We start from the raw sequence: 56,486 nt of genomic DNA, 5'->3' as shown, positions 1-56,486 counted from the left end.
AACCGCGTCGCGAACAGGGCACCGTGCGCTTTCGCATCGACGGTGTGCTGCACAACGTCTATCAATTCCCGCCGCAGGTGACCATGGCGATCGTCAGCCGCCTGAAAAGCCTCGGGCGGATGAACGTCGCCGAGAAGCGCAAACCCCAGGACGGCCGGGTCAAGACCAAGACCCCGGACGGTGGCGAAGTGGAGCTGCGGCTTTCAACGCTGCCCACCGCGTTTGGCGAAAAAATGGTCATGCGGATTTTTGACCCGGAAGTGCTGCTCAAGGATTTCGATCAGTTGGGCTTTTCCGCCGACGACCTGCGCCGCTGGCAGGACATGACCCGCCAGCCCAACGGCATCATTCTGGTCACCGGGCCGACCGGTTCAGGCAAGACCACCACGCTCTACACCACGCTGAAGAAACTGGCGACGCCGGAAATCAACCTCTGCACCATCGAAGACCCGATCGAAATGGTCGAACCGGCATTCAACCAGATGCAGGTGCAGCACAACATCGACCTGAGCTTCGCCGCCGGCGTGCGTGCGCTGATGCGGCAAGACCCGGACATCATCATGATCGGCGAGATCCGTGACCTGGAGACCGCGGAAATGGCGATTCAGGCCGCACTCACCGGCCATCTGGTGCTGTCGACCCTGCACACCAACGATGCCCCCAGCGCGATCAGCCGACTGCTGGAACTCGGCGTGCCGCACTATCTGATCAAGGCCACGGTGCTCGGGGTCATGGCCCAGCGTCTGGTGCGCACCCTGTGCCCACACTGCAAGGCGCCGCTGACGCTGGAAGAGGAAGACTGGCAGACCCTGACCCGCCCATGGCAAGCGCCGCTGCCGGGCAATGCGCAACGGGCGATCGGTTGTCTGGAGTGCCGCGACACCGGTTATCGCGGGCGCGCCGGGGTCTACGAAATCATGCAGTTGAGCGACAGCCTCAAAGCCCTCATCACCCCGGACACCGACCTCACCGCCATCCGCCGGCAAGCCTTCAAGGAAGGCATGCGCAGCCTGCGCCTGTCGGGCGCGCAAAAGGTCGCGGCGGGGCTGACCACCCTTGAAGAAGTGCTGCGGGTGACACCGCAGAGCGAGCAGAAATAGGCCACTACGGAACCGGATCGGGGAAATCGCAATCCAACGCCGTAGTTAACCCCCAGGAGTCACTCAATCATGCGTCTCAAACTTGCTGTCGCCACCCTTGCCTTGCTGTCCCTTCCCGTTGGTTCAGCGATGGCCGACAGCTTTTGGCGTAACGTCATTTCCTCCGGCGCCACCACCGGTTCGACCTACCTGACCTTCAAGGATCACAAGCTGATCGTTGCCGCACAGGACGATGCCGGCAGCTTCGTCGCCAGCGATGGCGGCATCCGTGGGCCGTACCTGGAAGCGGCGATGCAGAAAGTCCGCGCCGACAACCCGGGTCTGCAAGCCACGGACATGGAACTGGCGAATGCGATTCTGGCGAAGAATGCAGTGGCATCCGAGTAAGATTGCCGCTAACAAAAATGCCGCTCGATCGAGCGGCATTTTTTTAAGCAAAAAGCAAAAGATCGCAGCCTTCGGCAGCTCCTACAGGGATCAGTGCAGGATCTGCCGAAGGCTGCGATCTTTTGCTCTTCAGCGGTAATCGTCCACCGGGACGCAAGCACAAAACAGATTGCGATCCCCATAAACGTTATCCACCCGATTCACCGCCGGCCAATACTTGTGCGCCTTGGTGTGCGCATCCGGGGTGACGCCCTGTTCGATGCTGTAAGGCCGCTCCCAGACTCCGGTGACATCCGCCAAGGTATGCGGTGCGCGCTTGAGCGGATTGTCTTCCGCCGGCCAGTTGCCGTTTTGCACTTCGGTGATTTCTGCACGAATGCTCAGCATGGCGCCGATAAACCGGTCCAGTTCGGCCTTGGACTCGCTCTCGGTCGGCTCGACCATCAACGTCCCTGGCACCGGGAATGACATGGTCGGCGCATGGAAGCCATAGTCCATCAGACGCTTGGCGACGTCCTCTTCACTGATCCCGGTCTGCGCCTTCAACGGGCGCAAATCGAGAATGCACTCATGGGCCACCCGCCCGTTGCGCCCGGTGTAGAGCACCGGAAATGCGCCGGATAAATGCTGCGCCAGATAATTCGCAGCGAGGATTGCCACTTCGCTGGCATCCGCCAGTTGCGGCCCCATCATCGCGATGTACATCCAGCTGATCGGCAAAATGCTCGCACTGCCCCACGGCGCCGCGCTGACCGCGCCGTTCTGTGGCAGCGGGCCGTCAATCGGCACCACCGGGTGATTGGCGACAAATGGCGCCAGATGCGCGCGAATACCGATCGGCCCCATGCCCGGCCCGCCGCCGCCATGGGGAATGCAAAAGGTCTTGTGCAGGTTCATGTGCGACACATCGGCGCCGATGTCCGCCGGCCGCGCCAGCCCGACCTGCGCATTGAGGTTGGCGCCGTCCATGTACACCTGCCCGCCGTGCTGGTGGATCACTTCGCAGATCTCGCTGATGCCCTCCTCGTACACACCATGGGTCGATGGATAGGTCGCCATCAGGCACGACAACTTGTCGCCCGCCTCGGTGGCCTTGGTTTTCAGGTCGTCCAGATCGACGTTGCCGGCCTCGTCGCACTCGACGATCACCACGCGCATCCCGGCCATCTGCGCCGAGGCCGGGTTGGTGCCGTGCGCCGAGGACGGGATCAGGCAGATATCCCGTGCGCCCTGCTGCCGGCTCTCGTGATATTTGCGAATCGCCAGCAGCCCGGCGTACTCGCCCTGAGCGCCGGAATTGGGCTGCATGCAGATCGCATCGAACCCGGTAATCGCGCACAACCAGCGCTCCAGCTCTTCGATCATCAAGGTGTAACCGAGCGCCTGTTCCCGTGGCGCGAACGGGTGCAGATTGGCGAACTGCGGCCAGGTGATCGGAAGCATCTCGCTGGCGGCATTGAGTTTCATGGTGCAGGAGCCCAGCGGGATCATCGACTGGTTGAGCGCCAGATCCTTGTTCTCCAGTTGCTTGAGGTAGCGAAGCATCTCGGTTTCGCTGTGATGCGCGTTGAACACCGGGTGGCGCAGGTACGGCGTGGTGCGCTGAAGGGTGTCGGGGATACCGGAAACCAGCGTTTCTGCATCGAGTTGTTCGACGTTCAAACCATGATCGGCACCGAGCAGCACATCGAACAGTTTCGCCACCGTGCTTTCATCGCACGTCTCATCGAGGCTCAACCCCACTCGCCCACGGCCAAGAATCCGCAAGTTGATCTGCGCAGCCTTGGCGCTGTCGATGATCGCGCTCTGCGCGCCGCCAACCTCCAGCGTGAGGGTGTCGAAAAACTGCCCGTTGACCCGCTGCAGGCCATGGCGCTCAAGGCCCGTCGCCAGGATGCAGGTCAAGCGGTGCACACGCTGGGCGATGCGTTTCAAGCCTTGTGGCCCGTGATACACCGCGTAGCAACTGGCGATGTTGGCCAACAGCACCTGCGCGGTGCAGATGTTTGAGTTGGCCTTCTCGCGGCGAATATGTTGCTCACGGGTTTGCAGGGCCATGCGCAACGCCACATTGCCACGGGCGTCTTTCGACACGCCGATGATCCGCCCGGGAATCGCCCGTTTGTATTCCTCGCGGCTGGCGAAAAACGCCGCGTGCGGGCCACCGTAGCCCATGGGTACGCCGAAGCGCTGGGACGAACCGAACACCACATCCGCACCCAGTTCACCCGGCGGCGTCAGCAGCAACAGGCTCAACAGATCCGCCGCCACACAGGCCAGCGCCTGCTGTGCGTGCAGTTGATCGATCACCGGACGCAGGTCGCGGATCTCGCCGTGCGTGTCGGGATACTGCAGCAACGCGCCGAACACCTGATGCAGGCTGAGGTTATCCACAGCATCGATGATCAACTCGAAGCCAAAACCTTCGGCGCGGGTCTGCACCACGGAAATGGTCTGAGGGTGACAATTCTCATCGACGAAGAACAGATTGCTCTTCGACTTCGCCACGCGTTTAGCCAAGGCCATGGCTTCAGCGGCAGCGGTGGCTTCGTCGAGCAACGAGGCGTTGGCCAGTTCAAGCCCGGTGAGGTCGATGGTCAGTTGCTGGAAATTCAGCAGCGCTTCGAGACGGCCCTGAGCGATCTCCGGTTGATACGGGGTGTAGGCGGTGTACCAGCCGGGATTTTCCAGCACATTGCGCAGGATGACGGTCGGTGTGAGCGTGCCGTGGTAGCCCATGCCGATCAGGCTGGTCCACACCTGATTCTGCTCGGCATAACCACGAAGTTTGGCCAGCGCCGCCTGCTCGTCGAGGGCCGGCGGCAAGTCCAGCGCCCGATTCAGGCGAATGCCCGGCGGCACCGTCTGCTCGATCAGTTCGACCCGGCTGCCGAGGCCCAGGCTGTCGAGCATCGCCTGCTGTTCGGCGGCGTCGGGGCCCAAATGGCGGCGCAGGAAGGCTTCGGGGTCGCGTAACTGGCTCAAGGATGGCAACTGGGACATGACGGGCTCTCTCTTGGCTGGCGCTCGGCGTCAATGCAACACGGTCAAACCAGCATAGCAGCCGATCCTGACGCGCACGGCTTGGCGGCGCCGGGTGTTCCGGGGCATGCTGTAGCGCCTGCATCAGGCGTCCAACTTTCGGATGATCGAACCCTCATGAGCCAACTGCCGTTCCTGCCGTTTTCCAAACCTGTCATCGATGAAGCCACGATTGCCGCCGTCGGCGACGTGCTGCGCTCCGGCTGGATCACCAGCGGGCCGAAGGTCCAGGCCTTTGAAGCACAGTTGTCGGAATACTTCGGCGGGCGCCCGGTGCGCACGTTCAACTCCGGCACCTGCACCATGGAAATCGCCCTGCGCATCGCCGGCATCGGCCTGGGTGACGAAGTGATCACCACGCCGATTTCCTGGGTCGCCACCGCCAACGTGATTCTCGAAGTCGGCGCCACCCCGGTGTTCGCCGACATCGACCCGGTGACCCGCAACATCGATCTGGACAAGCTCGAAGCGGCGATCACCTCGCGCACCAAAGCGCTGATTCCGGTGTACCTCGCCGGCCTGCCGGTGGACATGGATCGGCTATACGCCATCGCGCGCAAACACAACCTGCGGATTGTCGAAGACGCCGCTCAGGCGTTGGGTTCGAGCTGGAACGGCCAGCGCATCGGCGCCACCGGCGATTTCGTGTCGTTCAGCTTTCAGGCGAACAAGAACGTCACCTGCTCCGAGGGCGGCTGCCTGGTGCTGAACACCCCGGAAGAAGCGCGGCTGGCGGAGAAGTATCGTTTGCAGGGCGTAACCCGCAATGGCTTCGACGGCCTCGACGTTGATGTGCTCGGCGGCAAGTTCAACATGACCGATGTCGCCGCCACCATCGGCCTCGGTCAGTTCGCCCCTATCGAGGCGCTGACCGCCCATCGTCAGGAACTGGCCCGGCACTACTTCAAATGTTTTGGCGATGACTTCGAAGCGACCTATGGCGCCCAACTGCCACCGGCGGACTTCACCCAGAGCAACTGGCACCTGTTCCAGCTGGTCCTGCCGGAGCGCCAGGATGGCTTGCCGGCTCGGGCCACGTTCATGGAGCAGATGCAGGCGCACGGCATCGGCATCGGTTATCACTACCCGCCGATTCACTTGCTGAGCCTGTACCGCGAGCGCGGTTTCAAGGAAGGGATGTTGCCGGTGGCCGAGCGGGTCGGACGACTGATCGTTTCGCTGCCGATGTTCACCAGCATGACCAAGGACGATGTCGAGCGTTCGGTGGCGGCGGTTAAAGCCGTATTGAAGCCCTGAAGCCCTGATCAATGTAGGAGCTGCCGCAGGCTGCGATCTTTTGATCTTGTCTTTAAAAACAAAATCAAAAGATCGCAGCCTTCGGCAGCTCCTACACGGGGCGAGGATTATTCGCCGATTGCAGCCTTGTAGGCGGCGGCGTCGAGCAGTTTTTCCAGATCAGCAGCGTTATCCGGCTTGAGCTTGAAGATCCACGCACCGTATGGATCGGTGTTCAGCAGTTCCGGCGTGCCGCTCAGTTCTTCGTTGACGGCGATCACTTCACCGGCAATCGGCGAGTAGATGTCGGAAGCGGCTTTCACCGACTCGACTACACCGGCCTGATCTTCAGCGGCGAACTTGTTACCCACTTCCGTCAACTCGACGAACACCACATCGCCCAGCGCTTCCTGCGCGTGATCGCTGATGCCCACGGTAACGGTGCCGTCGGCTTCCAGACGCGCCCACTCATGACTTTCGGCAAAACGCAGTTCGGCGGGGATATTGCTCATGCTCGGTGTCCTCAAGAAAATTGTCAGCGGTCAGGCCCGCCGGAAAAGGTCAGATCAAGGTTTTGCCATGGCGCACGAAGGTCGGTTTGACCACTCGTACCGGATACCACTTGCCACGGATTTCCACTTCAGCGCGGTCGGCAGTGGCCATCGGTACACGCGCCAGGGCAATCGATTTGCTCAGCGTAGGAGAGAAACTACCACTGGTGATCTCTCCTTCGCCAACATCGGCGATACGAACCACCTGATGGGCGCGCAAAACACCGCGCTCCTCAAGCACCAGACCCACCAGTTTGTGCGCAACGCCCGCGGCTTTTTCCGCTTCCAGCGCCGCACGACCGATGAACTGCCGCGAAGCCGGTTCCCAGGCGATGCTCCAGGCCATATTGGACGCCAGCGGCGATACATCTTGATGAATGTCCTGGCCGTAGAGGTTCATCCCGGCTTCGACCCGCAGCGTGTCGCGGGCGCCGAGGCCGATCGGCGAAATGCCGGCACCGATCAGATCGTTGAAAAATCCCGGCGCCTGCTCGGCGGGCAAGGCGATTTCCAGGCCGTCCTCACCGGTGTAACCGGTGCGGGCGATGAACCAGTCGCCATCGACTTCGGCTTCGAACGGTTTGAGGTGCTGGATCAGTGCGGCGCGTGACTGGGTCACCAGTTCGGCAATCTTCTGCCGGGCCTGCGGGCCTTGAATGGCGAGCATCGCCAGATCCTGACGCTCGTGCAGATGCACGTCGTAACCGCCGACCTGCGCCTGCATCCACGCCAGATCCTGATCGCGGGTGGAGGCGTTGAACACCAGACGATAACGGTCTTCGAGGCGATAGACGATCATGTCGTCGACGATGCCGCCACGTTCGTTGAGCATCGTGCTGTAGAGCGCGCGGCCGGGCCGATGCAGGCGTTCGACGTCATTGGCCAGCAAATGCTGCAGCCAGGCCTTGGCCTGTGGGCCATCAACGTCGATAACGGTCATATGGGAAACATCGAACACCCCGCAATCGCGGCGCACCTCGTGGTGTTCCTCGACCTGCGAGCCGTAATGCAGTGGCATGTCCCAACCGCCAAAATCGACCATCTTCGCGCCGAGGGCGAGATGCAGGTCATACAGAGGCGTACGCTGTCCCATGGGTTTCTCCTTCCGGGCGTGGCGAAGGTGCGGACAGCCGCTGTACGGGATGAAAGCCGCGAAATAGAAGGCTTTCAGCCGATTTCAGCGAACGGGTCTGTCAGACGAACCGCACCGAATGCCGCGCATTGTAGCCGCATGATTCAGGACTGACGACTAAGTGTTTCGGTGCGCCGAGCGGCGGATCAGGCCAATGACCGGCAACAGGCCGACCAACACCAGGGTCAGCGCCGGTAGCGACGCCCGTGCCCACTCGCCCTCGCTGGTCATTTCGAAGATCCGCACCGCCAGCGTGTCCCAGCCAAACGGGCGCATCAGCAGGGTCGCGGGCATTTCCTTGAGCACATCGACGAACACCAGCAACGCCGCGCTCAACGTGCCGGGCAGCAACAGCGGCAGATACACTTTGAAAAACAGTCGCGGCCCACTGACACCCAGGCTACGTGCCGCTTCGGGCAATGAAGGCCGTATACGCGCCAGACTGTTTTCCAACGGCCCGTAGGCCACCGCGATAAAGCGCACCAGATAGGCCATCAGCAACGCCGCCAGACTGCCCAGCAGCAGCGGCTTGCCGGCGCCGCCGAGCCAGTCCGACAGCGGAATCACCAGTTCGCGATCGAGATAGCTGAAGGCGAGCATGATCGACACCGCCAGCACCGAACCCGGCAACGCGTAACCAAGATTGGCCAGACTGACCCCGGAGCGGATCGCCCGGGTCGGCGCCAGACGTCGGGCAAACGTCAGCAGCAGCGCGACGCTGACGGTGATCAACGCCGCCATGCCGCCCAGATACAGGGTGTGCAGGATCAGCCCGGCGTAGCGCTCATCGAGATCGAAGCGCCCGCGCTGCCAGAACCAGACAATCAGTTGCAGGACTGGAATCACGAACGCGCAGGCAAATACCAGAGCGCACCAGCCAGTCGCTGCGAACGCCTTGAGTCCATGCAAGTGATACAGCGCCTTGACCCGTGGCCGCTCGTTGCTCGCCCGATTGGCGCCGCGCGCACGCCGCTCGCCGTACAGCACCAGCATCACCACCAGCAGCAACAGACTCGCCAGTTGCGCCGCGCTCGGCAGGCTGAAGAAGCCGTACCAGGTCTTGTAGATGGCGGTAGTGAAGGTGTCGAAATTGAACACCGACACCGCGCCGAAATCCGCCAGCGTTTCCATCAGCGCCAGCGCCACACCGGCGCCAATCGCCGGCCTCGCCATCGGCATCGCCACCCGCCAGAACGCCTGCCATGGCGATTGCCCGAGTACCCGCGCCGCTTCCATCAAGCCTTTGCCCTGCGCAAGAAACGCAGTGCGCGCCAGCAGGTAGACGTAGGGATAAAATACCAGCACCAGCACCACAATCACCCCGCCGGTGGAACGCACTCGCGGCAAGCGCAGGCCGCTGCCGAACCATTCGCGCAGCAGGGTTTGCACCGGGCCGGCGAAGTCCAGCAGGCCGACGAAGACGAACGCCAACACGTAGGCCGGGATGGCGAACGGCAGCATCAGCGCCCAGTCGAGCCAGCGTCTTCCGGGGAATTCGCAGAGGCTGGTGAGCCAGGCGAGGCTGACACCGAGCAGCGTCACGCCGACGCCGACGCCTAGCACCAGCGTCAGGGTGTTGCCCAGCAGGCGCGGCATCTGGGTTTCCCACAGGTGCGACCAGATCTGCTGATCGATGGTCTGCCACGACAGCAGCAGGACACTCAGGGGCAACAGCACCAGCGCGGCAATGGCGAGGACGATGGGGTACCAGCGGCGTTGGGCGGGGTGGGCCAAGGGGGTTCTCTAATAAATCATGGGTAGGCGCAAGCGTAACGCCAGCCCCGATTGTGGCGAGGGGATTTATCCCCGATGGGGTGCGAAGCACCCCCAATGTCGTTAATCAAGGCGTGCTGATACACCGCGGGCGTAGCCTTTACGAATGCTGCGCATCCGATCGGGGATAAATCCCCTCGCCACAGGATATAACCAGGTTTTAGTTCCAGCCCGCCCGATCCATCATGCGGATGGCCTCGGCCTGACGCTTGCCCGCCACTTCCACCGGCAAGGTATCAGCGACGAACTTGCCCCACGCCGCCACTTCTTCCGAAGGTGCCACTGCCGGATTGGCCGGGAATTCCTGGTTGACGTCGGCGAAGATCTTCTGCGCCTCAGGCGTGGTCATCCACTCGACCAGCGCCTTGGCGGCTTCCGGGTGCGGTGCATGTTTGGTCAGACCGATACCCGACAGGTTCACATGCACGCCGCGATCGGCCTGATTCGGCCAGAAGAGTTTCACCGGCAGGTCCGGTTTCTGCTTGTGCAGGCGCCCGTAGTAGTAGGTGTTGACGATGCCGACGTCGCACTGGCCGGCGTTGATCGCCTCCAGCACCGCAACGTCGTCGGAGAACACATCGGTGGACAGGTTGTTGACCCAGCCCTTGAGGATCTTCTCGGTCTTCTCGGCGCCGTGCACTTCGATCATGGTCGCGGTCAGCGACTGGTTGTAGACCTTCTTCGCCGTGCGCAGGCACAGGCGCCCTTCCCAGTTCTTGTCGGCCAGCGCTTCGTAGGTGGTCAGTTCGCCCGGCTTAACGCGCTCGGTGGAGTAAGCGATGGTTCTCGCGCGCAGGCTCAGACCGGTCCAGGCGTGGCTGGAGGAGCGATATTGCAGGGGAATGTTGGCGTCGATGGTCTTGGAAGTGAACGGCTGCAGAATGCCCATCTGCTCGGCCTGCCAGAGGTTGCCGGCATCGACGGTGAGCAGCAGGTCGGCGGTGGCGTTTTCGCCTTCGGCCTTGATCCGCTGCATCAACGGCGCTTCCTTGTCGGTGATGAACTTGATCTTCACCCCGGTTTTTGCGGTGTAGGCGTCGAATACCGGTTTGATCAGCTCATCGATACGCGAGGAGTAGACCACCACCTCGTCGGCGGCCTGGGCGGTGGTGCTGCCGATCAGGGTCAGGGCCAGTGCAGTCAGAAGACGCTTGGGTGCCAACATGGGAGTGATCTCTCGGTCGGAAAATGTGGGCCAAATGATAAGGACTCACATTTACCACCTCAATCGAACTCTTTTCCAAGGAGTTACCAGATGTTGCATGACCTGCAAATTGCTGGTCTCTGTGGCGAGGGAGCTTGCTCCCGCTGGAGGCCGAAGGACTCCCAATGCTGCCAAAATGGCTTTTGGGGCCGCTTCGCAGCCCAGCGGGAGCAAGCTCCCTCGCCACAAAGAAGTAATTGCCTTCAGGGTTTGGCCAGCGCTGGGAGGTCGCCTGTGAGGCCAAGGGCTTCGCGAACAAAGAGAGCCTTGGCCTCCGGCATCTGCTCCACCAGCTTCAACCCGGCGTTACGCAACCAGCGCACCGGCAGCGGATCAGCCTGGAACAAGCGCTCGAAGCCCTCCATCGCCGCCATCAATGCCAGATTGTGCGGCATGCGCCGACGCTCGTAGCGGCTCAGCACTTTCACATCGGCCAGACGCTCGCCACGTTCGGCGGCTTGCAACAGCACTTCAGCCAGCACCGCCGCATCGAGGAAGCCCAGGTTCACACCCTGCCCGGCCAGAGGGTGAATGGTATGCGCCGCATCGCCGATCAACGCCAGGCCCTCGGCCACGTAGCGCTTGGCGTGGCGTTGACGCAGCGGTACGCACAGACGCGGATCGGCACTGATCACTTCGCCCAGGCAACCTTCGAATGCACGCTCCAGCTCACGGCAGAACGCGGTTTCATCCAGCGCCATCAGGCGTTCGGCTTCACTCGGCGTAGTCGACCAGACGATCGAGCACCAGTCCTGCTGCCCGTCTCGCTCCAGCGGCAGAAACGCCAGCGGCCCGTGATCGGTGAAACGCTGCCACGCGGTCATCCGGTGCGGCTTGCTGCTGCGCACGCTGGTGACGATGGCGTGATGCAGGTAATCCCACTCGCGGGTGGCGACGCCGGTCAGACGGCGCACCGCCGAATTCGCGCCGTCCGCAGCAATCACCAGCGGCGCACGCAACTGCCGACCATCGGCCAGGGTCAGCAGCCAGTCGTCGCCGGAGCGGCGCATCTGCTCCAGCCGTGCGTTGGCCAGCATGCCCAGATCGCAGTCATGCAAACGATCAAGCAAGGCATCCTGCACCACGCGGTTTTCGACGATATGGCCGAGCACTTCGGCATGCACACTGCTCGCCGAGAAGTGAATCTGCCCGGTGCCGCTGCCGTCCCACACGTGCATGTCGGTGTACGGGCTGCTGCGGCGCTTGGCGATGCCGTCCCAGACGCCAAGGCGTTCGAGTATCCGCTGGCTGGCCGCCGACAAGGCGCTCACTCGAGGTTCGAACGGCGCGGCGGCGTCGAACGGTTTGACGCTCAGCGGGCTGCCGTCGAGCAGCAACACTTCGAGGCCGCTGTCCTGCAACGCCAACGCGAGGGCGCTGCCGACCATTCCGGCTCCGACAATCAGCAGATCTGCGCGCATTTCCATGCTTTAAGCCTGTCTCGCTGGCGGCATGCGCCGCCCGTAAAGGGTTTTAGCCAGCGCGCCAGTGGGCGGCGCGCTGCTGAAAGTGAAAGTGCCGGCCCGCCGCTCAAGCATCCGGCCGCGTCCCCAGCCCCATGGCCTGACGAGCAAACCAGCGCTTGGCCGGTGGCAACAGATCGAGACCGAGCAGGCCGATGTTGCGTCCCAGCGAGACCAGCGGCTGAGTGCTGCCGAACAGCCGGGTGACCTGATCGGAGAAGCCCACGGTGAGCTCCTGATCCAGACGCTGGCGCTCGCGATAGGCCTGCAACGTGGCAAAGTCGCCCAGCGGTTTGTCACTGGCGAGCAGTGCAGCAGCCAGCGCATCAGCATCACGCAGGGACAGGTTGAAACCCTGCCCGGCAATCGGGTGCAGGCTGTGCGCGGCATTGCCCAGAACGGCCAGATGCGAGCGAACTTGCTCCTCGGCCTCAACCAGCGACAACGGATACAGATGCCGCGCGCCGACCTGTTTCAAGGTGCCGAGGCGGTAGCCGAACACGCCTTGCAGTTCGCTGAGGAAATCGCGTTCGCTAAGGTCTGCCAGGCGTTGCGCGTCCATGCCCAGACGGGTCCAGACCAGTGCGCAACGGTTGTCCGGCAGCGGCAGCAAGGCCATCGGCCCTTCGTCGGTGAAGCGCTCGAAGGCCATGCCGTTGTGCGCTTCGCTCGGGGTGATGTTGGCGATCAGCGCGCTCTGGTTGTACGGACGCTTGCGCACGTTGATGCCCAGTTGTTCGCGCAAACCGGAACGGCCGCCATCGGCCAGCACCGCCAGATCGCACTCGACGGTGGTTTCATCATTGAGGGTCAGGCGATAGCCGTCAGGCAGCGGCTCCATGCGCGTGACTTCCGCCGGGCAGCGCCAGCTGATCACGTCTTTATCGAGGTGCTGCCACAGGCACTGGCCGAGCCAGGCGTTTTCCACCACGTAACCGAGTGCCGGCACGCCCTCTTCCATTGCCGACAGACGGGCGGTGGAGAAGCGACCACGGTCGGACACGTGAATCTGTTTGATCGGCTCGGCACGGCGGGATATCTCCTGCCACACGCCCAGCCGTTGATAGATCTGCCGCGAACCGAAGGACAGCGCCGACGAACGCGCGTCGTAGCTCGGCTGCCAGCTGTCGCCGGGGGCGAACGGTTCGATCAGGACGATTTTCCAGCCACGCGCCTTGGCCCCGGCCTGCAAGGCCAGCGCCAGACTGGCGCCGACCAGGCCACCACCGATGATTGCCAGATTGACTCGACTCATGCCGCGTGTGTCCGTGCTTGCGCCATCAGCGCTTCGATCTCGGCGACGGTTTTCGGTACGCCACTGGTCAATATTTCACAACCGGTCTTGGTCACTACCACGTCATCCTCGATGCGCACGCCAATGCCGCGCCATTTCTTCGCTACGTGCTGGTTGTCCGGGGCGATGTAGATGCCCGGCTCCACGGTCAGCGCCATGCCGACCTCCAGCACCCGCCATTCGCCGCCGACCTTGTACTCGCCGACGTCGTGTACATCCATGCCCAGCCAGTGGCCGGCACGGTGCATGTAAAACGCTTTATAGGCTTCGGTCGCGATCAACTCATCGACCTCGCCTTGCAGGATTCCGAGCTTGACCAGGCCCGCGGTAATCACCCGCACCGTCGCTTCGTGCGCCTGATTCCAGTTTTTGTTCGGGGCGATTTCAGCGAATGCGGCTTCCTGCGAGGCCAGCACCAGCTCGTAGATCGCTTTTTGCTCCGGCGAGAACTTGCCGTTGACCGGCCAGGTGCGGGTGATGTCGCTGGCGTAGCAGTCGATCTCGCAACCGGCATCGATCAACACCAGATCGCCGTCCCTGAGCAGCGCGTCATTCTGCTGATAATGCAGGATGCAGCTGTTGCGCCCGGCGGCAACGATCGAACCGTAGGCCGGCATCTTCGCCCCGCCCTTGCGGAATTCGTAATCGAGCTCGGCTTCAAGGCTGTACTCGTACAAACCCGGCCGGCTGGCCTGCATCGCGCGGATATGCGCCTGAGCGGAGATCCGTGCGGCTTCGCGCATCACCTTCACTTCTGCCGCCGATTTATACAGACGCATGTCGTGCAACAGATGATCCAGGGCAACGAATTCGTTCGGCGGCTGCGCGCCCAAGTGCGCTTTGGAGCGGATCACGTTGATCCAGTCCATCAGGTGTCGATCGAATTCCGGGTTGCTGCCCATCGCCGAATACACCCGGTCGCGACCCTCGATCAGGCCCGGCAGGATGTCGTCGATGTCGGTAATCGGGAACGCGTCGTCGGCGCCATAATCACGGATTGCACCTTCCTGCCCTGCGCGCAGGCCGTCCCATAACTCGCGTTCGGCGTTGCGCTCACGGCAGAATAGTACATATTCCCCATGCTCGCGGCCGGGCATCAGAACGATGACGGCTTGCGGCTCGGGGAAACCGCTGAGGTACTGGAAGTCGCTGTCCTGACGGTAGACGTGCTCGACGTCGCGGTTGCGGATCGCCACTGCGGCGGCAGGCAGGATCGCGATGCTGTTGGGTTCCATCTGCGCCATCAGGGCCTTGCGGCGACGGCTGTATTCCGCTTTGGGGATATGGGTCATGGGCAGATGGCTTTCCCTGGCACGCGATTAATGCAACGACGGCTTGGCGGCTGGCGGCACGTCGGCTTTCTTGGTTTCCGAGAACAGCAGCAGCGGCGCGACGCGCAGGTATTCCATGACTTCCATGTAGTCGCTTTCGCCGTCTTCGGACTCTTCCAGAGCGTCTTGCACCTGGGAGATCGCGGCCAGATCCTGCAGCACTTCGGTGGCTTCGGTGCTGAGCATGCTGCTGTCGCGGCAGTTCAGGCCGAAACCGCTGAGGAAGCCCTGGCACCATTCGCCCAGCGCGGCAGCCCGCTCGGCCAGTGGTGCGTCATCGGTTGGCAGCAGCAGAACGACGGTGACGTCGCTGCCGGTCAACTCACCCTTGACCATCTCTTGCAGGCCGATCAGGGCGTTGCGGACGTTGTCCTGGATGTCGCCTTCGAGCAGTTCGGCGGCGTCGATCAGCCAGCCTTCGTTATCGAAGCCGGCACCGGCGCAGCTGCGGCCGAGCAGCAGGCCATGCAGTTCGGCAGGCGAGACGTTGTGGCCGCTGGCAGTCAGCAGGGTGGCAAAGGCTTGGTACGGGGAATTCGCAATGGTCATGGGCAGCTAGGCGCCAGACGGCGCTATGTCTAGAATGAAGGCCTTGTATCCTACATCGACAGACTCGCCAAGACTATTAAAGGCTGTCCGCCAGCCAGGCGCCTGCCGCCCATCAGATGAATTCAGTGGACACAATGGAAGACACCGACCTGCAAGCGCTGATGGCCAGACTCGAAAAGCTGATTGGCCGAGTCGAGCAACTAAAGAGTCAAAACGCACTCTTACTAGCTCAGGAAAAGACCTGGCGCGAGGAACGCGCTCACCTCATTGAAAAAAACGAAATCGCCCGGCGTAAGGTCGAATCGATGATTTCGCGCCTCAAGGCCCTGGAGCAAGACTCATGAGTTCAAGCAATAGCGTTACCGTGCAGATCCTCGACAAAGAATACTCGATCATCTGCCCCCAGGAAGAACGCAGCAATCTGGTCAGTGCCGCCCGCTATCTGGACGGCAAGATGCGCGAGATCCGCAGCAGCGGCAAAGTCATCGGTGCCGACCGTATTGCGGTGATGGCCGCGCTGAACATCACCCACGACCTCTTGCACAAAGAAGAGCGCCCGGACATCCAGGCCAGCGGCTCGACCCGTGAACAGGTGCGCGACTTGCTCGATCGTGTCGATCTGGTCCTGGCCGACGATCCGGACATCAGCAAGGGCTGATTCGCCAGGCCGCTTGAGGTATACTCGCGGCACTCCCTGGGGTGCTTGCCAGTTGACGATGTCCCTGAGCCGATTTGCACTACCCTGGAGGTTGCACGTTGGGCTGGTGTGCATGTCCGCCAGACGGAAAGCCTTAAAGTCTACTGCATCCTCCACCTTGAACTTTCGGGTTCAAGGGCTAAGTTGACAGCGGTTCATCCGGGGAGCCTGATTCGAATCCGATGCCGGTTTTTGCCGGCATCGGATTTTTTATGCGTGCGTTTTCGCCCTCACCTGCCGAAGCCGAACCATGACCGAACCTGCGCTGCTGCCCCGCCCGCAACTCCGCCGCCTGCTGCGCAAGGCGCGCCGCGCGCTGACTGCCGGTGAACAGCGGCAGGCCGCCAAAGGCCTGTTCCGCCAACTGGCGCAAGACCCGCACTTCCGCCGGGCGAAACACATCTCTCTGTATCTGCCCACCGACGGGGAAATCGACCCGCGCCTGCTGCTGCGCGAAGCTCAGCGTCGGGGCAAAGCCACGTATCTGCCAGTGCTCAGCGCCTGGCCGCGAACCAAAATGGTGTTTCAGCGGATTCGCCCCGGCGACAAGCTCAAGCCCAATCGCTTCCGCATTCTTGAGCCTCAGGCCAATCTGGCCCATCAGCGCAAGATCTGGACCCTGGATCTGGTGCTGTTGCCACTGGTGGGTTTTGATGATGTGGGCGGACGTCTGGGGATGGGCGGCGGATTCTACGATCGCAGTCTGGCGTACCTGGCCCGGCGCAAGAATTGGCGCAAGCCGACGTTGCTGGGCCTGGCCCATGAATGTCAGAAGGTCGAACGCCTGGCACAGGCCAGCTGGGATGTACCGTTGCAAGGCACGGTCACCGATAAGGCGTGGTATTTCGCAGGATAGACGCCGCGCAGATCAGCGGCGTCGGGAAGGCAGTTTCAGCGTTTGAAAGCGGTCGACTGTTGGACCTGTTGCGCGACTTCAACCGGAGCATCGGTCTTGCTCGTCCACAGACTTTGCGCGTAACCGGTGGTCACGACGCCAAGGCCGAACAAAATAACCAAAGTCCATAGCAAATCCGGTTTGCGTTTCATCGATTGCCCCCCTCAAGGCACATCATCACGATGACAGCAGCGGTTTCCGTTCGTAGGCCGTGCAGCAGCGTCAAGCTTTAAAGGCCGGCATTTTGCGACAACGTGAACCTCGGCGCAAACGCTGACGTCAACCGACCGTCGGTTTGTCATAAAATTGCCCGACAACCTGCCCAATGACCGCTTGAGGAGCAAAAGACATGGCCTATTGGCTGATGAAATCCGAGCCTGACGAACTCTCGATCAAAGGTTTGGAGAAACTCGGCACAGCGCGCTGGGACGGGGTTCGCAACTATCAGGCAAGAAACTTCCTGCGGGCGATGGCCGTTGGCGATGAGTTCTTTTTCTACCACTCCAGTTGCCCGGAGCCAGGGATTGCCGGAATCGGCAGGATTATTCAGGCTGCGTACCCGGATCCCACCGCACTGGAACCCGAGAGCCATTACTTCGACCCGAAAGCCACACCCGAGAAAAACGCCTGGAGCGCCATTGATGTGGCACATGTCGAGACGTTTGCCCGGGTGCTGAAGCTCGATTATCTGAAACAGCAGACCGCGCTGGCCGAAATGCCGCTGGTGCAAAAAGGCAGTCGCCTGTCGGTCATGCCAGTGACGGCCGAACAGTGGGCCGCCGTGCTCGGCTTGCGCTGAGAACTTGCCGGTCACGGTTTTTACCGACAAAAGGGGCTAGGCTTGACGCTCATTTGACTGACATCAAGCGAACGGAACGCTTGAACAGTCAGACTGGAAGCCACTGCCGCAGGATGCCCCCATGTCGACGCACAGCCGCTCTTCACTTCTATACGCCGGTTCGCTCCTGGTGTTACTCGCCGCCGCTGGCGGATTGGGTTACTGGATGTCCATCAGCAGCCGCCTGGTCGAAGGACTGTCGATGGGCAACGGGCGGCTGGAAGCCACTGAAGTGCAGATCGCCAGCAAGACCCCCGGGCGCCTCGCCGAGGTACTGGTCGACGAAGGCGACAAGGTCAGCAAAGGGCAACTGCTGGCACGCATGGACACCCGTACCCTCGAAGCCCAGCGTCATGAGGCCGAAGCCGAAGTGTTGCGCGCCCGGGAAAATCTCAACGCCGCTCAGGCCAATGTGCAATTGCGCCAGAGTGAGCTGCTGCTGGCCCAACAGGAGCTTGGCCGCTCGCAGTCACTGTTCAAGCACGGTTACGTCAGCGCGCAGATCATCGATCAGTTGCAGTCACGCATCGGCACTGGCAACGCTGCCGTTGTCGCCGCCCGGGCCCAGGTGTCTGCTGTCAGTGCGGCGATTGGCGCGGCACAGGCTCAGGTCGCACAGTTGACCAGTGAAATTGACGACAGCAGTCTGCGCGCGCCGATTGATGGCGTGATCCAGCTGCGCATGGCCGAACCGGGTGAAGTGCTGGGGGCCGGTGGCCGGGTCTTGCTGCTGATCGATCCCAACGACCAATACATGAATCTCTATCTGTCAGCCGCAGTGGCCGGACGCCTGGCGGTGGGCGATGAGGCGCGCGTGCTGCTCGATGCCTTGCCCGATAACCCGCTGCCGGCAAAAATCAGCTTCGTCGCGGCCAAATCGCAGTTCACCCCCAAAGAGGTCGAGACCCGCGACGAGCGGCAAAAACTAGTGTTCCGCGTCAAGCTGCGCCTGGTCCAGCCCAGCGCCGTGCCGCAAGCCAAACCCGGCATGCCCGGGGCCGGCTACGTGCGGATCGCGCCCGTCGAATGGCCGGCCAATCTGCAATGAGCGGCCTTGCGGTTCAAGCGACCGGTATCGCCCACCGCTACGGTAAACAGCAAGCGCTGAGCGACATCGCCTTCAGCCTGCCCGCCGGCACCCGCTGCGGAGTGATCGGCCCCGATGGCGCGGGCAAGTCGAGCCTGCTGGGATTGATTGCCGGCGTGAAGACCTTGCAGCAAGGGCAACTGGAGGTGCTCGGTGGCGCGATCGAGGATCGCCGGCATCGCGACACACTCTATGCGCGCATCGCCTTCATGCCGCAGGGCCTGGGCGGCAACCTGTACCCAGAGCTGTCGATCCGCGAGAACATCCAGTTCTTCTCGACGCTGTTCGGCCTGTCGAAGGCTGAAAGCGAGCAACGCATGCACAGCCTGCTGCTCGCCACGGATCTGCTGAAGTTCGCCGAGCGCCCCGCCGGCAAGTTGTCCGGTGGGATGAAGCAGAAACTCGGGCTGTGCTGCGCGCTGATCCATGAACCGGATCTGCTGATCCTCGACGAGCCGACCACCGGCGTCGACCCACTCTCGCGCCGGCGCTTCTGGGAGTTGGTCGACGACGTGCGACGCCAGCGCCCGCAACTGACGCTGCTGGTCGCCACGGCCTATATGGAAGAAGCCGAGCAGTTCGAGCATTGCCTGATGCTCGACGCCGGCCAGTTGATCGCCACCGGCCTGAGCCGTGAACTGGCCACCGTCACCCCCAGCGGCAAACTCGATGACGCCTTCACCCACTTCCAGGGCGACAGCCAGCATGACGCTCAGCCGTTGGTGATTCCACCGCGCACCGGCAACAGCGGCGACATCGCCATCGAAGCCCACGACCTGACGCTGCGCTTCGGCGATTTCACCGCTGTGGATCACGTCAGTTTTGCCATTGGGCGTGGCGAGATTTTCGGCTTTCTTGGCTCCAACGGCTGCGGCAAGACCACCACCATGAAGGTCCTGACCGGGCTGATGCCGGCCAGTGAAGGCAGTGCGACGCTGCTCGGCAACCCGGTTAATGCCAAGGATCTGGCCACGCGCAAGCGGGTCGGCTTCATGTCGCAGAGTTTTTCGTTGTATGGCGAACTCAGTGTGCGGCAGAACCTCGAACTGCACGCGCGGCTGTTCGACCTGCCCAAAACCGAGAGCGCACAACGCATCGAAGCGTTGATTGAGCGCTTCAATCTGCGCGGCGTCGCTGATCAGCCGTCAGGTGCCCTGCCCCTTGGGCTGCGCCAGCGTCTGTCACTGGCGGTGGCGGTGCTGCACCGCCCGGAGGTGCTGATTCTCGACGAGCCGACTTCCGGCGTCGATCCGGCAGCCCGTGATGATTTCTGGCGACTGTTGATCGAGTTGTCCCGCGAACAGGGCGTGACGATCTTCCTCTCCACGCACTTCATGAACGAAGCGCAGCGCTGCGACCGCATCTCGCTGATGCACGCGGGCAAGGTCCTCGCCTGCGACACCCCGGCGGCGCTGCAACGCCAGTTTGCGGGAGAGACGCTGGAAGCTGCCTTCGTCACTTGCCTGGAACAGGCTCAGGGCGCTCAGCCATCAGCGCCTGTGGCCGAACCGCAAATGGCGCCGCCGAGCGCAGCGACAACACCGCTGCCCCGTCACGGTTTCAGCCTCGGTCGCCTGTTGGCCGTGGCCAGTCGCGAAGGCAAGGAGCTGTTGCGCGACAAAGTGCGCATGGCGTTCGCCTTGGCCGGGGCGATTTTCATGATGGTGATCTTCGGTTACGGCATCTCGCTGGACGTGGAAAACCTCGCGTTTGCCGTGTACGACCAGGATCAGACGCCGCAGAGCCGGGCTTATCTGGAGGCGTTTCGCGGCTCCCGCTACTTCGACGAACAGCCGGCCATTCATGACCCGCAGCAACTACACCGGCGCCTGCAACGCTCGGAAATCAAACTGGCGCTGGAGATTCCCCCCGGATTCGGCCGCGATCTGTACGCCGGGCGCCAACCCGCCGTGGCGGCGTGGCTGGATGGCGGCATGCCGTTTCGCGCCGAGACCAGCCGTAACTATGTCGAAGCCGTGCACCTGGGCAATCTGCAACAGCTGGCCGAGCAGAGCAGCCCGGCGCTGGCCCACCCGGCGGCGGCCAGCCTGGAAACCCGCTTTCGCTACAACCAGGACGTGGTCAGCGTCAACGCCATCGGTCCCGGGGTCATGGCGCTGATCCTCGCCTTCATTCCAGCGATGCTCACGGCGCTCGGCATCGTCCGCGAAAAGGAGCTGGGTTCGATCACCAACTTCTACGCCACACCCCTGACCCGTCTGGAGTTTCTGCTGGGCAAACAGGCGCCGTATCTGTTGATCAGCCTGGTCAACCTGGCGCTGCTGGTGGCGATGAATCGCTGGCTGTTCGGCGTGCCGTTCAAGGGCAGCCTGCTGACGCTGGCATTCGGCGGCCTGCTGTACGTGCTGGCGACCACCAGCATGGGCCTGCTGATCTCGGCGTTCACCCGCACACAAATCGCCGCGATCCTCGGCACCATGATCATCACCAGCCTGCCGACCATCCAGTTCTCCGGGCTGATCGTGCCGCGCTCGTCACTGGAAGGTGCGGCAGCAGTGATGGGCATGCTGTTTCCGGCGGGGCACTTCCTCGACATCGCGGTGGGTACGTTCACCAAAGCGCTGGACTTGCGTGAGCTGTGGCCACAGTGCCTGGCGCTGTTCGGGTTCTTTGTCGGGTTCACCGGGCTGAGCCTGATCATGCTGAAAAAGCAGGAGGCCTGATGCACAAGTTCGCGCACATCCTGCGCCTGGGACTCAAGGAGCTGACCAGCCTGCGCCACGACAGCGTGTTGCTGCTGTTCCTGTTCTACGCCTTCACTGTGGCGATCTACATGCCCGCCGCCGGTTCGGTGATCGGCGTGCACAACGCCAGCGTGGCGATCGTCGACGAAGATCACAGCGCCCTCTCGCGCCAGTTGGCCCAGGCCCTGCAGCCGCCGGAATTCCAGACGCCGGTGCTGTTGCCTTATGCGCAACTGGATCAGGTCATGGACAGCGGTCAGTACACCTTCGTCATCAACATCCCGGCGGGCTTTCAAACCGACTTGCTCGCCGCGCGGCAACCGGCGATTCAGGTCAACGTCGATGCCACCGCCATGAGCCAGGCATTCATGGGCGCCGGCTACATCGGCCGGATCTTCCAGCGCGAATTGCTCGACTATGCCGGTCAGGGCGATGCAGCCGCCAAGGCGCCCGTGCAACTGACTACCCGCTCTCTGTTCAACACCAATCTGGAGGGTGGCTGGTTTCTGGCGGTGATTCAGATCGTCAACAACATCACCATTCTGGCGATCATCCTCACCGGCACGGCGCTGCTGCGCGAACGCGAACATGGCACGCTCGACCATTTGCTGGTGCTGCCACTGACGGCGCTGGAAATCATGCTGGCGAAAATCTGGAGCAACCTGCTGGTGGTGGTGCTGTGCACCTGGCTGTCGCTGGAGGTGGTGGTCAAAGGCCTGCTGGATGTGCCGTTGGCCGGCTCGATGAGCCTGTTTTTGCTGGTGACTGCAGTTTATCTGTTTGCCAGTACCGCGCTGGGCATCTTTCTGGCGACGCTCGCGCGTTCGACGCCGCAGTTCGGCCTGCTGGCGATTCCGGTGATCATCCCGATGTTGCTGCTGTCCGGCGGCAGCACGCCATTGGACAGCATGCCGCAGTGGCTGCAATGGGTCATGCAGGGTTCGCCGTCCACACACTTTGTCAGCCTCAGCGCCGCGATTCTGTTTCGCGACGCCGGGCTGAGCGTGGTCTGGCCGGACTTGCTGGCGCTGACGGCCATCGGCCTGCTGTTCTTCGTTATCGCACTGGCGCGCTTTCGCAAAAGCCTGGCGTCCTGAACAGCGGCCAGCGTGGTTACTGAATGATCAGGTTGTTGAACAACAGATCTTCCACCACCGGTTTGCCGGTCTCGTCATTCATCACTTGCTGGGTCTGCTTCAGGGCTTCCTGACGCAGCTTTTCCTTGCCTTCGATGCTGCCCATCGCCTCGGTGGTCTGCTGGGTGAACAGCGCCACCAGTTGATTGCGGATCAGCGGCTCGTTGGCCTTGACCAGTTTGGTCGCCTCTTCGCCGGTCACACGCAGCGCCACGTCGGCCTTGTAGACCTTCAGCTTCGGTGTGCCGTCCAGCCCGTAGTTGCCCACGAACGGCGGGCTCAGGGTGATGTAGTTGACCTTCGGCGCCTCGCCTTCTTTGGCTTCTTCGGCCAGCGCTGCCACAGGCAGAGACAGGGCCAGCAACAACATGATCCACGCTTTCACAATTCGCTCCTTATCCGGTTTGCGGCCTAGCATAACGACCCGCCGCGCAAGCACAAGCTTATGGCTGACTATCAGGGCCGGGCATGCTCGTTGACCCGTTGACTGACACACCTACACTTATCGGCCATCACTCCCAAAGGAATAGCCCTGATGAAAGCCGTGCTGTGCAAAGCCTTCGGCCCTGCCGAATCGCTGGTGCTGGAAGACGTCGCCAGTCCTGTCGCGAAGAAGAACGAAATCCTCCTGGAGGTGCACGCCGCCGGGGTCAACTTCCCGGACACGCTGATCATCGAGGGCAAGTATCAGTTCAAGCCGCCCTTCCCGTTTTCGCCGGGGGGCGAAGCGGCCGGCGTGGTCAGCGCCGTCGGTGAGAAAGTCAGCCATCTGAAAGTCGGCGACCGGGTCATGGCCCTGACCGGCTGGGGCAGCTTCGCCGAACAGGTCGCGGTGCCGGGCTACAACGTACTGCTGATCCCGCCATCGATGGACTTCAACAGCGCCGCCGCGTTCAGCATGACCTACGGCACTTCGATGCACGCCCTCAAACAACGGGCCAATCTGCAACCGGGCGAGACCTTGCTGGTCCTCGGCGCTTCCGGCGGTGTAGGTCTGGCGGCGGTGGAAATCGGCAAAGCCATGGGTGCTCGGGTCATCGCCGCCGCCAGCAGCGCGGAAAAACTCGCGGTGGCCAAGGCCGCCGGTGCTGATGAACTGATCAACTACAGCGAAACCAGCCTCAAGGATGAAATCAAACGCCTCACCGACGGCCAGGGCGCTGACGTGATCTACGACCCGGTCGGTGGCGACCTGTTTGATCAGGCCATCCGCGCCATCGCCTGGAACGGCCGGCTGCTGGTGGTCGGCTTCGCCAGCGGACGCATCCCCGAACTGCCGGTCAACCTCGCGCTGCTCAAGGGCGCAGCGGTACTCGGTGTGTTCTGGGGCTCCTTCGCCCAGCGCCAACCGCAGGACAACGCGGCGAACTTCCAGCAACTGTTCGGCTGGTTCGCCGAGGGCAAGTTGAAACCGCTGGTGTCGCAGGTGTACCCACTGAGCAATGCGGCGCAGGCAATCAATGATCTGGGGCAGCGCAAGGCGGTGGGCAAGGTGGTGGTGCAGGTGCGCTGAGTTTTTTCAGGCCGGTGGCTCTCGGCGCCGGCCTGATCCGCGCCAGGCAGCAACGCAGTGTCACTTTCGGCGGCGCTGGTTTTCAAAACAACTCACGAACCTCTCCCGGCAGAAAACTCATGTATCGACGCATAGGGGCTTCCCGGCAGCCTCTGACGATCATCGGTACGCGTCGGTTCATCTTGGCGATTATTGCCAGACGTTGTTCATCGGCCATTTGACTCTTGTGGATCACGTTCGAAACGTAAGCACGGGTGTAATTAAACACTTCTGCGTCGACCCAGGCGTGCTCAGGCATGTTCCTGAAACCGTCATTGATGACCCGGCACTTTACTGACTTCAGCCACTGGTTGATGTCGATCGGCTGATCCCTGGCCAATCGAAAGAGCATCGGCGCCACGACAGACTGCTGCGCAGGCCGACCGTCTTCAACCGTCCAGGGTCTGAAGCGCCACTGTGTTATTGCGTCTTTGACCGCCTCAGTCAGATCGGGGTGATCACTTCGCACAATGTCGATCGCGCCGACCGATCCATCCGCCTTGACGATAAAGCTGACCCTGACCTCGCCTTCGACCCCAGCCCTGGACAACATCTTTGGATAAATCGGCTGGGGATTATTTTCAGGTATCAGTAAACCTTCTGCCGCCAGTGCAAGACTGAAGATCGTCAATAAAATCCCCGCAAAAAACCACCGCATGATCGCGCCCCTTCCCGAGTGAGATGCCTTATCCGGCAACAGCACAAAGGTTACGGAGCACAGCCTTTTAACTGAATGGCGCAGCTTCGCTTTTGGATGCAGGACATTTCCTGATCCCGACGGGAAATCTGACGAAACCGCTGGGCAAATGGGAGTAGGTACATTTTCTGACGGACGTTTAGCCGCCGCTCGGCCCGGCCGAGTCACCTGGCAACAGGTGCTCCTGCACCTTCAGGCTGCGGGACGGAATCAACCGGCCTTTGTCATCGAAGTGCAGGACGATCAGCCAGTCGAAGACATCATCCGGCCATTTTTCCTGGCCCATCAGCGCAGTGGCGTCGCCGCCAAAGGCCTTGATCAACTTGTTGATGTGGCCGTGGTGCCAAGCGATCAGCACCGTCTGCGCCTGATTGCTCTTGCGCAACAGTTTGACCAGTAGATGCAGGTCGCCATTGACGTAGGGCTGCTCGATCGCAAGGTTCAGGCGCTGGGCCAGCGGGGTCAGGGTCAGGCGTGAGCGCGAACTTTCCGGGGTATCGCCGGCAGCAATCAAACGCTGGGGGGTGAACGTCTGGCCGTCGAGTTTCAGCGGATTGAAATAGTCGACATAGGCAGCGGCGCGCTGTTCGCCTCGGGCATTGAGCACCGGTCCCGTATCCGGTTTTTCCGCATGTCGAATGATCAGCACCGTGGCATTGCGCAGCCCGGAATGGGCGGGATGATCGGTGACAATCAATGTCAGCAACACGACAGCAAGTCCCGCTGCCACCAAAAATCTCGGCACCAACATGCGAACCTTCAGTGACATTGCTTATCTCGGCTGATCAATCGGCTGAACGGGCCGCGAGTCTAAGTCACTCCATGTTCATAAGTGGTGAAAACGCCCTGTTCTTACAGCTGAGCGACAGGTTCGTAAAAGAACGCGCGAATTCCAACATTTCCACTGTTTTGCCAATGCGAACTGGTGCTATTTTCGGTAACGAAACTGTAACATTCGCATCCGCAGTCAAAACAAGAAATCTGGAGCTCTTGAATGTTTGCTTTCTTTCGTCCTGCCGCACATCAGGCTCCATTGCCTGAAGAAAAAATAGACAGCACTTACCGACGCCTGCGCTGGCAGATCTTCGCCGGTATCTTCTTTGGCTACGCGGGTTATTACCTGCTGCGCAAAAACTTCTCGCTGGCCATGCCGTACCTGATCGACGAAGGCTACAGCCGTGGCGATCTGGGTCTGGCGATGTCGGCCATCGCCATTGCCTACGGCCTGTCCAAGTTCCTGATGGGCCTGGTGTCCGACCGTTCCAACCCGCGCTACTTCCTGCCATTCGGCCTGCTGGTGTCGGCCGGGGTGATGTTCATTTTCGGTTTCGCGCCATGGGCAACGTCCAGCGTGACCATGATGTTCATCCTGCTGTTCATCAACGGCTGGGCCCAGGGCATGGGCTGGCCGCCGAGCGGACGCACCATGGTGCACTGGTGGTCGCAGAAGGAACGTGGCGGCGTGGTCTCGGTGTGGAACGTGGCGCATAACGTCGGCGGCGGCCTGATCGGCCCGCTGTTCCTGATCGGCATGGGCCTGTTCAATGACTGGCACGCAGCCTTCTACGTTCCGGCAGCGGTGGCGCTGGGCGTGGCGGTGTTTGCCTTCATCACCATGCGCGACACCCCGCAATCGGTCGGCCTGCCGCCGATCGAAAAGTACAAGAACGACTACCCGGAAGGCTACGACGCCAGCCACGAAGACGAATTCAGTGCCAAGGAAATCTTCGTCAAATACGTGCTGCGCAACAAAATGCTCTGGTACATCGCCATGGCCAACGTCTTCGTCTACCTGCTGCGTTACGGCGTACTGGACTGGGCACCGACCTACCTCAAAGAAGCCAAGCACTTCGACGTCGACAAGACTTCGTGGGCCTACTTCTTCTACGAATGGGCGGGCATTCCGGGCACGCTGCTGTGCGGCTGGATGTCGGACAAGATCTTCCGTGGCAACCGTGGCCTGACCGGCATGGTGTTCATGGCGCTGGTGACCGTGGCGACCCTGGTTTATTGGCTGAACCCGGCTGGCAACCCGACCGTGGACATGATCGCGCTGTTCTCCATCGGCTTCCTGATCTACGGCCCGGTGATGCTGATCGGCCTGCAGGCGCTGGAACTGGCACCGAAGAAAGCCGCCGGTACGGCAGCGGGCTTTACTGGCCTGTTCGGCTATCTGGGTGGTTCGGTGGCGGCAAGTGCGGCGATGGGCTACACCGTCGACCACTTCGGCTGGGACGGTGGTTTCGTGCTGCTGGTGGGCGCTTGCCTGCTGTCGATGGCCTTCCTGGCGCCGACGCTATGGCACAAACAAGTCGCCAGTCAGAGCCGCGAAGCGGTCGCTTGATCGCTTTGTGATCTACAGCGCTTGAGCCGCGCCTCCAGATTTCGATCCGGCATGGCGTGGCTGCGCAGGGCGTGGGCGGTCTGCTCGACATAATCGCGAGTGGTGCCGTAGCGCCCGCAAGCGCTTTCAAACACCTGGCTCAGCACATGATCCGGCAGGTTGCCGGCGTAGCTGGGCAGGTGTCGCTCCAGAACAAACCCTAGCGCCTGAACCTGACTGCCATCTTCGAGTCGGCAGTTGAGCCAGTGCGGGCGATAGGACGGAAACGGCATCTCGCGTTTCCACAGCGCGTACAACGCACTGTCGAGATTCTCTTCCGGCAGCCGATAGGCGAAGCCGCTGCACGAACCGCCGCGATCCAGACCAAATACCAGCCCGGGCATTTCCGGCGTCCCGCGGTGCTCGTGTGACCACAGGTACAAGCCACGATGATAGCCATGGACGCGCCCGCGCACCCGCTCCACCGCCGTGCACTCCGGACGCCAGATCAGCGAACCGTAGGCGAACAGCCACACCGGCCCGCCCTTGTGGCGCGCCATGGTCGATTGCATCGAGACGAGAAGTTGTTCGTGGGTCAGCTGCGGCCCCAGATCGAGCCGCGGAGGATAAGCCAGATTCACAAAAGCAGATTCAATGGCTGTCATGACGGAAGTGTTCGGCCCCGCAAGTATTACAAGATGTAAGCACAATTCGCTTGATAGAACATATAGCAGTAACTGTAAAACGAAAAGTGCTAAAGGATGTATGACCTGCCGATAGCGTTAATTGGGGATTATCAGCCCCGGCCATGCGGTTTTATATAGCCTAATACCATTGCAGAAATATCTTAAATACCCGAATGAAATATGCATAAGCCTTCGCTCGTTCAGGTTTCGTTCATGAAGGCGCGGGAAACTTCCTACTAAAATATCGGACTTTCTTTCTTCTCCGTCGCTGAACGCCTACGTATAACGGCCTTCCTCTGGCGCAAGCCATTCCGTTTAACCGAGGCTGCACAATGAAAATCCCGACACTTCTGGCCGCATTGCTGATGACCCAGGCCGGCCATGCATTGGCCGAGGACGATGCACAGGACAAAGGCTTCTGGTATGCGCAGACCAGCGTCTACACCCGACATTACTCGCCCGACCCCGAACACAATAATCATCAGGACTTGATCGGCATCGAACGCAATCAGGCGTCCGGCTGGGTATTTGGCGGGGCAACTTTCCGCAACTCGTTCCGCCAGCGCTCGAACTACGCCTATGTCGGCAAGCGCTATAACAGCAGCGAGTATCCGCTGTATCTGAAAGTCACCGGTGGGCTGTTGCAGGGTTATCGCGGTGATTACAAGGACAAGATCCCGTTGAACCGCTACGGCGTTGCGCCGGTGATCATTCCGTCCGTCGGCACTCACTACGGCCCATTGGCCGCCGAGCTGGTGTTTCTCGGCGCCAATGCGGCGATGGTGACTAGCGGCGTACGTTTCTAGGGACGAGGCTCAAACGCGCAGGTCAAGTCCGAGGCGCATACGCAAATACATCGGCGCGCATCTGGTGCGCATCCATGCCGGCTTCCACCAGCGCATCCAGCGTGCCGTAGACCATCGCCGGCGAGCCGCTGGCGTAGACGTGCAGCGACTTCAGATCCGGGAAGTCTTCGCACACGGCCTGGTGCAACATCCCGCAGCGCCCTTCCCAACCGCACTGGTCGCTGACGACTTTGTGCAGGAACAGGTTGGGCAGCTTCAGCCATTCGTCCCAATGCTCAATGTCATAGAAATCTTCCGGACGGCGAACGCCCCAGTACAGATGCACCGGATGTTTGAAACCGTTGGCGCGGCAGTGTTCGATCAGGCTGTGGATCTGGCCCATGCCGGTGCCAGCGGCGATCAGCACCAGCGGACCGTCGGGCAGTTCGGCAAGGTGCGTGTCGCCGAACGGCAGTTCGACGCGCACCAGCGGGTTGCGTTGCAGCTGTTCGATCAGGCTCAGCGCACTGGCTTCGCGGGCCAGCACGTGGATTTCCAGATCGCGCCCGCCATGCGGCGCCGAGGCCATGGAGAACGCCGACTTCTCGCCGTTCTCACGCTCGATCATCAAGTACTGCCCGGCGTGATAACGCGGCGGCTTGCCGGCCGGCGCCCGCAGGCGCACGCGCCAGGTGTCGCCGCCGACATCCCGGCATTCGATGACCTGACACGACAGGCTGCGCACCGGCAGTTCTCCCAGCGCGAGCACGCCATCCCACAGCAGGACGCAGTCTTCCAGCGGCTCGGCTATGCAAGTGTAGAACTCGCCGTGGTCGTGCACCTTGCCGGCCTGTTCGACCCGGCCCTCCACCAATAGCGCCGCACACACGTGGCAATTGCCGTTGCGACAGCTTTGCGGGCATTCGTAGCCCAGGCGCCGCGCACCATCGAGAATCCGCTCGCCGGGCCGTATCTCGAGCACCGCTCCGGAGGGCTGCAGGATTACACGCATCAATCTATTCCTAACTGATTCCAGATGGCATCGATCCGTTGAGTAACGGCGTCGTCCTTGACGATCACGCGGCCCCACTCGCGAGTGGTTTCGCCCGGCCACTTGTGAGTGGCATCCAGGCCCATTTTCGAGCCCAGGCCGGAGACCGGCGAGGCGAAGTCGAGGTAGTCGATCGGCGTGTTGTCGATCATCACCGTGTCGCGCTTGGGGTCCATGCGCGTGGTGATGGCCCAGATCACGTCGTTCCAGTCCCGGGCATTGATATCGTCGTCAGTGACGATAACGAACTTGGTGTACATGAACTGTCGCAAAAACGACCAGACACCGAGCATCACGCGCTTGGCATGCCCCGGGTACGACTTCTTCATCGTTACCACGGCCATGCGGTACGAGCAGCCTTCCGGCGGCAGGTAGAAGTCGGTGATCTCCGGGAACTGCTTCTGCAGGATCGGTACGAATACTTCGTTCAGCGCCACGCCGAGAATTGCCGGTTCATCCGGCGGCCGGCCGGTGTAGGTGCTGTGGTAAATCGGCTTGATCCGGTGGGTGATGCGTTCGACGGTGAACACCGGGAAGCTGTCGACTTCGTTGTAGTAACCGGTGTGGTCGCCGTACGGGCCTTCGTCGGCCATCTCGCCCGGATGGATCACGCCTTCGAGGATGATCTCGGCAGTGGCCGGCACTTGCAGATCGTTGCCCCGGCACTTGACCAGCTCGGTACGGTTACCGCGCAGCAGACCGGCGAAAGCGTATTCGGAGAGACTGTCCGGCACCGGCGTCACGGCGCCGAGAATGGTCGCAGGGTCGGCGCCCAGCGCGACCGACACCGGGAATGGCTGGCCCGGATGCTTCTCGCACCACTCGCGGAAGTCCAGCGCACCGCCACGGTGGCTGAGCCAGCGCATGATCACCTTGTTGCGGCCGATCACTTGCTGACGGTAGATACCGAGGTTCTGGCGCTCCTTGTTCGGGCCTTTGGTGACGGTCAGGCCCCAGGTGATCAGCGGGCCGACGTCGCCAGGCCAGCAGGTCTGCACCGGCAGCATCGCCAGGTCGACGTCGTCGCCTTCGATGACCACTTCCTGGCACACCGCGTCTTTGACGACTTTCGGCGCCATCGAAATGATCTTGCGGAAGATCGGCAGTTTCGACCACGCGTCCTTCAAGCCCTTCGGCGGCTCCGGCTCCTTGAGGAAGGCCAGCAGCTTGCCGATCTCGCGCAGCTCGCTGACCGACTCGGCGCCCATGCCCATGGCCACCCGCTCCGGGGTGCCGAACAGGTTGCCGAGCACCGGAATGTCGTAACCGGTGGGTTTCTCGAACAGCAGCGCCGGGCCCTTGGCCCGCAACGTGCGGTCGCACACCTCGGTCATCTCCAGCACCGGCGAGACGGGAATCTGGATGCGTTTCAACTCTCCGCGCTGCTCAAGCTGCTGCACGAAATCCCGAAGATCCTTGAATTTCATTGACGATGGCACCCTCAAAATAGGCGTACATCCTACCTGCTATGCAGCCCTGTGGCAGCCTGTCGCTGCTTACTTGGCTGCATTCGTCTGCGCTTTGCCAAGGTTTTCCCGGCCTTGCAGGCCGATAAACAGCGGCTCAAGGATCGGCGCCACAAACCGCGCACCGACTTCGGACAGGTGATTGTCATCGGTGTACAGCGAATAACCGCCGAGTTCGGCGTGACACAGGCCGTTTTCATCACACAGTCGCGGCGCCGGATCGACCACCCGCACCGCCGGATCATTCTGCGCCAGTTGCGCGAACAACTGGCTGATGAACACCTGACGCTTGTGGTGCGCCTCGACATCCAGACCGACGTCATCCACCGGGCGATCAAGCATCGCCAGCCGCGTCAGCCGATACGGTGGACTGAACGCCTGCAACGGCGCCTCTTTCACCAGCCATACGCGATGCCCGGCCGCCCGCAATTGCGCCACGCGAGCGCGCAGGCCTGCGGCAAAACGCTGCTCGGCTTCGGCGCGATCGTAACGCCCGTCCGGTGTTCTCAGCACATGACCGAGATCACCCTTGGCGTCGCCGTACAGGTACAGGCTCCAGCGGGCGACCAGCACCACATCGCTGATCGCCTGGGTTTTCAGCCCTTGCTCGACCCGCTTGTTGAAGCGCGCACAGACACCGTCATGCTCCAGCCCGTCGACCGGAATACAACCCGGAGAACTGGCCAGAATCACACTGACACCGTGGGCTTTGGCACCGTCATCGAACACCGGGATCAGCGCCGTGGCATGGCTGTCACCCCAGGCCAGCGCGCGAGTCGGCAGTTCCGCTACGCCGTAATGGCAGAACAGCCTATCGTCAGGGGTTTTGTCATCCGCCAGACACGCCATCAGCTCCGGCCGCCACTCGCGGCCCTTGGCGTATTGCAGCGCCTGCTCGGACAAGCGCCATGGCAGGCCATCGGTCCAGCGCAGCGATTGCCCGGCCAGACCGAGCAGCAGAATCCCGCAGAACCCGGCCAGCAGAATCTGCCGGCGTCCGGCGAGCAAGCGCCGTTCACGGAACGGCGTTTCGACGAACTTCCATGACAGATAACCCAGCACCAGGGTCAGCAGAATCAGTCCGGCCGTGTCGAGCGCGCCCGGCTCATCGACACTGGCGTAGCTGGAAAACACGAATACCGGCCAGTGCCACAAATACCAGGAATAGGAGATCAGCCCGAGGCCGACCATCACCCGACTGCTCAACAATTGACCAACCAGCGTTTCGCGATGACCGTTGGCCAGAATCAGCAGCACCACGCCCAGCACCGGCAGCAACGCCGTGACACCCGGGAACGGCGTCGACTTGTCATAGGCGAACACCGCCAGCAGGATCAACCCCATGCCGAGCAGGCTCAAGACCTGGGCGGCCAGCGGCTTCAAGCGCCAGGCGTGTTTCGGCGCGACCGCCAGCATCGCTCCGGCGAGCAACTCCCAGGCGCGCATCGGCAGCAGGAAGAAAGCCTTTTCCGGATGATGCTGGATCGCCCACACACTCAGACCGAACGACACCAGCAGCACGCCGAACAGCGCCAGCCGCCAGTGTTTCAGGCGACTCGAGAGCAACGTCAGCAGCAGCGGGAAGAAGATGTAGAACTGCTCCTCCACCGCCAGTGACCAGGTGTGCAGCAGCGGTTTGAGGTCAGAGGCGACGTCGAAGTAGCCGTCCTGGCGCATGAACAGGATGTTTGAGACGAACGTCACCTGATAGCGCACCGAGCGCCCGAGCTCTTCATAGTCTTTGGGCGCCAGCAGGAACCAGCCCACCGCCAGCACCGCAATGATCATCGCGAACAGCGCCGGCAGAATCCGCCGCGCACGCCGCGCCCAGAACTCGACGAAACTGAAACGCCCCGCCTGACGCTGGTTCCAGATGATCGAGGTGATGAGGTAGCCGGAAATCACGAAGAACACGTCCACGCCGACAAAACCGCCGGTAAACCCCGGGACGCCAAAATGGAACAGCACCACGGCGATCACTGCGACTGCGCGCAGGCCGTCGATATCCCTTCGATAAGCGAGTGTGCTCATAAAATCTTAATGCCAATCAGGTGGTTGTTTTTTGTACAGCGCGAGCTTGAATAAAAAAGGCTCGCGGGTGCTGCTTGTTGTCTTACCCGATCACAGACCTTACCAGATCAGGAACCTCCCATTGCCGGGGTAAATTTCATGCAAAAAAAAGGCACCCCCCAAGGGACGCCCTTTTTATCGGTTCAACCGGCGATGTTACTTGCGCTTCATCGACAGGAAGAACTCGTCGTTGGTCTTGGTCGTTTTCAGCTTGTCGACCAGGAACTCGATGGCAGCCACTTCGTCCATCGGGTGCAGCAGCTTGCGCAGGATCCACATGCGCTGCAGTTCGTCGTCGGCGGTCAGCAACTCTTCGCGGCGGGTGCCGGAACGGTTGATGTTGATGGCCGGGAACACACGCTTCTCGGCGATCTTGCGATCCAGAGGCAGCTCCATGTTGCCAGTACCCTTGAACTCTTCGTAGATCACTTCGTCCATCTTCGAGCCGGTTTCAACCAGCGCGGTGGCGATAATGGTCAGCGAGCCGCCTTCTTCGATGTTGCGCGCCGCACCGAAGAAACGCTTCGGTTTCTCCAGGGCGTGAGCATCGACACCACCGGTCAGCACCTTGCCGGAGCTCGGGATCACGGTGTTGTAGGCACGGGCCAGACGGGTGATGGAGTCGAGCAGGATCACCACGTCCTTCTTGTGTTCGACCAGGCGCTTGGCCTTCTCGATCACCATTTCGGCAACCTGCACGTGACGGGTCGGCGGTTCGTCGAAGGTCGAGGCAACCACTTCGCCGCGCACGGTGCGCTGCATTTCGGTTACTTCTTCCGGACGTTCGTCGATCAACAGCACGATCAGGTGAACTTCAGGGTTGTTACGCGCGATGTTCGCGGCGATGTTCTGCAGCATGATCGTCTTACCGGCTTTCGGCGGTGCAACGATCAGACCACGCTGGCCTTTGCCGATCGGGGCGCACAGGTCGATCACACGACCGGTCAAGTCTTCGGTGGAACCGTTGCCGGCTTCCATCTTCATGCGCACGGTCGGGAACAGCGGGGTCAGGTTCTCGAAGAGAATCTTGTTCTTCGCGTTCTCCGGACGATCGAAGTTGATCGTGTCGACCTTGAGCAGAGCGAAGTAACGCTCGCCTTCCTTCGGAGGGCGGATCTTGCCAACGATGGTGTCACCGGTGCGCAAGTTGAAACGACGGATCTGGCTCGGCGAGACGTAGATATCGTCCGGGCCGGCGAGGTAGGAAGCGTCAGCGGAGCGCAGGAAGCCGAAGCCGTCCTGGAGAATCTCCAGCACGCCATCACCGGAGATTTCCTCGCCGCTTTTCGCGTGCTTTTTCAGCAGGGAGAAAATCACGTCCTGCTTGCGCGAACGGGCCATATTTTCTATGCCCATCTGTTCGGCCAATTCGAGCAGTTCGGTAATCGGCTTTTGCTTGAGTTCAGTCAGATTCATATAGGAATGACGTAATCATTTATGGAGGGGGGGAAATTAAGCTTTTGGCTTAATGAGGCCGCGCCGCGGAGAAGGCGACAGGATCGCGAACTTGTTCGAAAAGGAGTGCGTCGGCGACGGCTAGCAGGGGGCAGTGGAGAAACCAGTGCGGGGCCGAATGTACCACCTGAGTTTCGGAGCGTCTAGCCCTGAATACGCAAAAAGCCCCGCAAATTGCGAGGCTTTTTTTCGGCGATTTACTGCGACGCTTAGATATTGGCGTCGAGGAAAGCAGCCAGTTGCGACTTCGACAGGGCGCCGACTTTGGTCGCTTCAACGTTGCCGTTCTTGAACAGCATCAGCGTCGGGATACCACGCACGCCGTGCTTGGCCGGGGTTTCCTGGTTTTCGTCGATGTTCAGTTTGGCAACGGTCAGCTTGCCTTTGTAAGTCTCGGCAATCTCGTCCAGAACCGGAGCGATCATTTTGCAAGGGCCGCACCATTCAGCCCAGTAGTCGACCAGTACAGCGCCTTCGGCCTTGAGTACGTCGGCTTCGAAGCTGGCGTCGCTAACGTGTTTGATAAGATCGCTGCTCATGGAATTCTCCAGGTTGTAAGCAAAAAAACGTGGCCCATCATAGCCGCCCTTCCCTTGTTCAGGAAGCTGCAGTTGATTGAGTCTTGCTATGGCACTCGATGAGTTTGGGTATAGCCCAAGTCACGCCGTGGCGGGGGCAATGAAGGAAATTCCGGTGCGCAGGGCGGCGTTGCGCACGTGTTCCTGCATGGCCTTCTGGGCCGCAGCGGATGCCCGGCGTGCCAGCGCACGAAGGATCTTGCGATGCTCCTGCCAGGTTTCCAGCGCCCGTTCGGCGCGGATGAACGGTAGCTTCTGGCTCTCCAGAAAGATCTCGGCGCTGGCGGTGAGGATGCTCAGCATCGCCTGATTGCCGCTGGCCAGCAGAATGCGCCGGTGGAATTCGAAGTCGAGTTTCGCCGCCGCCTCGAAATCGCCGGCCTTCAACTGCTCGCGCATCGCCGCGACGTTGTCCTCCAGCGCATCCAGGTCGAACGTGCTCAGGGTCACCGCTGCCAGCCCGGCGGCAAAACCCTCCAGCGCATAGCGCAACTGAAAGATGTCCAGCGGCGAGGCCTGCGCCGCGAACGGCCAGCCCGGTGCATTGTCACCCTGCGTGATCTCCACCGGTGCCTGCACGAATACGCCTTTGCCCGGCTGGATGCTGACCACGCCCAGCGCACTGAGCGACGACAGCGCCTCGCGCAACGACGCCCGACTGACCCCCAGTTGCAGCGCCAGATCCCGTTGCGACGGCAACGCATCACCCGCACCAAAGCCCTGTTCGGTGATCAGTTTGCGGATGGCTTGCAGCGCCACTTCGGGTACGGCGCGGGAGATCGAGTTCATTTTTTTTCAGACGAGCCAGGCCAAGGTGCGGCTAGTTGTAAAGCTATTCGCCGGATCCGGCAAGTCGTGCCCCAGCAGGGTTCGGTGCCCGCTGCCGATGCGCTATCGGAGTGCGAAAAACAACCTGACTGTTCAGACCAGTAAGACCGAAGAAACCCGGCAAACCCGCGGCCTGCCGGGGATAAATCCGGGTATTGGCACGGCGCATGCTCTATCCGATCGCAGAAATCACTTCCCGCCGATCCGGAGATTTGCCATGAGCCTGCGTTACAGCGCCCTCCTCACCGCCCTGTTTGCCAGCCTGCTGCTGAGCCAGGTCCCCGCCCACGCCGACGGTCTGGACGACGTGATCAAACGCGGCACGCTGAAAGTCGCCGTGCCCCAGGACTTCCCGCCGTTCGGCTCGGTCGGCCCGGACATGAAACCTCGTGGCCTGGACATCGACACGGCAAAACTGCTGGCCGAGCAACTCAAGGTCAAACTCGAGCTGACCCCGGTCAACAGCACCAACCGCATTCCGTTCCTCACCACCGGCAAAGTCGATCTGGTGATCTCAAGCCTGGGCAAGAACCCGGAGCGCGAGAAAGTCATCGACTTCTCCCACGCCTACGCGCCGTTCTATCTCGCCGTGTTCGGCCCGCCTGATGCCGCCGTCACTACGCTCGACGACCTCAAGGGCAAAACCATCAGCGTCACCCGTGGCGCGATCGAAGACATCGAGCTGACCAAGGTCGCCCCCGAAGGCGTGACCATCAAACGTTTCGAAGACAACAACTCGACCATCGCCGCCTACCTCGCCGGGCAAGTGGACCTGATCGCCAGCGGCAACGTGGTGATGGTGGCGATCAGCGAGAAGAACCCGAAACGCGTGCCGGCGCTGAAAGTGAAGCTCAAGGATTCGCCGGTCTACGTCGGCGTGAACAAGAACGAGCCGGCGCTGCTGGGCAAGGTCAACGAGATCCTCGCCACCGCCAAGGCTGACGGCGCGCTGGAGAAAAACTCGCAGACCTGGCTCAAGGAGCCGCTGCCGGCCGATCTCTGATCGGGCGCGCGGGAGACAATCGATGGCTTATCAGTTCGATTTCATGCCGGTGCTGCAAAACACCGACCTGCTGTTGCGCGGCGCCCTGTTCACCCTGGAACTGACGGCCATTGGCGCGCTGTTCGGGGTTGGCGTGGGCATCGTCGGCGCGCTGGTGCGGGCGTGGAACATCCGCCCGTTCTCGGCACTCTTCGGCGTCTACGTCGAGTTGATCCGCAACACGCCGTTTCTGGTGCAGCTGTTCTTCATCTTCTTCGGCCTGCCATCCCTCGGGGTGCAGATTTCCGAGTGGCAGGCGGCCGTGCTGGCGATGGTGATCAACCTCGGCGCGTATTCGACCGAGATCATCCGCGCCGGCATCCAGGCGATCCCGCGCGGCCAACTGGAGGCCGCTGCCGCACTGGCGATGAGCCGTTTCGAAGCGTTCCGCCACGTGATCCTGCTGCCGGCGCTGGGCAAGGTCTGGCCCGCCCTGAGCAGCCAGATCATCATCGTCATGCTCGGTTCGGCGGTGTGTTCGCAGATCGCCACCGAGGAGCTGAGCTTCGCCGCCAACTTCATTCAGTCGCGCAACTTCCGCGCCTTTGAAACCTATGCGCTGACCACGCTGATCTATCTGTGCATGGCGCTGCTGATCCGCCAGTTGCTGAACTGGGTCGGTCGCCGCTATATCGCGAGGAGCAGCCGATGAGCGACTTCACCTTCTGGGACATCCTGCGCAACCTGCTTACCGGTCTGCAGTGGACGCTGGCGCTGTCGCTGGTGGCGTTCATCGGTGGCGGGATCGTCGGGCTGCTGATTCTGGTCATGCGCATCTCGAAGAACCCGTTGCCGAGCAACATCGCTCGCACCTGGATCGAATTGTTCCAGGGCACACCGTTGCTGATGCAACTGTTTCTGGTGTTCTTCGGCGTAGCGCTGGCCGGGATCGAAATCTCGCCGTGGATGGCCGCAGCGATTGCGCTGACATTATTCACCAGCGCCTATCTGGCGGAGATCTGGCGCGGTTGCGTCGAAGCGATCCCCAATGGCCAGTGGGAGGCCTCGTCGAGCCTGGCACTGAACCCACTGGAGCAGTTGCGCTACGTGATCCTGCCGCAGGCGCTGCGCATCGCCGTGGCGCCAACCGTGGGTTTCTCGGTGCAAGTGGTGAAAGGCACGGCGGTGACCTCGATCATCGGCTTCACCGAGCTGACCAAGACCGGCGGCATGCTCGCCAACGCCACCTTCGAACCGTTCATGGTCTACGGCCTCGTCGCCCTCGGCTACTTCCTGCTCTGCTACCCCTTGTCGCTCAGCGCGCGCTACCTGGAAAGGAGACTGCATGCCTCTGCTTAGAATTTCCGCCCTGCATAAATACTACGGCGATCACCATGTGCTCAAAGGCATCGACCTGAGCGTCGAGGAAGGCCAGGTGGTGGCGATCATCGGCCGCAGCGGCTCGGGCAAATCGACCCTGCTGCGCACCCTCAACGGCCTGGAGTCGATCAACGACGGCGTGATCGAAGTCGATGGCGAATACCTCGACGCCGCCCGCGCCGACCTGCGCAGCCTGCGGCAGAAAGTCGGCATGGTGTTCCAGCAGTTCAACCTGTTCCCGCACCTGACCGTCGGCGAAAACGTGATGCTCGCCCCGCAAGTGGTGCAGAAAGTACCGAAGGCCAAGGCGGCCGAACTGGCGCGCAAGATGCTCGAGCGCGTCGGGCTGGGGGAGAAGTTCGACGCCTTCCCGGATCGTTTGTCCGGTGGGCAGCAACAGCGCGTGGCGATTGCCCGGGCGCTGGCGATGTCACCGAAAGTGTTGCTGTGCGATGAGATCACTTCGGCGCTGGACCCGGAGCTGGTCAATGAAGTGCTCGCCGTGGTGCGCCAACTGGCCAAGGAAGGCATGACGCTGATCATGGTCACCCACGAAATGCGCTTTGCCCGGGAAGTCGGCGACAAACTGGTGTTCATGCACCATGGCAAGGTGCATGAAGTGGGGGATCCGAAGGTGTTGTTTGCCCATCCGCAGACGGCGGAGCTGGCGAATTTCATTGGTACCGTGGAAGCCGCCAACTGATCCTGCACACCTTCTGTGGCGAGGGAGCTTGCTCCCGCTCGGCTGCGCAGCAGTCGTGAAACCCGCCGACCGCGATTTACCTGAATCGCAAGGTGAATGGCTTCAGGGCCGCTTCGCAGCCCAGCGGGAGCAAGCTCCCTCGCCACAGAAACTGTGTTGGATCAAGGGTTTGAGCCATGCGCGTTGGCGTCAGCGTTTGATCGTGGCACGATGGCGGGGTTATCGACCGAGACCCCCTGACCATGCCGCAATCCAAAGCCAAGAATCTGTCCCTGATCGCCGCAATCGACCTGGGCTCCAACAGCTTTCACATGGTCGTGGCCAAGGCCCAGAACGGTGAGATCCGTATCCTGGAACGCCTCGGAGAGAAAGTGCAGCTCGCCGCCGGCATCGACGATGAGCGCCATCTCAACGAAGAATCGATGCAGCGCGGCCTCGACTGCCTCAAGCGTTTTGCCCAACTGATCAACGGCATGCCCTTGGGCGCCGTGCGGATCGTCGGCACCAACGCCCTGCGCGAAGCGCGCAACCGTCTCGAATTCATCCACCGCGCCGAAGAAATCCTCGGCCATCCGGTGGAAGTCATCTCCGGCCGTGAAGAGGCCCGCCTCATTTATCTGGGCGTTTCGCACACCCTCGCCGACACCCCGGGCAAGCGTCTGGTGGCCGACATCGGCGGCGGCAGTACCGAATTCATCATTGGGCAGCGGTTTGAACCGCTGCTGCGCGAAAGCCTGCAAATGGGGTGCGTCAGCTTCACCCAGCGCTACTTCAAGGACGGCAAGATCACCCCGGCCCGTTACGCTCAGGCGTACACCGCGGCGCGGCTGGAGATCATGAGCATCGAGCACGCCCTGCACCGCCTGACCTGGGATGAAGCCATCGGCTCCTCGGGCACCATCCGCGCCATCGGCCTGGCGCTGAAGGCCGGCGGGCATGGCACCGGTGAAGTGAATGCCGAAGGCCTGGCCTGGCTCAAGCGCCGGTTGTTCAAACTGGGTGACGTCGACAAGATCGACTTCGAAGGCATCAAGCCTGACCGTCGGGCAATCTTCCCGGCGGGCCTGGCGATTCTCGAGGCGATCTTCGACGCCCTCGAACTGCAGCGCATGGATCATTGCGAAGGCGCGCTGCGTGAAGGCGTGCTCTACGACCTGCTCGGCCGCCATCATCACGAAGACGTGCGCGAGCGCACCCTGACTTCGCTGATGGAGCGTTATCACGTCGATCTGGAACAAGCGGCCCGGGTAGAACGCAAAGCCCTGCACGCCTTCGATCAAGTGGCCGTGGATTGGGAGCTGGATGACGGTATCTGGCGCGAGTTGCTCGGTTGGGCGGCGAAGGTCCACGAAGTCGGCCTCGACATCGCGCACTACCACTACCACAAGCACGGCGCCTACCTGATCGAGCACTCGGACCTCGCCGGTTTCTCCCGCGAAGACCAGCAGATGCTCGCGTTGCTGGTGCGCGGCCATCGCCGCAACATCCCCAAGGACAAGTTTGCCGAGTTCGGTGACGACGGTGACAAGCTGATCCGCCTGTGCGTGCTGCTGCGCTTCGCGATCCTGTTCCACCACATCCGTGGCACCCAGGCGATGCCGCAAGTGACGCTGCACGCCAAGGGCAACACTCTGGATGTGGAATTCCCGGAGAACTGGCTGGATGAGAATCAGCTGACCCAGGCCGACTTTGGCCTCGAAGCCGAGTGGCTGACGCGGGTTGGCATCGTGCTAACAGTCCACTGATAACCTTGTGGCGAGGGAGCTTGCTCCCGCTGGGGCGCGAAGCGGCCCTTTCTTTAAAAGCATGGGCCTGCTGCGCAGTCCAGCGGGAGCAAGCTCCCTCGCCACAGGTGGGTGAACGACAGCCACAAAAAAGGCGATCCGCAAGGATCGCCTTTTTTATTGGGCTGAAGATCAGCTGCTCACCGGCAGAATCGGGCTACCCAGCCGCTCCAGCAACGTCGCCTGCGCGCTGCGCGGGTTCTGGTTGCCGGTTGGCGTGTTGCGGATGTAACGGCCATCCGACTGCAGGCTCCAGCTGTGGGTGTTGTCGGTCAGGTACAGCTCCAGCTCTTTCTTGACGCGGGTCAGCAGCTTCTTGCCTTCCACCGGGAAGCAAGTCTCGACGCGCTTGTCGAGGTTGCGCTCCATCCAGTCGGCGCTGGAGAGGAACATCTGCTCCTCGCCGCCGTTGAGGAAGTAGAACACTCGGGTGTGTTCAAGGAAGCGACCGATGATCGAGCGCACATGGATGTTGTGCGAAACCCCGGCGATGCCCGGACGCAGGCAGCACATGCCACGCACCACCAGATCGATGCGCACGCCGGACTGGCTGGCCTTGTACAGCGCACGAATGATCTTCGGATCGGTCAGCGAGTTGAACTTGGCGATGATGTGCGCCGGTTTGCCTTCGATGGCGAACTGGGTTTCCCGGGCAATCATGTCGAGCATGCCCTTCTTCAGAGTGAACGGCGCATGCAGCAGCTTCTTCATGCGCAGGGTTTTACCCATGCCGATCAACTGACTGAACAGTTTACCGACGTCTTCGCACAAGGCGTCGTCGGAGGTCAACAGGCTGTAGTCGGTGTAAAGACGCGCATTGCCGGCGTGGTAGTTACCGGTGCCGAGGTGCGCGTAACGCACGATCTCGCCGGCCTCACGCCGCAGGATGAGCATCATCTTGGCATGGGTCTTGAAGCCGACCACACCGTAAATCACCACCGCACCGGCCGCTTGCAGACGGCTGGCCAGTTGCAGGTTGGACTCTTCGTCGAAGCGTGCGCGCAGTTCGATGACCGCGGTGACTTCCTTGCCGTTACGCGCGGCGTCCACCAGCGCATCGACGATCTCGGAGTTGGCGCCAGAGCGGTACAGGGTCTGGCGCACAGCCAATACATGCGGGTCTTTCGCCGCTTGGCGCAGCAGATCGACCACCGGAGTGAACGACTCGAACGGGTGCAGCAGCAGGATGTCCTGCTTGCTGACGACGCTGAAAATGTTCTCGCTGTTCTGCAGCAGTTTCGGGATCTGCGGGGTGAACGGCGTGTATTGCAGCTCCGGGTGGCTGTCCAGACCGGTGATGCTGAACAGACGGGTCAGGTTGACCGGGCCGTTGACCTGATACAGCTCGGTCTCGCTCAGGTTGAACTGCTTGAGCAGATAGTCCGACAGATGTTTCGGGCAGGTGTCGGCGACTTCCAGGCGCACCGCATCACCGTAGCGCCGCGAGAACAGCTCGCCACGCAGGGCACGCGCAAGGTCTTCGACATCTTCGGAATCAAGCGCCAGGTCGGCGTTTCGGGTCAGGCGGAACTGGTAGCAGCCTTTTACCTTCATGCCCTGGAACAGGTCATCGGCGTGGGCGTGGATCATCGACGACAGGAACACATAGTTGTCGCCCGGGCCGCCGACTTCTTCCGGAACCTTGATGATCCGTGGCAGCAGGCGCGGTGCCGGGATGATCGCCAGACCGGAATCGCGACCGAAGGCGTCGATGCCTTCCAGTTCGACGATGAAGTTCAGGCTCTTGTTCACCAGCAACGGGAACGGGTGCGTCGGGTCGAGGCCGATCGGGGTGATGATCGGTGCGATCTCGTCGCGGAAGTAGCGGCGCACCCAGGTCTTGATCTTGGTCGTCCAGTGACGGCGACGGATAAAGCGCACCTGATGCTTTTCCAGCTCCGGCAGCAGGATGTCGTTGAGGATCGCGTACTGGCGGTCAACGTGACCGTGCACCAGCTCGCTGATCCGCGCCAGCGCCTGATGCGGTTGCAGACCGTCGGCACCGGCCTGTTCCCGGGCGAAGGTGATCTGCTTTTTCAGGCCGGCGACGCGGATTTCAAAGAATTCGTCGAGGTTGCTGGAGAAGATCAGCAGGAACTTCAGCCGCTCCAGCAACGGATAGGACTCGTCCAGCGCCTGTTCCAGCACGCGGATGTTGAATTGCAGTTGCGAGAGCTCGCGGTGGATGTACAGGCTGCTGTCATCCAGGCCCGGGATCGCAATCACTGGCGCCGCCGCGACGGCTTCGGTGACCGGCGCGGGTGGCGCAGGCTCGAGTTCCGGCGGGGTTTCGGTGATTTGCTCCACCACCGGTTGAGCTTCTTTTACTGCAACTTCAGTGAGTCCTTCGGTATTCATCGAATGTTCCTGGGAGGGCTATTTCTGCTCTCGTAACAATTGAGCGGCACGGACAGCAAAGTAAGTCAGGATGCCATCAGCGCCGGCACGTTTAAAGGCGGTCAGTGATTCAAGAATTACCGCCTCGCTCAACCAGCCATTCTGGATCGCCGCCATGTGCATGGCGTATTCGCCGCTAACCTGATAGACGAAGGTCGGCACTTTGAAGGCATCTTTTACCCGGAAAAGAATGTCCAGGTACGGCATGCCGGGTTTGACCATGACCATGTCCGCGCCTTCAGACAAGTCCGCGCCGACTTCGTGCAGCGCTTCGTCGCTGTTGGCCGGGTCCATCTGATACGAGGCCTTGTTGGCCTTGCCCAGATTCGCCGCCGAACCCACCGCATCGCGGAACGGCCCGTAATAGGCACTGGCGTACTTGGCCGAATAGGCCATGATCCGCACGTTGACGTGACCGGCCAGCTCCAGCGCCTCGCGGATCGCCTGGATACGCCCGTCCATCATGTCCGACGGCGCCACGACCTGAGCACCGGCTTCAGCGTGGGACAGTGCCTGCTTGACCAGTGCGTCGACGGTGATGTCGTTCTGCACATAGCCTTCTTCATCGAGAATGCCGTCCTGACCGTGGGTGGTGAACGGATCCAGCGCAACGTCGGTGATCACCCCCAGTTCCGGGAAGCGCTCACGCAGGGCGCGGGTGGCACGCTGGGCGATGCCTTCAGGGTTCCAGGCTTCGGCGGCGTCGAGGGATTTCAATTCGACAGGCGTGACCGGGAACAACGCCAGCGCCGGGATCCCCAGTTCGACCCATTGCGCCGCTTCTTCAAGCAGCAGGTCGATGGTCAGGCGTTCGACACCGGGCATCGAAGCCACGGCTTCGCGACGGTTTTCACCCTCAAGCACGAACACCGGCAGAATCAGGTCATCGACCGTCAGCACGTTTTCCCGCACCAGCCGACGCGAAAAATCATCACGACGGTTGCGACGCAAGCGAGTGGCGGGGAACAGACGATTGGCAGGGGTAAAGCTCACGGCAGACTCCTGAGCCCGCGCAAACGGGCGAGCGTGACAGTTATAGACGGCCATTATGACCAACAGATTACAGTTGTGCGTACCCCGTGACATGTAGCCGCATTCCATTGTTAGCGTAGGAATTGTTCACGTCGAGACACATTTCGACACTTTCATGAATGTGTCCGAAGGGTTAGGCTGCGCGTTCATTTCGCCAGCACCCAGACAATGCTCCAACAATTTCTGCATGACTTTGGCTACTTTGCCTTGTTCCTCGGCACGTTCTTCGAAGGCGAAACCATCCTGGTGCTCGCAGGCTTCCTCGCGTTCCGTGGATACATGGACATCAACCTGGTGGTGGTCGTGGCGTTCTTCGGCAGCTATGCCGGCGATCAGCTGTGGTACTTCCTGGGGCGCAAGCACGGGCGCAAATTGCTCGCGCGCAAACCGCGCTGGCAGATGATGGGCGACCGCGCGCTGGAACATATCCGCAAGCATCCGGACATCTGGGTCCTGAGCTTCCGCTTCGTTTATGGCCTGCGCACGGTGATGCCGGTGGCGATCGGCCTGTCGGGTTATCCGCCGGGACGTTATCTGCTGCTCAACGGCATCGGCGCCGCAATCTGGGCCACCGCGCTGGCGGCCGCCGCCTACCACTTCGGCGCGGTGCTCGAGGGCATGCTCGGCAGTATCAAGAAGTACGAGCTGTGGGTGCTCGGCGCGCTGCTGATTCTTGGCGTTGGTCTGTGGCTGCGCCGCCGCTTCAAGAATGCGCGCCTGGCCAAGCAGGTCTATGCCGACGAGCAAGCCGCAAAAGCGGCGCACCTGCTTCAAGCGGAGCAAACCAAACCCGCCGAACCTAAGACGCCAGCCGAGTAACGCGCTGGCGACAGCCGTACAGCCCGATGCCGCTGAGCAGGCTGTAACCGAGCAAACCAGCCCAGGCCAACGGGCTGGCCGGCCATAGCCCCAGCAGCGGCGCCAGCCACACCAGCGGCAGGTTCGACCCCAGCCGCAGCAGCTCGACCTTCAACGCCCACGGGCGATTCTCCAGGGCCACGCCCAGCGCAAACAAACCCCACGCCACCGCGCCCCAGCCGAGCAGCAGCGCGGCGGTCGGCAGTTGCTGCGCCTGACCCATCAGGTAACTGCCCAGCGCGATATAGACGCAAAACTGCAGCGCCACATAGCACTGTCGACGACTGTCGAGCAGCACTTCGTATTTGCGGAAGCGGCTCAGGTCAGGTTTGTTCAGCGGGTACTTGGCCGCGACGTCTGCCGGGCGCCAACCGGTGCGCATGAACCAGATCCGCAGCTTGTCCCACTTGCTCTCGGCACAGCGCGCGTCGTGCCACAACTGCGCATAGAACTGCACGTTGGCCCACAACGGATTCCAGCTCGCCAGCGGCGTGGTCACGCCGAAAATCACCGGTTCCTTGTCGTCCTCCTCCTGGAACGTGCCGAACAGCCGATCCCAAAGAATGAACACCCCGCCGTAGTTGCGATCCATGTAGAGAGCGTTCTGTGCATGGTGGGCCCGATGATTGGATGGCGTAACGAAGAACCACTCGAACCAGCCGAGCTTGGGAATGTGCCGGGTGTGAACCCAAAACTGATACAGCAGATTCATCGCCGCGACACTGACGAACACCAGCAGCGGCACGCCGAGCACGGCCATCGGCAAATAGAAGATCCAGCCCAGCAGAAACCCGGTACTGGTCTGGCGCAACGCCGTGGAGAGGTTGTACTCCTCGCTCTGGTGATGCACCGAGTGCGCGGCCCAGAGGATGTTGCGCTCGTGCCCCAACCGGTGCAGCCAGTAATAGCAGAAGTCATAGAAGATGAAGGCCAACACCCAGACCCAGAGGCTGTTCGCCGGCAGCCTGAGCAGCGACAGATGATCCAGGGCAAACGCATACGTGAGCAGCCCCAAACCCTTGGTCAGCAGCCCGGTAGTGGTCGACAACACCCCGGCGCTGAGGCTGTTGACCGAGTCGGCGAGGCGATAGTGACTGACCCCGCGCCAACGATCGGCAAGCAGCTCGGCGGCAATCAGCACGAAGAAAAACGGCACTGCATACAGAATGAAGTCCATGGCGCGCCCCGGTCGGATTCTATGGACAGATCCTAGGTGTAGCCGCCCTTTTCCCCTATGGCAACGCACGACAAATTAGTGGACATTTAGGGCCATGAATCTGGAGAGAAACCCATGAGCAAAAAAGTTGCAGTGATCCTGTCCGGCAGCGGCGTGTACGACGGCGCCGAGATCCACGAAAGTGTCATTACCCTGTTGCGTCTCGATCAACGCGGCGCGCAGGTACAGTGCTTCGCGCCGAACATCGCGCAATTGCATGTGATCAATCACCTGACCGGTGAAGAAATGCCCGAGACGCGCAACGTGCTGGTGGAATCGGCGCGCATTGCCCGCGGCAACATCAAGGACATCCGCGAGGCCGACGTCGAAGACTTCGACGCGCTGATCGTGCCTGGTGGTTTTGGCGCAGCGAAGAACCTCTCGAACTTCGCCGTCGAAGGCGCCGGCTGCAGCGTGCAGCCGCAAGTGTTGGAACTGGCCGAAGCCTTTGCCGAAGCGGGCAAACCGGTGGGTCTGATGTGCATCTCGCCGGCGCTGGCAGCGAAAATCTACGGCCCGGGCGTGACCTGCACCATCGGCAATGACGCCGACACCGCCACCGCAATGAACAAGATGGGCGCTACCCACGAAGACTGCGCGGTGAGCGACATCATCGAAGACAAGGCGCGCAAACTGGTGACCACCCCGGCTTACATGCTGGCGCAGAACATCAGTGAGGCGGCTTCGGGGATCAACAAGCTGGTGGATCGCGTTCTGGAACTGACCCACGAGAATGATGCCTGACACGACTTTCTGAAGGGTTTTTGTGGTGAGGGGATTTATCCCCGATGGCTGCGCAGCAGCCCCTTGCATCTTGAAGCACTGGGCCTGCTGCGCAGGCCATCGGGGATAAATCCCCTCACCACAGGTATACGGTTGAATCAGGGTTTGCGGGTCAGGCGCGTGAGGATCCGGTCCAGCGCATTGGCAAACGCCTGCTTCTCACGCTCGCCGAACGGTGCCGGGCCGCCGCTGATCTGACCCTGTTCGCGCAGATCGGTGAACAGATTGCGCACCGCCAGTCGCTCGCCCATGTTCTGCGCATCGAATTCCTTGCCGCGCGGATCCAGCGCCGCCACGCCCTTCTTCACCAGACGATCGGCCAGCGGGATATCGCTGCAGATCACCAATTCTCCGGGCACCGCGTGCTCGACCAGATAATCGTCCGCCGCATCCGGACCGCTGGGCACCACGATCAGTTTGACGATGGCCAGCCCCGGCTTGGTCTGCGGCTGCCCGGCCACCAGCACTACTTCGAACCGGCGCTTGAGGGCGAACTTCACCACCAGATCCTTGGCGGCCCGAGGGCAGGCGTCGGCATCGATCCATACACGCATGATATTTTTCCTCTTCAAAAAAACATCGCGGGCAAGCCCGCTCCCACAAGGTTAACGCTAAACCTGTGGGAGCGTGGCTTGCCCGCGAATGTGAGCGCAGCGAATGCTGTTAAGCAGTGACCCGCTTCTTCTCCGCGATCCGACTCCGCCCATACAAAACGACAATCGCCAGAATCGCCAAGGCCTGCGCTGTCAGCGAATAGGCATCGGCGTGAATCCCCAGCCAATCGAATTCAAAGAACGCCACCGGCCGCGTGCCGAAGATCCCGGCTTCCTGCAGCGCTTTCACGCCATGCCCGGCGAACACCACCGACAACGCACAGAGCAGACCGGCGTTGATGCTGAAGAACAACGCCAGCGGCAGTTTCGCCGAACCGCGCAGGATCACCCAGGCCAGACCGATTAGCAGCACCAGTGCGGTCGCACCACCGGCCAGCACCGCGTCATGCCCGGCGGGGCCGGCCTGCAGCCACAGGGTTTCGTAGAACAGGATCACTTCGAACAACTCGCGGTACACCGAGAAGAACGCGAGGATCGCGAAGCCGAAACGTCCGCCGCCGCCCACCAGACTCTGCTTGATGTAATCCTGCCAAGCCGCGGCGTGCCGCCGGTCGTGCATCCACACGCCGAGCCACAGCACCATGACGCTGGCGAACAGCGCCGTGGCGCCCTCGAGCAGTTCACGCTGCGAGCCGCTGACGTCGATCACGTACGCCGCCAGCGCCCAGGTGCCAAGACCGGCGAGCAGCGCCAGTCCCCAACCGATGTTGACGCTGCGCACTGCCGACTGCTGGCCGGTGTTGCGCAGGAACGCGAGGATCGCCGCCAGCACCAGAATCGCTTCGAGGCCTTCGCGCAGCAGAATCAGCAGACCGGAGATAAAGCTCAGCGACCAGCTCAGACCATCGCTGCCGAGCAGTTCAGCAGACTCTTTCAACTTGCCCTTGGCCGCGTCCAGGCGCTGTTCGGCTTGCGCCACCGGCAAGCCGTCCTGCAACGACTGACGGTAGGCCATCAGCGATTTTTCGGTGTCCTTGCGCACGTTGGCGTCGACGTTATCCAGCGAGCTTTCGACCAGTTCGAAGCCTTCCAGATACGCCGCCACCGACAGGTCGTAAGCCTGATCGTGATCACCGGCGCGATACGCCGCCAGGCTCTTGTCCAGCGTGGCGGCGGTGTAATCGAGCAATTGCGCCGGGCCGCGTTTGACCTGCGGCGGTTGCGCGCGCTGGGCACGGAAGCTTGCGGCGACCTGCGGGCCTTCGGCGGCCTGCACCTCGTCCGGGGTCTGGCGCGCCAGATCGGCGATGTTGAAGGTCTTGTCGGACTTGGCTGCGGCCGGGTCGGCACTGAAACCGGCGATGTAGGTCGCCAGATCCCAACGCTGACGGTCGTCCAGTTGATCGGCGAAGGCCGGCATGTCGGTGCCTTCGACGCCCTGGCCGAGGGTGCTGTAGATCGCGTACAGGCTCAGATGATCGATGCGTGCGGCATCGCGCAGATTGGCCGGTGGTGGCGTCATGCCGAGGCCCGCCGGGCCATCACCGGCGCCGGTTTCACCGTGGCATACCGAGCAGTTCTGCGCGTACAACGGCGCGCCCCGGGTTGGATCGGGAGTGATGATCGGCGCTTGACTGACTTCATACGCCACCGCCAGTTTCGCTCCCAGTTGTCGCGCCTGACGGGCGACTTCGGAACCCTCCTGCTTCGCGCTGATGGCCACGTGCAACGCTTCGACGCCCTGCTCCAGCGCAGCCTTTTCCGGCTTTTGCGGCAGGCCGGCGATCAGCCCTTGCAGCACCTGGGTGAACTCCAGTTGCTCACGGTATTCGCCGTCATCGACGACCTTGCCCGCCTCGACTGTCGGCGGGTAATCGGCGCTGATGTAATCGAGCAGGTGCAGCGCCTGCGGGGCGCCCTCCACGGTGTCGGCCAGCAGGTTGAAGCTGCTCAGGGCCCACAGAGGGAACACCAGCCAGGCCAGGAATCGGGACGCGGCAGTCATGAATGAGTCTCAAATGGAAATGCGAAGTTACATATTGTTCACTTCGAACGCCTGTCACTCAAGCTTTGTCGACGTCTCGTGGCGTTTTAGCGCAACGCTGTGGCGGTGTTGCGGTAGTGCTCAAGCATGAACTCGACGAACACCTGCACCTTCAGCGCCACATGCCGGGCATGCGGATAGAGCGCGTAATAGTGACGCTGGCCGAGGCTGTAGTTAGGCAGGATCTGCACCAGTCGGCCACTGAGCAGATCGTCCTGCACGGTGGCTCGGGTGAACGCGGCAATGCCGACTCCGGCCAACGCGGCGGCGTGCAGCGAACTGATCGAATCGGCCTTGAACCGCCCCTGCACGCGCACACCAGTGGTGAGCCCGCGCGCGTCGGTCAGCGTCCAGTCGCTGCCGCCGGCAAACGCCAGTAACTGCTGCCCGACGAGTTCGCGCACCTGACGCACCAGACCGTTGCGCGCCACATACACAGGCGAAGCCACCAGCAGCAAATCCGAAACGGTCAGCAACCGCGCCACCATGGACGAATCGGCCAATGGCCCGCAGATGCGCAGCGCCACATCAAAGCCCTCGGCGATCAGATCGACGAAACGGTCATCGCAGGACAGGTCCACCTCTATTTCGGGATAGCGCTGCTGAAACGCTGGCAGCCAGCTTGCCAGCTCCAGCGTACCGATGACCATCGGCGCGCTGATTCGCAGCACACCGCTGGGGCGTTCATGTGCCTGGCCCACCGCCAGCGCGGCCTGATCGAGGCGTTCGAGGATGTCCACACACGCCGCGTAATACTGCTGCCCCGCCGTGGTCAGGTTGAAACCCCGGGTGTTGCGGTTGATCAGCCGCGTGCCCAGTTCGCTTTCCAGCTGCTGCAACTGCCGGGAGATGGTCGAGTGAGTGGTGTCGAGGCGCTCGGCGGCGGCGCTGAACCCGCGACACTCGACGATGCAACGAAACGCGCGCATTGCCAGCAGTTGATTCATTGATGTTCCGCAGTGGGTTAAGTCTCAGGCCGGCAAGGCTAGCTCAATCCCGTCGCTCATCCCACCGGTCAGTCCACCTCGACCGGTGCGATTGACGACGAAAAATGATGCATCACTTAGCCACTATCGCCCCCTATAATGCGCCACCTGCCGTATTGCCCGCTCAAGGATGAATCTCTTCATGCACCATCGCTTGCTGCTGCCGCTGTTGATTGCCGCCGTTTTGCAACTCAACGGCTGTGGTGCATATCGCAATTACGACCTGGAACTGCAACAGACCACTGACCAGTTCAAGGCCGGCAACATCGACGGTGCTCTGACGCTGATCGAAGCGCACAACCCGGACCCGGAAAAAGACCTGCTCTACTACTTCGAAAAAGGCGCCGTACTCAGCGCTGGCGGCGCGCTGCCGCAGAGCCAGACAACCTGGCGCAGCGCCGAGCAGATGATCATCCAGCGCCAGGACACGATCGAAACCACCGGCGACAAGTTGCTCGCGGCGATGGGCAATCAATGGGGCAGCATCATCAATGACAAGCTGCGGCGCTACGATGGCTACGACTATGAAAAAGTCATGCTGACCACGCAAATGGCTCTCAACCAGTTGGCGGTGAATGACTTCGACGGCGCCCGTGCCGACATCAAGAAAACCCACGAACGCGAAGCGTTGATCGCCCGGCAACGGGAACTGGAATACGAAAAGGTCGAGGAAGCCGCCAAGGCCCAGGGCGCGCGCGTGCACTACAAGGACCTGCAGGGTTATCCGGTGGTGATGCTCGAATCCCCGGCAGTGATCGCCCTGAAAAACGGTTACCAGAGCGCCTTCAGTCACTACCTCGCCGGCTTCACCTATGAGGCGCTCGGCGAAAAAGACCTGGCGGCGCCCGGTTATCGTCAGGCCATCGAACTGCGCCCGGACATGCCGTTTTTCCAACAGGCACTGCGCGACCTCGACAGTCCCGGACTCAAGGCCGACGAAAGCGATGTGCTGATCATCGTGCAAAGTGGGCTGGCGCCGGCCCGCAGCTCGGTGCGAGTACCGTATCCGGTGCAGCTCAAGGACGGTCAGGTGATCGTCGCCAACATTTCCTTCCCGGTGATGGTGCCGGATAACTCCACCGCGCCGTTCAATCAGGTCCGCGTCGACGGTCGCGAGAAAAAGCTGATCGCGGTCAACAGCATCACCGATATGTCTTTGCGCACACTGCGTGACGACATGCCCGGGATTATCCAGCGCACCACCTACCGTGCCTTCCTCGCGGCGGACGTTCAGGGCACCGACAATCGCCGCAATCCGTCCACGGCCTCCTACGTCACCCAGTGGGATGGTTTCGAGCAGGCCGACACCCGCACCTGGCGCACCCTGCCCAACCTGACACAGGTCGTGCGCCTGCGTCTGAAAAAGGGCGAACACCAGATCAGCCTGCCGAACACGTCAGGCGCTCCACTGAACATCCGCATCGACCAGAAGCGCCAGATGATCGGCCTGCGCGTGCTGGGCGAGCGGATTTACGCGAACGGCAGCGCATTTCAATCCGCAACGTCGCTGGGAAGTCGCGTATCCGCTCTGAAATAAGTAATGGCACCAAACTAACAAGTGCGATTAAAAAGCTATTACATGGCCAGCATCGCCTGCTTATAATGCCGCGCCCGCGCTATCGCGACGCGGCATAAAAGCTCCTCTGGTTATGAGGAATTGGCAGGAGGCCAGCGCCACTGTCGATGGGTCACACCAGCCCGACCAGCACCGGCGGCTGATGCAGTTACTAGCTCAGGGAAGAAGTACCCCCATGGCATTGCGCACTCCCACCTTGATCGCGCTCAGCGCTGTCACTCTGCTGTCCGGCTGTTCGGCGTTCCGCAACTACGATTCGGAACTGGCCCAGACCAATCAGCAACTGGCATCCGGCAACGTCGACGCCGCGCTGACCCTGCTGGAAAAGAACAACACCGGCCCCGACAAAGACCTGCTCTATTACTTCGAGAAAGGTGAGTTGCTGCGCGCCAAGGGCGACCTGTCCGGCAGCCAGAACGCCTGGACCAGCGCCGATCAGGTGGTTGGCCAGTGGGAAGATTCGGTCAAGCTCGATAGCGGTAAATACCTGGCGCAGTTCGGCAGTTTCCTGGTCAACGACAAGGTGCGTCGCTACGAAGGCTACGACTACGAAAAAGTCATGCTGACCACGCAGATGGCCCTCAATCTGCTGGCCGTCAACGACTTCGACGGCGCCCGCACCGCGATCAAGAAAACTCACGAACGTGAAGCGGTGATCGCCGACCTGCGCGACAAGGAATACCTCAAGAGTGAGGAAGAGGCCGAGAAAGAAGGCATCAAGACTCAGTACAAGGATCTGCAAGGCTACCCAGTCGCCAGCCTCGACGCACCGGAAGTGGTCGGCCTGAAAAACAGCTACCAGAGTGCGTTCAGTCATTACCTGGCCGGTTTCGTCTACGAAGCCCTGGGCGAGAAAGACCTGGCTGCACCGGGCTACCGCAAGGCGGCCGAACTGCGCCCGAACACCCCGCTGCTGGAGCAGGCGCTGGTCAACCTCGACAAGTCGAGCAAGTCCGACGACAGCGACATCCTGATCGTGGTGCAAAGCGGTCTGGCACCCTCGCGTGATTCGATCCGTGTGCCACTGCCATTGCCGATCTCCAACAATGTGGTGATCACCCCACTGTCGTTCCCGATCATCAAGCCTGACACCTCCACTGCACCGTTCGCGCAGATTGGCGTCGATGGTCAGCAAGTCAACCTGACCGCCCTCAACAGCACCACCGCCATGTCGCGCCGCGCCCTGCGCGATGACATGCCAGGGATCATCGTCCGCACCACCGTGCGCGCAATCACCAAAGGCGTGGCGCAGAAGAAGATCAACGAAACCAACCCGCTGGCCGGTCTGGCCGTGGGTATTTCTTCAGCTGTGCTGGAAGGTGCCGATACCCGTACGTGGCGCACCCTGCCGGACAACACCCAAGTGGTGCGTCTGCGCTTGAAGAAAGGCGAGCACCAAGTCAGTCTGCCGAGCGCCGTCGGCGGTTCGCTGGTCAAGGTCACCGTCGATCAGCGTTATCAAGTGATCAGCCTGCGTGCCGTGGGCAATCAGGTATTTGCCGGCGGCGTCGCCGCCCATGTCATCCCGAGCGCCGGCGCGACCAACGTCGCCAGCCTCAAACAACCTTAAGAACGGAGTCTTTGCATGCGCTTCAAACTCTTCGCCGTTGCCGCCCTCGCCGTGCTGGCCAGCGGCTGCGCCACCCCGCCACCTCCTGAGCCGGGCAGCGCCGCGAGCAAGGTCGTGGCCATGGGCCCGCAGAAACACATCGCGGTCGGCGCCATGCGCGTCGCCCGTGAGAACGGCTTCATGACCGTCAATGTGCAGTTGACCAACACCCTCAACAGCAACAAGACGTTCTACTACCGCTTCGCCTGGCTCGGCCCGGAAGGTTTCCCGGTCGCCGAGGAAGAAGTCTGGAAGAGCCAATTGATGTACGGCGCTCAGACCAGCTTCATCCAGGGCATCGCCCCGACCCCGAAAGCCGTGGATTTCCGTCTCGAACTCAAGACGCCTTAAGCCCGCCACCCTAATTCTGTTCTAGAGAGCATTCCCATGTTTGCACGCTTTTCCCTGATCGCTGTCCTCGCCCTGCTGGCCTCCGGTTGCGCCAATACTTCGCCGACCCTGGGCAGCAAGAACATCAGCTACGGCGACACCAAAGCGGTTGAAACCGTGACCAACGAATTCGGCTCGACCGACCTGCAAATGATCGCCGAATCGATGACCCGCTCGCTGGCCCAGTCCGGCATTCTGCAGGGCCGCCCGGTGGTGCAGGTTTACGACGTGAAGAACAAGACCAGCGAGTACATCGATACCCGCGAAATCACCACCAGCATCAAGACTCAGTTGATGAAGTCCGGCACCGCCCGCTTCGCCAGCGACAACACCGCGATGCAGAGCCAGGTCGACCAGCTCAAGCTGCAAAACCAGAGCGGCCTGTACAAGAAGAGCACCGTGGCCAAGACCGGCAACATGATCGCCGCCAAGTACCGTCTGGAAGGTTCGATCAGCTCGATCGTCAAGCGCAGCAGCGACTACAAGGACGTCTTCTACAAATTCAGCCTGCAACTGATCGACGTTGAAAGCGGTCTGGCCGAATGGATGGACGAAAAAGAGATCCGCAAAACCACGGAGCGTTAAGCAATGCGCGCATGGATTGGCATGATGGCCCTGGCTTGCGCGTTCAGCGTGCAAGCGGCCCCGAAAGTCGCGGTAACGGATCTGGCGTATCAGGAGCGTGTGGAGCAGTACATCCACATCGTTTCGGCGCAGAACAATTACCGCGAGGGTTACTACAGCTCCAGTGGTTCGTCGAACTACAACGAGCTGGAAGCGACCACCAGCTACATCGAACAGGGTGAACTGCGTAAATTCACCGGCGACATCAAGGGCGAGATCCTGCGCACCGGGATGTTCCAGCTGGTGCAGGGCACGCCGTACACGGCGTCGTCCAAGGGTGACGTCTACGACGTGATCAAGCGCATCAAGGCCGGCAACTTCAAGGGTGCCGACTACGTGCTGTTCGGCACCGTGTCGGACATCGACTTCACCCAGGACATGAACGAGCTGGCGCACACCGACAGCTACTCGGCGGTGCTGGGCCTGACGCTGGTGGCGGATTTCAGTCTGATCAACACCAAGACCTACGAGATCACCTCGGCCTTCACGGCAATGGGCGAAGCACAGGACACCAAACTGGTGAACGGTCGCGACATCAAAGTCTCGCTGAACCGCCCTCGGGTGGTGCGTGAAGTGTCGAAAGCGTTGGGCGAAGACGTCGCCGGGCAACTGAGCATGCAGCTTGGTGGCGGTGGTTACGAGCAGCCGCGTGAGGCACAGCAGCGCAACAACCTGCCGCGCGATACCGCGCCGGTGATTTTGCACTGACCGGCTGAGTGAATCACCCTTTGGTGAGAGGATTCATCCCCGATGGGCTGCACAGCAGCCCCTTCTTTCAAGAGGGCTCGCTTCGCGAGCCATCGGGGATAAATCCCCTCACCACAAAAGCTCCCTCACCACAGCTGAGCAACAGACAGGCAATAAAAAGGCGACCTATCGAGGTCGCCTTTTTATTGCCTGCGGGTTTTACACCACCGCTTTACGCAACGTCGCCATGAACGCCGCCGCACCGATGAACAGCCCGGCAAACGTGCGGTTCATGCGTTTCTGCTGCTTCGGCGTACGCAACAGACGCAGCACCTTCGAAGCCAGGCCGGTGTAGCCGGCCATGACAATCAGATCCACGCAGATCATGGTCACGCCGATCACCAGGTACTGCATCAGCAGCGGTGCGTGCGGATTGATGAATTGCGGCAGTACCGCCAGCATGAACACCAGTGCCTTTGGGTTGCTGATATTCACCAGAAAGCCACGGAACACCAGCGCCAGCGGCTTGCCGATCGGCCGTACCGCCGCGTCATCGCTCATGTCCATCGGCAGTGCGCGCCATTGCTTGATCGCCAGATAGACCAGATAGGCCACGCCAAACCATTTGATCGCATAGAACGCGGTGGCCGAGGCGGTGAGGATCGCGCCAACACCGGCGCCAACGATCGCAATCTGCACTGCCAGGCCGATCTGCAGGCCGAGGGCGTTCCAGTAACCGCGCCAGAAACCGTATTGCAGACCGCTGGACATCGACGCAATGGCGCCAGCACCCGGTGACAGACTGATCACCCAGCAGGCGGCAAAGAATGCCAGCCATGTTTGAAGCTCCATCGCACACCTCGACTCTGAATCGTGACAGACGTCAAAGCTAATGCGGTTTGGGCTTAAAAGCAAAAGATCGTCCGATCGCGGCCCGAGCCTGCGGCAGCTCCTACAGGGATCGCATTTC

The 56,486-nt window shown here is 61.5% G+C and carries 52 protein-coding genes and 1 other RNA gene (1 of these 53 running past the window's edge); 26 read left to right on the top strand and 27 right to left on the bottom strand.

Annotated elements, in window-relative coordinates; all coding sequences use genetic code 11:
• Positions 1-1,100, top strand: the 3' portion of a protein-coding gene (locus tag PMI25_RS10400) for a GspE/PulE family protein (RefSeq protein WP_007967966.1). Its footprint begins 685 nt before the window's first position; the window shows 1,100 of its 1,785 coding nt (coding positions 686-1,785); the start codon falls outside the window, past its left edge; its stop codon occupies positions 1,098-1,100.
• A gap of 66 nt (positions 1,101-1,166) precedes the next feature.
• On the top strand, positions 1,167-1,487 hold the full coding sequence (locus PMI25_RS10395) for a DUF2388 domain-containing protein (protein WP_169843014.1): 321 nt from the start codon (positions 1,167-1,169) through the stop codon (positions 1,485-1,487).
• Between the two features lie 129 nt (positions 1,488-1,616).
• On the opposite strand, the gene gcvP is transcribed toward PMI25_RS10395, so the two are convergent.
• Complete coding sequence (gcvP, locus tag PMI25_RS10390) at positions 1,617-4,490, bottom strand: aminomethyl-transferring glycine dehydrogenase (protein ID WP_007967964.1); 2,874 nt, start codon at positions 4,488-4,490, stop codon at positions 1,617-1,619.
• 156 nt (positions 4,491-4,646) lie between these two features.
• On the opposite strand from gcvP, the gene PMI25_RS10385 reads away from it, so the two are divergent.
• Positions 4,647-5,786, top strand: coding sequence for a DegT/DnrJ/EryC1/StrS family aminotransferase (locus PMI25_RS10385; RefSeq protein ID WP_007967962.1), 1,140 nt, complete (start codon positions 4,647-4,649; stop codon positions 5,784-5,786).
• A gap of 107 nt (positions 5,787-5,893) precedes the next feature.
• Here PMI25_RS10385 and gcvH read toward each other — a convergent pair whose 3' ends face one another.
• The 8 genes from gcvH to PMI25_RS10345 form a co-directional block, all read right to left on the bottom strand.
• On the bottom strand, positions 5,894-6,277 hold the full coding sequence (gene gcvH, locus PMI25_RS10380) for a glycine cleavage system protein GcvH (RefSeq protein WP_007967959.1): 384 nt from the start codon (positions 6,275-6,277) through the stop codon (positions 5,894-5,896).
• A 49-nt stretch (positions 6,278-6,326) separates the two neighbouring features.
• A complete protein-coding gene (gene gcvT, locus PMI25_RS10375) occupies positions 6,327-7,409 on the bottom strand; it encodes a glycine cleavage system aminomethyltransferase GcvT (protein WP_007967957.1) in 1,083 nt (360 codons plus the stop codon).
• Positions 7,410-7,565: 156 nt separating this feature from the next.
• Positions 7,566-9,182: an ABC transporter permease gene (locus tag PMI25_RS10370; protein WP_007967955.1), complete on the bottom strand. Its 1,617-nt coding sequence runs from the start codon at positions 9,180-9,182 to the stop codon at positions 7,566-7,568.
• Between the two features lie 199 nt (positions 9,183-9,381).
• Positions 9,382-10,386, bottom strand: coding sequence for an extracellular solute-binding protein (locus PMI25_RS10365; protein ID WP_007967954.1), 1,005 nt, complete (start codon positions 10,384-10,386; stop codon positions 9,382-9,384).
• A gap of 242 nt (positions 10,387-10,628) precedes the next feature.
• Complete coding sequence (locus PMI25_RS10360; RefSeq protein WP_177325715.1) at positions 10,629-11,846, bottom strand: 2-octaprenyl-3-methyl-6-methoxy-1,4-benzoquinol hydroxylase; 1,218 nt, start codon at positions 11,844-11,846, stop codon at positions 10,629-10,631.
• A gap of 109 nt (positions 11,847-11,955) precedes the next feature.
• A complete protein-coding gene (gene ubiH / locus PMI25_RS10355) occupies positions 11,956-13,143 on the bottom strand; it encodes a 2-octaprenyl-6-methoxyphenyl hydroxylase (RefSeq protein ID WP_007967950.1) in 1,188 nt (395 codons plus the stop codon).
• Entirely contained in the window at positions 13,140-14,474 is a 1,335-nt protein-coding gene (pepP, locus tag PMI25_RS10350) for a Xaa-Pro aminopeptidase (RefSeq protein ID WP_007967949.1), read from the bottom strand. The genes ubiH and pepP overlap by 4 nt, the downstream gene beginning before the upstream one ends.
• Positions 14,475-14,501: 27 nt before the next feature.
• On the bottom strand, positions 14,502-15,062 hold the full coding sequence (locus tag PMI25_RS10345) for a YecA/YgfB family protein (protein WP_007967947.1): 561 nt from the start codon (positions 15,060-15,062) through the stop codon (positions 14,502-14,504).
• 134 nt (positions 15,063-15,196) lie between these two features.
• Between PMI25_RS10345 and PMI25_RS10340 the strand changes: the two genes are divergently transcribed.
• From PMI25_RS10340 to PMI25_RS10330, 4 genes are all read left to right on the top strand, one after another.
• On the top strand, positions 15,197-15,406 hold the full coding sequence (locus PMI25_RS10340) for a TIGR02449 family protein (protein ID WP_007967945.1): 210 nt from the start codon (positions 15,197-15,199) through the stop codon (positions 15,404-15,406).
• Positions 15,403-15,720 (top strand): cell division protein ZapA, encoded by a 318-nt coding sequence (locus tag PMI25_RS10335; RefSeq protein ID WP_007967943.1) that lies wholly within the window; start codon positions 15,403-15,405, stop codon positions 15,718-15,720. Before PMI25_RS10340 ends, PMI25_RS10335 begins: the two co-directional genes overlap by 4 nt.
• Before the next feature lie 30 nt (positions 15,721-15,750).
• Positions 15,751-15,929, top strand: a non-coding RNA gene (gene ssrS, locus PMI25_RS28070) — 6S RNA.
• 80 nt (positions 15,930-16,009) lie between these two features.
• Complete coding sequence (locus PMI25_RS10330; protein WP_024164447.1) at positions 16,010-16,615, top strand: 5-formyltetrahydrofolate cyclo-ligase; 606 nt, start codon at positions 16,010-16,012, stop codon at positions 16,613-16,615.
• 35 nt (positions 16,616-16,650) lie between these two features.
• Here the strand turns inward: PMI25_RS10330 and PMI25_RS29465 are convergent, their stop codons facing one another.
• On the bottom strand, positions 16,651-16,806 hold the full coding sequence (locus tag PMI25_RS29465; protein WP_003229308.1) for a hypothetical protein: 156 nt from the start codon (positions 16,804-16,806) through the stop codon (positions 16,651-16,653).
• A gap of 197 nt (positions 16,807-17,003) precedes the next feature.
• Here PMI25_RS29465 and PMI25_RS10325 point away from each other — a divergent pair, with 197 nt between their 5' ends.
• From PMI25_RS10325 to PMI25_RS10310, 4 genes are all read left to right on the top strand, one after another.
• Positions 17,004-17,453 (top strand): EVE domain-containing protein, encoded by a 450-nt coding sequence (locus tag PMI25_RS10325; protein ID WP_007968408.1) that lies wholly within the window; start codon positions 17,004-17,006, stop codon positions 17,451-17,453.
• 121 nt (positions 17,454-17,574) lie between these two features.
• Positions 17,575-18,540 (top strand): HlyD family secretion protein, encoded by a 966-nt coding sequence (locus PMI25_RS10320; RefSeq protein ID WP_007968410.1) that lies wholly within the window; start codon positions 17,575-17,577, stop codon positions 18,538-18,540.
• Complete coding sequence (rbbA, locus tag PMI25_RS10315) at positions 18,537-21,263, top strand: ribosome-associated ATPase/putative transporter RbbA (RefSeq protein WP_007968413.1); 2,727 nt, start codon at positions 18,537-18,539, stop codon at positions 21,261-21,263. Before PMI25_RS10320 ends, rbbA begins: the two co-directional genes overlap by 4 nt.
• Positions 21,263-22,381: an ABC transporter permease gene (locus PMI25_RS10310; RefSeq protein WP_007968414.1), complete on the top strand. Its 1,119-nt coding sequence runs from the start codon at positions 21,263-21,265 to the stop codon at positions 22,379-22,381. The genes rbbA and PMI25_RS10310 overlap by 1 nt, the downstream gene beginning before the upstream one ends.
• A 16-nt stretch (positions 22,382-22,397) precedes the next feature.
• On the opposite strand, the gene PMI25_RS10305 is transcribed toward PMI25_RS10310, so the two are convergent.
• A complete protein-coding gene (locus tag PMI25_RS10305; RefSeq protein WP_027610485.1) occupies positions 22,398-22,805 on the bottom strand; it encodes a flagellar basal body-associated protein FliL in 408 nt (135 codons plus the stop codon).
• A gap of 150 nt (positions 22,806-22,955) precedes the next feature.
• On the opposite strand from PMI25_RS10305, the gene PMI25_RS10300 reads away from it, so the two are divergent.
• The gene (locus PMI25_RS10300; RefSeq protein WP_007968418.1) at positions 22,956-23,933 is read left to right on the top strand and encodes an NADPH:quinone oxidoreductase family protein; all 978 of its coding nucleotides are present in this window, start codon (positions 22,956-22,958) and stop codon (positions 23,931-23,933) included.
• An 82-nt stretch (positions 23,934-24,015) separates the two neighbouring features.
• On the opposite strand, the gene PMI25_RS10295 is transcribed toward PMI25_RS10300, so the two are convergent.
• Both PMI25_RS10295 and PMI25_RS10290 read right to left on the bottom strand, forming a co-directional pair.
• Positions 24,016-24,630 carry an energy transducer TonB gene (locus PMI25_RS10295; protein WP_007968419.1) on the bottom strand — a complete coding sequence of 205 codons (615 nt, stop codon included), beginning with the start codon at positions 24,628-24,630 and terminating at the stop codon, positions 24,016-24,018.
• Between the two features lie 178 nt (positions 24,631-24,808).
• Positions 24,809-25,438: a hypothetical protein gene (locus tag PMI25_RS10290; RefSeq protein WP_007968420.1), complete on the bottom strand. Its 630-nt coding sequence runs from the start codon at positions 25,436-25,438 to the stop codon at positions 24,809-24,811.
• 225 nt (positions 25,439-25,663) lie between these two features.
• Here PMI25_RS10290 and glpT point away from each other — a divergent pair, with 225 nt between their 5' ends.
• Complete coding sequence (glpT, locus tag PMI25_RS10285; RefSeq protein WP_003229323.1) at positions 25,664-27,013, top strand: glycerol-3-phosphate transporter; 1,350 nt, start codon at positions 25,664-25,666, stop codon at positions 27,011-27,013.
• On the opposite strand, the gene PMI25_RS10280 is transcribed toward glpT, so the two are convergent.
• Positions 26,989-27,657: a gamma-glutamylcyclotransferase gene (locus PMI25_RS10280; protein WP_007968422.1), complete on the bottom strand. Its 669-nt coding sequence runs from the start codon at positions 27,655-27,657 to the stop codon at positions 26,989-26,991. The two genes, glpT and PMI25_RS10280, sit on opposite strands and share 25 nt — an antisense overlap.
• A 353-nt stretch (positions 27,658-28,010) precedes the next feature.
• Between PMI25_RS10280 and PMI25_RS10275 the strand changes: the two genes are divergently transcribed.
• The gene (locus PMI25_RS10275; RefSeq protein ID WP_007968424.1) at positions 28,011-28,484 is read left to right on the top strand and encodes a hypothetical protein; all 474 of its coding nucleotides are present in this window, start codon (positions 28,011-28,013) and stop codon (positions 28,482-28,484) included.
• 22 nt (positions 28,485-28,506) lie between these two features.
• Here the strand turns inward: PMI25_RS10275 and PMI25_RS10270 are convergent, their stop codons facing one another.
• The 6 genes from PMI25_RS10270 to PMI25_RS10245 form a co-directional block, all read right to left on the bottom strand.
• Complete coding sequence (locus PMI25_RS10270; RefSeq protein WP_007968426.1) at positions 28,507-29,475, bottom strand: CDP-6-deoxy-delta-3,4-glucoseen reductase; 969 nt, start codon at positions 29,473-29,475, stop codon at positions 28,507-28,509.
• The gene (ubiD, locus tag PMI25_RS10265) at positions 29,475-30,941 is read right to left on the bottom strand and encodes a 4-hydroxy-3-polyprenylbenzoate decarboxylase (protein WP_007968427.1); all 1,467 of its coding nucleotides are present in this window, start codon (positions 30,939-30,941) and stop codon (positions 29,475-29,477) included. The genes PMI25_RS10270 and ubiD overlap by 1 nt, the downstream gene beginning before the upstream one ends.
• Positions 30,942-31,010: 69 nt before the next feature.
• Complete coding sequence (locus PMI25_RS10260) at positions 31,011-33,011, bottom strand: acyltransferase family protein (protein WP_007968430.1); 2,001 nt, start codon at positions 33,009-33,011, stop codon at positions 31,011-31,013.
• Positions 33,012-33,206: 195 nt separating this feature from the next.
• Positions 33,207-34,466: a transcription termination factor Rho gene (rho, locus tag PMI25_RS10255; protein WP_003229334.1), complete on the bottom strand. Its 1,260-nt coding sequence runs from the start codon at positions 34,464-34,466 to the stop codon at positions 33,207-33,209.
• 248 nt (positions 34,467-34,714) lie between these two features.
• Positions 34,715-35,044 carry a thioredoxin TrxA gene (trxA, locus tag PMI25_RS10250; RefSeq protein ID WP_003206727.1) on the bottom strand — a complete coding sequence of 110 codons (330 nt, stop codon included), beginning with the start codon at positions 35,042-35,044 and terminating at the stop codon, positions 34,715-34,717.
• Positions 35,045-35,164: 120 nt separating this feature from the next.
• On the bottom strand, positions 35,165-35,872 hold the full coding sequence (locus PMI25_RS10245) for a FadR/GntR family transcriptional regulator (RefSeq protein WP_007968433.1): 708 nt from the start codon (positions 35,870-35,872) through the stop codon (positions 35,165-35,167).
• A gap of 256 nt (positions 35,873-36,128) precedes the next feature.
• On the opposite strand from PMI25_RS10245, the gene PMI25_RS10240 reads away from it, so the two are divergent.
• From PMI25_RS10240 to ppx, 5 genes are all read left to right on the top strand, one after another.
• Entirely contained in the window at positions 36,129-36,914 is a 786-nt protein-coding gene (locus PMI25_RS10240) for a transporter substrate-binding domain-containing protein (protein WP_007968434.1), read from the top strand.
• Positions 36,915-36,936: 22 nt separating this feature from the next.
• A complete protein-coding gene (locus PMI25_RS10235; protein ID WP_007968436.1) occupies positions 36,937-37,605 on the top strand; it encodes an amino acid ABC transporter permease in 669 nt (222 codons plus the stop codon).
• Complete coding sequence (locus PMI25_RS10230; protein WP_007968438.1) at positions 37,602-38,252, top strand: amino acid ABC transporter permease; 651 nt, start codon at positions 37,602-37,604, stop codon at positions 38,250-38,252. The genes PMI25_RS10235 and PMI25_RS10230 overlap by 4 nt, the downstream gene beginning before the upstream one ends.
• Positions 38,239-38,976 carry an amino acid ABC transporter ATP-binding protein gene (locus PMI25_RS10225; protein WP_007968440.1) on the top strand — a complete coding sequence of 246 codons (738 nt, stop codon included), beginning with the start codon at positions 38,239-38,241 and terminating at the stop codon, positions 38,974-38,976. The genes PMI25_RS10230 and PMI25_RS10225 overlap by 14 nt, the downstream gene beginning before the upstream one ends.
• A 242-nt stretch (positions 38,977-39,218) precedes the next feature.
• The gene (ppx, locus tag PMI25_RS10220; RefSeq protein WP_007968442.1) at positions 39,219-40,721 is read left to right on the top strand and encodes an exopolyphosphatase; all 1,503 of its coding nucleotides are present in this window, start codon (positions 39,219-39,221) and stop codon (positions 40,719-40,721) included.
• Positions 40,722-40,892: 171 nt separating this feature from the next.
• Here ppx and ppk1 read toward each other — a convergent pair whose 3' ends face one another.
• A complete protein-coding gene (gene ppk1, locus PMI25_RS10215) occupies positions 40,893-43,118 on the bottom strand; it encodes a polyphosphate kinase 1 (protein WP_007968444.1) in 2,226 nt (741 codons plus the stop codon).
• An 18-nt stretch (positions 43,119-43,136) separates the two neighbouring features.
• Positions 43,137-44,150 (bottom strand): porphobilinogen synthase, encoded by a 1,014-nt coding sequence (gene hemB / locus PMI25_RS10210; protein ID WP_007968446.1) that lies wholly within the window; start codon positions 44,148-44,150, stop codon positions 43,137-43,139.
• Between the two features lie 207 nt (positions 44,151-44,357).
• Between hemB and PMI25_RS10205 the strand changes: the two genes are divergently transcribed.
• Positions 44,358-45,008, top strand: a complete 651-nt coding sequence (locus tag PMI25_RS10205) for a DedA family protein (RefSeq protein WP_007968447.1) — start codon at positions 44,358-44,360, stop codon at positions 45,006-45,008.
• Here the strand turns inward: PMI25_RS10205 and PMI25_RS10200 are convergent.
• A complete protein-coding gene (locus PMI25_RS10200) occupies positions 44,989-46,224 on the bottom strand; it encodes a sterol desaturase family protein (RefSeq protein ID WP_007968450.1) in 1,236 nt (411 codons plus the stop codon). The genes PMI25_RS10205 and PMI25_RS10200 overlap by 20 nt on opposite strands.
• Before the next feature lie 114 nt (positions 46,225-46,338).
• On the opposite strand from PMI25_RS10200, the gene elbB reads away from it, so the two are divergent.
• Positions 46,339-47,007, top strand: coding sequence for an isoprenoid biosynthesis glyoxalase ElbB (gene elbB, locus PMI25_RS10195; protein WP_007968452.1), 669 nt, complete (start codon positions 46,339-46,341; stop codon positions 47,005-47,007).
• A 137-nt stretch (positions 47,008-47,144) separates the two neighbouring features.
• Here elbB and PMI25_RS10190 read toward each other — a convergent pair whose 3' ends face one another.
• From PMI25_RS10190 to PMI25_RS10180, 3 genes are all read right to left on the bottom strand, one after another.
• Complete coding sequence (locus tag PMI25_RS10190) at positions 47,145-47,600, bottom strand: YaiI/YqxD family protein (RefSeq protein ID WP_007968454.1); 456 nt, start codon at positions 47,598-47,600, stop codon at positions 47,145-47,147.
• 109 nt (positions 47,601-47,709) lie between these two features.
• Entirely contained in the window at positions 47,710-49,605 is a 1,896-nt protein-coding gene (locus tag PMI25_RS10185; protein ID WP_007968456.1) for an FTR1 family protein, read from the bottom strand.
• 86 nt (positions 49,606-49,691) lie between these two features.
• The gene (locus PMI25_RS10180; protein ID WP_007968460.1) at positions 49,692-50,591 is read right to left on the bottom strand and encodes a LysR family transcriptional regulator; all 900 of its coding nucleotides are present in this window, start codon (positions 50,589-50,591) and stop codon (positions 49,692-49,694) included.
• Positions 50,592-50,772: 181 nt separating this feature from the next.
• On the opposite strand from PMI25_RS10180, the gene PMI25_RS10175 reads away from it, so the two are divergent.
• From PMI25_RS10175 to PMI25_RS10155, 5 genes are all read left to right on the top strand, one after another.
• Positions 50,773-52,167, top strand: coding sequence for a COG3014 family protein (locus PMI25_RS10175; RefSeq protein WP_007968462.1), 1,395 nt, complete (start codon positions 50,773-50,775; stop codon positions 52,165-52,167).
• Positions 52,168-52,381: 214 nt separating this feature from the next.
• Complete coding sequence (locus PMI25_RS10170; RefSeq protein ID WP_007968465.1) at positions 52,382-53,776, top strand: COG3014 family protein; 1,395 nt, start codon at positions 52,382-52,384, stop codon at positions 53,774-53,776.
• Positions 53,777-53,791: 15 nt separating this feature from the next.
• On the top strand, positions 53,792-54,166 hold the full coding sequence (locus PMI25_RS10165) for a YcfL family protein (protein ID WP_007968467.1): 375 nt from the start codon (positions 53,792-53,794) through the stop codon (positions 54,164-54,166).
• A gap of 36 nt (positions 54,167-54,202) precedes the next feature.
• A complete protein-coding gene (gene lpoB / locus PMI25_RS10160) occupies positions 54,203-54,790 on the top strand; it encodes a penicillin-binding protein activator LpoB (protein ID WP_003229365.1) in 588 nt (195 codons plus the stop codon).
• 3 nt (positions 54,791-54,793) lie between these two features.
• The gene (locus PMI25_RS10155; protein WP_007968469.1) at positions 54,794-55,537 is read left to right on the top strand and encodes a hypothetical protein; all 744 of its coding nucleotides are present in this window, start codon (positions 54,794-54,796) and stop codon (positions 55,535-55,537) included.
• A 198-nt stretch (positions 55,538-55,735) separates the two neighbouring features.
• Here the strand turns inward: PMI25_RS10155 and rhtB are convergent, their stop codons facing one another.
• Positions 55,736-56,368: a homoserine/homoserine lactone efflux protein gene (gene rhtB, locus PMI25_RS10150; RefSeq protein ID WP_007968471.1), complete on the bottom strand. Its 633-nt coding sequence runs from the start codon at positions 56,366-56,368 to the stop codon at positions 55,736-55,738.
• Positions 56,369-56,486 lie beyond the last annotated feature (118 nt).

Source organism: Pseudomonas sp. GM30, from assembly GCF_000282275.2.
Taxonomy (GTDB): Bacteria; Pseudomonadota; Gammaproteobacteria; order Pseudomonadales; family Pseudomonadaceae; genus Aquipseudomonas.
Note: the sequence above shows the minus strand (reverse complement) of the source record. Positions and strands in the feature narration are given on the sequence as shown.

Bases quoted from the DNA above. Each gene is read 5' to 3' on its own strand.
- gcvP (WP_007967964.1), bottom strand. From the start codon at position 4,490: ATGTCCCAGTTGCCATCCTTGAGCCAGTTACGCGACCCCGAAGCCTTC.
- PMI25_RS10385 (WP_007967962.1), top strand. From the start codon at position 4,647: ATGAGCCAACTGCCGTTCCTGCCGTTTTCCAAACCTGTCATCGATGAA.
- gcvH (WP_007967959.1), bottom strand. From the start codon at position 6,277: ATGAGCAATATCCCCGCCGAACTGCGTTTTGCCGAAAGTCATGAGTGG.
- gcvT (WP_007967957.1), bottom strand. From the start codon at position 7,409: ATGGGACAGCGTACGCCTCTGTATGACCTGCATCTCGCCCTCGGCGCG.
- PMI25_RS10365 (WP_007967954.1), bottom strand. From the start codon at position 10,386: ATGTTGGCACCCAAGCGTCTTCTGACTGCACTGGCCCTGACCCTGATC.
- PMI25_RS10360 (WP_177325715.1), bottom strand. From the start codon at position 11,846: ATGCGCGCAGATCTGCTGATTGTCGGAGCCGGAATGGTCGGCAGCGCC.
- ubiH (WP_007967950.1), bottom strand. From the start codon at position 13,143: ATGAGTCGAGTCAATCTGGCAATCATCGGTGGTGGCCTGGTCGGCGCC.
- pepP (WP_007967949.1), bottom strand. From the start codon at position 14,474: ATGACCCATATCCCCAAAGCGGAATACAGCCGTCGCCGCAAGGCCCTG.
- PMI25_RS10345 (WP_007967947.1), bottom strand. From the start codon at position 15,062: ATGACCATTGCGAATTCCCCGTACCAAGCCTTTGCCACCCTGCTGACT.
- PMI25_RS10340 (WP_007967945.1), top strand. From the start codon at position 15,197: ATGGAAGACACCGACCTGCAAGCGCTGATGGCCAGACTCGAAAAGCTG.
- PMI25_RS10335 (WP_007967943.1), top strand. From the start codon at position 15,403: ATGAGTTCAAGCAATAGCGTTACCGTGCAGATCCTCGACAAAGAATAC.
- PMI25_RS10330 (WP_024164447.1), top strand. From the start codon at position 16,010: ATGACCGAACCTGCGCTGCTGCCCCGCCCGCAACTCCGCCGCCTGCTG.
- PMI25_RS29465 (WP_003229308.1), bottom strand. From the start codon at position 16,806: ATGAAACGCAAACCGGATTTGCTATGGACTTTGGTTATTTTGTTCGGC.
- PMI25_RS10325 (WP_007968408.1), top strand. From the start codon at position 17,004: ATGGCCTATTGGCTGATGAAATCCGAGCCTGACGAACTCTCGATCAAA.
- PMI25_RS10320 (WP_007968410.1), top strand. From the start codon at position 17,575: ATGTCGACGCACAGCCGCTCTTCACTTCTATACGCCGGTTCGCTCCTG.
- rbbA (WP_007968413.1), top strand. From the start codon at position 18,537: ATGAGCGGCCTTGCGGTTCAAGCGACCGGTATCGCCCACCGCTACGGT.
- PMI25_RS10310 (WP_007968414.1), top strand. From the start codon at position 21,263: ATGCACAAGTTCGCGCACATCCTGCGCCTGGGACTCAAGGAGCTGACC.
- PMI25_RS10300 (WP_007968418.1), top strand. From the start codon at position 22,956: ATGAAAGCCGTGCTGTGCAAAGCCTTCGGCCCTGCCGAATCGCTGGTG.
- PMI25_RS10295 (WP_007968419.1), bottom strand. From the start codon at position 24,630: ATGCGGTGGTTTTTTGCGGGGATTTTATTGACGATCTTCAGTCTTGCA.
- PMI25_RS10290 (WP_007968420.1), bottom strand. From the start codon at position 25,438: ATGTCACTGAAGGTTCGCATGTTGGTGCCGAGATTTTTGGTGGCAGCG.
- glpT (WP_003229323.1), top strand. From the start codon at position 25,664: ATGTTTGCTTTCTTTCGTCCTGCCGCACATCAGGCTCCATTGCCTGAA.
- PMI25_RS10280 (WP_007968422.1), bottom strand. From the start codon at position 27,657: ATGACAGCCATTGAATCTGCTTTTGTGAATCTGGCTTATCCTCCGCGG.
- PMI25_RS10275 (WP_007968424.1), top strand. From the start codon at position 28,011: ATGAAAATCCCGACACTTCTGGCCGCATTGCTGATGACCCAGGCCGGC.
- PMI25_RS10270 (WP_007968426.1), bottom strand. From the start codon at position 29,475: ATGCGTGTAATCCTGCAGCCCTCCGGAGCGGTGCTCGAGATACGGCCC.
- ubiD (WP_007968427.1), bottom strand. From the start codon at position 30,941: ATGAAATTCAAGGATCTTCGGGATTTCGTGCAGCAGCTTGAGCAGCGC.
- PMI25_RS10260 (WP_007968430.1), bottom strand. From the start codon at position 33,011: ATGAGCACACTCGCTTATCGAAGGGATATCGACGGCCTGCGCGCAGTC.
- rho (WP_003229334.1), bottom strand. From the start codon at position 34,466: ATGAATCTGACTGAACTCAAGCAAAAGCCGATTACCGAACTGCTCGAA.
- trxA (WP_003206727.1), bottom strand. From the start codon at position 35,044: ATGAGCAGCGATCTTATCAAACACGTTAGCGACGCCAGCTTCGAAGCC.
- PMI25_RS10245 (WP_007968433.1), bottom strand. From the start codon at position 35,872: ATGAACTCGATCTCCCGCGCCGTACCCGAAGTGGCGCTGCAAGCCATC.
- PMI25_RS10240 (WP_007968434.1), top strand. From the start codon at position 36,129: ATGAGCCTGCGTTACAGCGCCCTCCTCACCGCCCTGTTTGCCAGCCTG.
- PMI25_RS10235 (WP_007968436.1), top strand. From the start codon at position 36,937: ATGGCTTATCAGTTCGATTTCATGCCGGTGCTGCAAAACACCGACCTG.
- PMI25_RS10230 (WP_007968438.1), top strand. From the start codon at position 37,602: ATGAGCGACTTCACCTTCTGGGACATCCTGCGCAACCTGCTTACCGGT.
- PMI25_RS10225 (WP_007968440.1), top strand. From the start codon at position 38,239: ATGCCTCTGCTTAGAATTTCCGCCCTGCATAAATACTACGGCGATCAC.
- ppx (WP_007968442.1), top strand. From the start codon at position 39,219: ATGCCGCAATCCAAAGCCAAGAATCTGTCCCTGATCGCCGCAATCGAC.
- ppk1 (WP_007968444.1), bottom strand. From the start codon at position 43,118: ATGAATACCGAAGGACTCACTGAAGTTGCAGTAAAAGAAGCTCAACCG.
- PMI25_RS10205 (WP_007968447.1), top strand. From the start codon at position 44,358: ATGCTCCAACAATTTCTGCATGACTTTGGCTACTTTGCCTTGTTCCTC.
- PMI25_RS10200 (WP_007968450.1), bottom strand. From the start codon at position 46,224: ATGGACTTCATTCTGTATGCAGTGCCGTTTTTCTTCGTGCTGATTGCC.
- elbB (WP_007968452.1), top strand. From the start codon at position 46,339: ATGAGCAAAAAAGTTGCAGTGATCCTGTCCGGCAGCGGCGTGTACGAC.
- PMI25_RS10190 (WP_007968454.1), bottom strand. From the start codon at position 47,600: ATGCGTGTATGGATCGATGCCGACGCCTGCCCTCGGGCCGCCAAGGAT.
- PMI25_RS10185 (WP_007968456.1), bottom strand. From the start codon at position 49,605: ATGACTGCCGCGTCCCGATTCCTGGCCTGGCTGGTGTTCCCTCTGTGG.
- PMI25_RS10180 (WP_007968460.1), bottom strand. From the start codon at position 50,591: ATGAATCAACTGCTGGCAATGCGCGCGTTTCGTTGCATCGTCGAGTGT.
- PMI25_RS10175 (WP_007968462.1), top strand. From the start codon at position 50,773: ATGCACCATCGCTTGCTGCTGCCGCTGTTGATTGCCGCCGTTTTGCAA.
- PMI25_RS10170 (WP_007968465.1), top strand. From the start codon at position 52,382: ATGGCATTGCGCACTCCCACCTTGATCGCGCTCAGCGCTGTCACTCTG.
- PMI25_RS10165 (WP_007968467.1), top strand. From the start codon at position 53,792: ATGCGCTTCAAACTCTTCGCCGTTGCCGCCCTCGCCGTGCTGGCCAGC.
- lpoB (WP_003229365.1), top strand. From the start codon at position 54,203: ATGTTTGCACGCTTTTCCCTGATCGCTGTCCTCGCCCTGCTGGCCTCC.
- PMI25_RS10155 (WP_007968469.1), top strand. From the start codon at position 54,794: ATGCGCGCATGGATTGGCATGATGGCCCTGGCTTGCGCGTTCAGCGTG.
- rhtB (WP_007968471.1), bottom strand. From the start codon at position 56,368: ATGGAGCTTCAAACATGGCTGGCATTCTTTGCCGCCTGCTGGGTGATC.